Source organism: Frateuria sp. sgz306004 (assembly GCF_057750885.1).
The window spans coordinates 284079-339431 of record NZ_JBYLFE010000006.1 but is presented as its reverse complement, the minus strand read 5'-3'; the positions used below and the strand labels follow the sequence as shown (position 1 = coordinate 339431).

The window sequence follows — 55353 nt, the reverse complement described above, 5'->3', positions numbered from 1 at the left end:
GGAACACTTTCTCCGGCACAGGCATCGACCTGCCGTGGGTAAGCGCCGTCCACTCGTGTTCGTCCTGTGCAGTGGCTTCCTTGCAGTGCGGGCACAAGGTGCGCACCAAGCGCTGCGCCACCACGCCAGTGAGCGTGGACTGGATCAGGTAGTGCGGCACACCCAGATCCAGCAGGCGCGTGACCGCGCTGGGTGCGTCGTTGGTATGAAGCGTGGAAAGCACCAAGTGGCCGGTGAGCGACGCCTGCACCGCCATTTGCGCGGTTTCCAGGTCGCGGATTTCGCCCACCATGATGATGTCCGGGTCCTGGCGCAGCAGGGTGCGCACGCCGGCGGCGAAATCAAGGTCTATGGCGAGCTGCACCTGCATCTGGTTGAACTCGGCGGACACCATTTCGATGGGGTCTTCCACTGTGCACACGTTGAGCTCGGGCGTGGCCAGATGCTTGAGCGTGGAGTACAGCGTGGTGGTCTTGCCCGAACCCGTGGGGCCGGTGACCAGCACGATGCCGTGCGGACGCTCCACCATGCTTCGCCACACCTCCGCCTCGATGGCGGAGAAGCCGAGTTGGGCGAAATCCTTGGCCACGATGTCCGGGTCGAAAATGCGCATCACCACCTTTTCACCGAACGCGGTGGGCATGGTGGAAATACGCAATTCCACCTCGCGCCCGGCGCCGGAGCGAGTCTTGATGCGACCATCTTGCGGACGGCGCTTTTCAGCCACGTCCATGCGCGAGAGGATCTTGATGCGTGCGGTCACCGCGGTCATCACCGGCGGCGGCAGCTCGAACACTTTATGCATCACGCCATCGATGCGAAAGCGCATTTGCCCCGCCTCGCGCCGCGGTTCCAGGTGGATATCCGACGCGCGTTGCTCGAAGGCGTATTGCAGCAGCCAGTCGACGATGTGCACGACATGGCGATCGTCGGCGCCCACTTCGCCACTCTTGCCCAACTCCACCAGCTGTTCGAAGTTGAGGATGGCGGAGGAGTCGTAGCCGCTGCCCTTGGCGTCCTGTGCCAGCTGAATCGAGCGCTGCACGCCGTAGAACTCGAGCAGGTAGCGGTTGATGTCCAGTGGATTGGAGACCACCCGTTTAACGTCCTTACGCAGCATGTGCGCGAGGTCCGCCGCCCAGGCGTTGTCGAACGGCTCGCAGGTGGCAAAGGTGATTTCGCTCGGTGTGGCTGCTACCGGCAGGATGCGATGACGTTCGGCGTAGGCGCGACTGACCACCTGGGTCACCGCGGCCACGTTGATCTTCATCGGGTCGATCTTCAGGTACGGCAGGCTGGCGTGGCCGGCCAGCCACTCGGTCAACCCTTCCATGCTGAGCGGGCGGCCCGGATCGCGCTGATTGGGCAATTTGGCGTTCGCCACGATCACCAGCGGGTGCAGTTCCACCGTGCTGCGGCCGCTGCGGCTGCCCATGCGCACCTGCTTGGCATCCTCGGCCAGCACATAGCCGTCCACCACCAGGGCAGCCAGCAGTTCTTCCAGCGCCAGGCGGGGGCGGCGGCCCAGCAGGGAAACGGATTGCGGTGAGGCGGCCATGCGACGATTTCTCCCGGCGAAGTTTCCCCGCATCCAGCGGAGAAAGCGGTCCCGGCTATACTAACGCGCTTTATTGAAGCTCACGGGAAGCCATGTCCGCGCGCACATTCCAGGATGTGATCCAGACCCTCAACCGCTATTGGGCGGCCCAGGGTTGTGTCTTGCTGCAGCCCCTCGACACCGAGGTCGGCGCCGGCACCTTCCACCCCGCTACCTTTCTGCGCTCGCTCGGTCCCGAGCCGTGGTCGGCGGCCTATGTGCAGCCCTCGCGCCGCCCCACCGACGGCCGCTACGGCGAAAACCCCAACCGCCTGCAGCATTACTACCAGTACCAGGTGGTGATGAAGCCCAACCCGGACAACATCCTGGACCTGTACATCGGGTCGCTGAAGGAGCTGGGCCTGGACCCGCTGGTGCACGACCTGCGCTTTGTCGAGGACAACTGGGAATCCCCCACGCTCGGCGCCTGGGGCCTGGGCTGGGAGGTCTGGCTGAACGGTATGGAGGTGACGCAGTTCACCTACTTCCAGCAGGCCGGCGGCCTGGAGTGCCGTCCCGTCACCGGTGAGATCACCTACGGTCTCGAACGCCTGGCGATGTACCTGCAGAACGTGGACAACGTCTACGACCTGGTGTGGACCGAAGGCCCGCACGGCAAGGTCACCTACGGCGACGTCTTCCACCAGAACGAGGTGGAGCAGAGCACCTACAACTTCGAGCACGCCAATGTGCCCGAACTGCTGCGCTGGTTCGACGTATGCGAAGGCGAGGCCAACAAGCTGATCGCCGCCGGCCTGCCGCTGCCGGCCTATGAGCAGGTGATGAAGGCCAGCCACACCTTCAACCTGCTCGATGCGCGTCGCGCCATCAGCGTGACCGAGCGCCAGCGTTACATCCTGCGCGTGCGCACGCTGGCCCGTGCGGTGGCCGAGGCCTATGTGGCGCAGCGCGAGAAGCTGGGCTTCCCCGGCCTGAAGAAGAACGTGAAGGAGCAGGCCGCATGAGCGCCGCACACAAGCCGCTGTTGATCGAACTGGGCACGGAAGAACTGCCGCCCAAGGCGCTGGACGAACTGGCCGGCGCGTTCCTGCGCGGCATCTGCGACGGGCTGGGCAAGCGCGGCGTGGAAGCGAGTCTGGACGAGGCGAAGCTGTACGCTTCGCCGCGCCGTCTGGCCGTCTATATCCCCCAGGTGGCGCTGAACCAGCCTGAGCAGAGCATCGAGCGCCGTGGCCCGGCCGTGAACGCTTCGCTGGACGCGAGCGGCCAGCCAAGCAAGGCGTTGCAGGGTTTTGCGCAGTCATGCGGCGTCACCGTCGAGCAGCTGGAAAAGCTGGAAACCGACAAGGGTGCCTGGTTCGTGTTCCGCGCGGTGAAGCCCGGCCAGCCGGTGGCCACGCTGTTGCCGGAGATCGTGGAAGAAGCGCTCAAGGGCCTGCCGATCCCCAAGCCGATGCGCTGGGGCGACCATGACTACACCTTCGTGCGCCCGGTGCACTGGCTGGTGATGCTGCATGGCGCGGACATCGTCGACGGTGGCGTGCTGGGCCTCAAGAGCGGCCGCCAGTCGCGCGGCCACCGCTTCATGCATCCGCAGCCGGTGCATATTGCTGATGCCGACAGCTGGCTCGACCACATGCGTGCCGCCAAGGTGCTGGCCGACCCGGCCGAGCGTCGCCAGAAAGTCCGCGACGAGGTGGTCCGCGCCGCCAGGGAAACCGGCGGCGTGCCGCAGCTGGACGATGCCCTGCTCGACGAAATCGCCAACCTCACCGAATGGCCGGTGGCTATCGCCTGCCAGTTCGAGCGTGACTTCCTCGCCGTGCCGCCGGAAGCGCTGGTCACCACCATGGAGACCAACCAGAAGTTCGTGCCGGTGTTCGATGCCGAGGGCAAGCTCACCGAACATTTCATCGGCCTGGCCAACATCGACAGCAAGCAGCCTAGCGAGATCCGCAAGGGCTACGAGCGCGTGATTCGTCCGCGTTTTGCCGATGCCAAGTTTTTCTGGGACGAGGACCTCAAGACTCCGCTGGCCGGTTACCAGGACGCGCTCAAGAACGTCACCTACCAGCAGTCGCTGGGCAGCCTGTGGGACAAGAGCGTGCGCGTGGCCGAACTGGCCCGCATCGTGGCCGGGCGCGTGGGCGTGGATGCTGGCGCCGCCACTCGTGCCGCCGCGCTCAGCAAGTGCGACCTGCTCACGCGCATGGTCGGGGAGTTCCCCGAACTGCAGGGTGTGATGGGCCGCTACTACGCGGCGCATCATGGTGAAGCAGCCGATGTCGCCGAGGCGCTGGATAGCTACTACCAGCCCCGTTTCGCCGGCGACGCCATCGCCGCGGGCGCGGTAGGTCGCGTGCTGGCGGTCGCCGATCGCCTGGACATGCTGGCCGGCATCTTCGCCGTGGGCATGAAGCCCAGCGGCAACAAGGATCCCTTCGCCCTGCGCCGCGCCGCGCTTGGCCTGGCCCGCACCCTGGTTGAGGGTGGCTTGGAGCTGGACCTGCGTGGCACCTTCGTCGAGGCACTCGAACTGTTGCCGGAAGCCGCACTGGCGGCTGGGCTCAAGCCGGGCAAGGACGGCAAGGCGCCCGTGCTGAATGCCGGTCAGCGCCGTGCGGCACTGACCGATGAATTGGTGGAGTTCGTGCTGGAGCGCCTGCGTGGCTACTACGCCGAGCAGGGTTTTACCGGCGAGCAATTCGAAGCCGTGCTGGCCGTAGCCCCGACCAGCCTGGTCGATTTCGACCGCCGACTGCGTGCGGTGGGTGAGTTCGGTCGTCGCCCCGAGGCGCTCAGCCTGGCGGCTGCCAACAAGCGCGTGGCCAACATCCTGCGCAAGCAGGCCGAAGAGGCCGGTGCACCCGTGGTGGGTACGTCGGTGGACCCGGCGCATTTCGAGGCCGACGCCGAACGCGCGCTCGCCGCTGCGCTGGATGCCGCCCGCGCCGATACGGTCGCACCGCTGCAGGCCGGTGATTACGGTGCGGTGCTGAGCCGATTGGCTCAGTTGCAGGCACCGGTCGACGCCTTCTTCGATAGCGTGCTGGTCAATGCCGACAACCCGGCCGTACGTGCCAATCGACTGGCCTTGCTGGGCCAGCTCAAAGCCCAGTTCGGCGCTATCGCCGATATCGCCCGTCTGTAAACGGCGGGTCATGGCCCAACAAAAACGGCAGCCTCGCGGCTGCCGTTTTTTTATGCCTCAAACAAGGGGGGCGCTCAGGCGACGATCTGGCGACCGCGCTTCACGCGCTCGTGCAGGCGCTGGTTGAACGACACCATGGCCCCGGCATCCACATCGTTGCCGCCGGGACCCAGGATTTCGTACAGGTCAGCCAGCATGTCCGCATTGTCTGCCAGGGTCAGGCGGCTCTCAGCCAGGTCCAGCTCCGACTGCAGAATGCGCAGGGCCGTGTTCAGGCGCTGCGGATCCATGGCGATGCCGCTGGCGTTGAGCGTATCGGCCGCCGTGCGCAGCTTGGAGCGATGGCGGTTAGTGGACGCTTCGGCGTTGGGCAGCTCCTCGCCGGAAGCAATGGCGTCCGTGGCCTGGATCTGACCTTCGCCCGCCACCAGCCACACCAGGGAAATACCCAAGGTCTTGGCCAGCGTCACGCAACGCGCGCGGGAGGGATCGGTGTTGCCGTCGCGCCAGCTGCGCACAACGCCCTCGGAGAAGCCGCACATGCGGGCGATTTCCGTAACGCTGCCCACGCGCTGAATCAGCACCTTGATGCGGTCGGCGAAGGTGTTCGTGGATTCGATGGTCGAAAATTTTTGCGTATTCATCGCGGTTTCCTGGCGGATGGCGACTCGTTGTGACGGAGCGTGAACCGTAAATCGCGGTTGGAACGTGAAACAGGCTTCCAGCGGGTGAAAACTGCCGCACTATCCGTCCGCGGGTTTCGAAAGTTTTTTGGGTTTTTCTGCCCCGAGGGGCAACTTCTGCCGATTCCAAAAACGCAATGGCGGCGATTTGGTAATCAGGTACTTGCCAATCCGTTCAGCATCCAGACAGGAAATCTGGGCCGCTAAACCCTTACCAGCAGTGACATACGGGGTTCCGTCCCAACGCGCGCCGGCCCGAAAGCCAGGGCGCGACATTATGTAACGTAAGTTGCCCTTCAATAAACTTACGAAATGGATAGTGAAGACTCTTACGGTGAACTATTCATCCCCGAAAGAGCCGGTGACCAGGGGCGCGCTCAGGGCGATGACCCTATGCGATTGGCCAGACAGGGCTGCCAGGGGGTGTCGTTCAAAAGCTTGCGCTTTTTAACTTTGGTGCTGGGCCAGGCGTAGGGCCAAGGTGCGTTCCCTGCGGGCGCAAATCGATACGCAAGCGCATGGAGCCAACTTTTACAAGCCCTTACCTTTGGGCTATGCTGGAAGCTTCCCCCGTGGAGAGTCGAGGCGTGTTTGGGCGTCTGACGGTTCTCGCGTTAAGCCCTGACAGTCGATAGAGGTTTTTCCCATGCGCAGGTTGGTTTGGTCGCTGATGTCGGTCGCGGCACTGGCTCTCGCCGGTTGCGGCAATTCTTCCGATTCGTCCCAGAACGCTGCACCGGGTGGCGCTTCGTCCGCAGCCTCGGGCAACGCCGCCGCGCCGGCCAAGGCCAATGCGATCACCGGCCAGGTGACGCTGCGTGATGCCGCCCAGGTATCGCCGGCCGCGAAGCTGCAGCTCACTCTGATCGACGTGTCCACGCCGGATGCGCAGCCGCTCGCTACCAAGGCGGTGGAGCCGGCCAACACCTTCCCGCTTTCGTTCGAGCTGGAGTTCAATCCGGCCGATGTGAACCCGGCTGGCCTGTATGTGCTCAAGGCCGACCTGGTCGATGGCGATCGCCATTACACCCCGCCGCTGCAGACCCAGGTGCTGACCAAGGGCGCGCCGATGCAGGTGAACATCCAACTGGTGGCCGAGCAGACCGCTGGTGAGAAGGAGCTGGCTGCCTTCACCGCCGTGCAGAAGCAGATTGGCGGCATGAAGATCAGCAACGGCACCAAGCTGGACGACAAGGTGTCGCGCGGCTGGCAGGTGTTCCGTGAGGCGGGCGAAGTGAAGTTCATCCGCGAGCAGGTCGACTACGGCGACAAGGGTTTCACCAGCACCGATTTCGCCTACAAGGACGGCAAGCCGTGGGTGGCCGTGCAGCAGAAGAAGTCCAGCAAGGACGCCAAGCCCACCTCCACCGAGCGTGCGGCCTGGGCGCAGGACGGTTCGCTGGTGCTCAAGACCTCCGAGTCGGGCGGCAAGACCTCCCCGCTGAGCGATGACGACGCGGCTAGCCTGCAAAAGCAGGCCCAGGCGATCCTCAGCATGGCGACCGGCGGCAAGGGCAAGTAAGCCCACCTGCTTCGGCGCCACCATCAAAGCCGCTTGCGCAAGCAGGCGGCTTTTTTGTTGCCCGTGCGTTGGCGTGCAGGCCATAAAAAAGGCCGCCCACTGATGCGGGCGGCCCTTGGCTCAGCGATGAAGACCTGACTTAGAAGGCGTACTTCAGGCCCAGGTTCACGCTGTTGTACTTCTGGCTGCTGTCGCTGAAACGGCCGCTATAGCCCAGCCAGCCGGTGAGGGTCTGGCTGAACTGGGCACCCAGGCCAACGTCGGCGGTGCCCCAGGTCTTGTCCGGGCTGAAGCCGGCCAGACTGAAGGTGCCTGGCATGGTGTTGAGGCCGGCGGTGACCATGCGCGTGTCGGCCTTGCTGTCGTGGTTCCAGGCCAGTTCGGCGTACGGGGTGAGCATGATGCCGCCCGCCTGCCAATGACCCTGCACGCGCCAGCCCAGAGTGGAGATCAGCGCATCGCGCTGCTGGCTGCCGAACCACATGGCACTGCTGTCGTCACCGCTTTCGTTGTAGCCGTTGACCTTCACCGTCTGCCACTCGACGGTGGCGAAGGGGCCGGTGCGCAGGCTGGACACGTCGAACCACCAGCCGCCAGTGAGGCCGCCGCCGACGTGATTGCCATCGGCTTTGGCGCTTTCGGTGCGTTGGTAGTTACCCAGCACCACGCGACGCTCGATGTTGGAGAAGTTGTCCTGGCCAAAATCCACATAGCCGCCAATGTAGCCGCCGCCATGCTGGTAGGTGAGGTAACCCAGGCCCGACACATCCTGCAGCTTGTAACCGCCACCGCCTGTGTAGTCGGCGTTGTGCTGGCCGACGTTCATCGCCACGCCGCCGGACAGATTCTCGTTGAAGCGCACATCGGCGCCCACGGTAAGGTTGACGTTGTTACTGGTGGTGCGCGGCGAGCTCGTGCTGCTGTCGAAGCGCTGGTCGCCGTAATCGACATTGGCGAACACACGGGTGTCGCTGCCCTGGCCATCGGCCAGCATCTGGTTGCGGATGGCACGGTTCTGCGCCGAGATCGAGGACAGCGGTGCTTCCGCCAGCAACGAGGCATAGCCGGGGGCATTGATGATGGACATTACGTACTGGCCGAGCATCACGTCAGCGGCGCGGCTGGGATGCACTCCATCGGCGAACAGGTAAGTCTGGTCCGCGCCGGTCGGGTACTTGAACGGCAGATTGGAGCCCTGTGGGCCGCACAGCACGGAGCTGGAGCCGGCGCCGCAAGCAGCCTGGGTGACGTTGGTGAAGCCGAAAGCCGCCGGGTTCGCCACCACTTCGTTGACCAGGGCGAACGTATTCACCGGAATGACATTGAGGCCATTGTTGCTGAGCTGGTTGATGCCCGCTTGCAGAATGCCGTTGTAGACCAGCGATAATTGCGTGCCGCCCGATTGTGCAGCGGCGCCGCCCGCGACGCTCTCCGGCGTTTTGCCGATGTCCGGCAGGTTGTAGACCACCACGTACTTGGCGCCAGCCGCCTGAAGGCTGCCCAGCAGCTTCACTTCGGCCGTGGCCGCAGCGGCGGTGCCGGCAGCAATGGTGTTGGCGTCGGTATAGGCACCGGTGAGGTAGAAGATGTCATTGGCACCGCCCCACACCTGGTAGAGCGTGTGCGGGTCGGCCTTGCCGCCGGTGCTGGCCAGGTAGGCCTGCAACTGCTGCGGAATGTTCTGGATGGTCAGCGTGGTGGCGTTGTTGATGAAGCCCGCGCCGCCCCAGGCATAGTCGGTGCCGCCGGCCTGCGATGGGGTGATGGGCAAGCCCAGCGCTTGCGCCACGTTTTCCACTGCGGTGGAGCCCGGGTTGGTGGTGAAGCGCGTCGGTGGCTGGTTGCCGGGGAAGTACTTCAGCGAAATGTTGCCGGCATCGCTCAGGCTGTCGCCGAACACCACCACATTGTTGAAACGGCTATCGGCCGCGAATGCATGGGAACTGAAGAGCAGGGCCGAGGTGACGGCGCCCGCGAGTAGGCGAAGACGAGGCATGACGAAAACACTCCTGGGCTGAATAGCCATTTGTTATTCCATTGTTACGGTAATGCAAGCCCGTACGTGCGCGCATGCTGCGCCGCATCGCGACGGCCTGCGACGCTGCCGAAAGAACCTGCAATAGAAACGGGGACGACCGCTGGGCGGTCGTCCCCGCTTGGGTACAGCGATGGAGCTTAGCGCTTCATGGCGCGCGAAAGCGCGTCGGCGAACGCGCTATTGGCCGGTGCTGGCGCCGCCTTCGGGGTGCTGCCACCCGGTCGCGGACCACGGTTGTCACGCGGTCCGCGCGCATCGTTACCACCGGCAGGGCGGCTGCCACGGGCCTGCTGGCCCGGCTCGTCGTCCAGGCGCATGGACAGACCGATGCGCTGGCGCGGCAGGTCCACTTCCATCACTTTGACCTTGACGATGTCGCCGGCCTTTACCACGTCGCGCGGGTCCTTCACGAAGGTGTGCGACAGCGCGGACACGTGCACCAGGCCGTCCTGGTGCACGCCGATATCCACGAACGCGCCGAAGGCGGCCACGTTGGTTACGCGGCCTTCCAGCACCATGCCAGGGCGCAGGTCCTTCACCTCTTCCACGCCTTCGGCAAAACTCGGTGCCACGAATTCCGGGCGGGGATCGCGGCCGGGCTTCTCCAGCTCCTTGAGGATGTCGCGCACGGTGGGCACGCCGAAGGTCTCATCGGTGAACTGCTCGGCCTTGAGGCCGCGGAGAAATGCCGTGTCGCCAATAATGTTACGTACCTCGCGGCCACATTGGGCGATGATGCGCTCCACCACCGGATAGGCTTCCGGGTGCACGGCGCTGGCATCGAGCGGGTTGTCGCCGTTGGGCACGCGCAGGAAGCCCGCGCACTGCTCGAACGCCTTGTCGCCCAGGCGTGGCACCTTGAGCAGCGCTTTGCGGTTGGCGAAGGGGCCGTTGGCGTCGCGATGCTTCACCACGTTTTCGGCGACGCTGGCGGATAGGCCGGCCACGCGCGACAGTAGCGCGGCGGAGGCGGTATTCACGTCCACGCCCACCGCGTTCACGCAGTCCTCGACCTTGGCATCCAGTGCGCGCGCCAGCTTCACCTGGTTCACGTCGTGCTGGTACTGGCCCACGCCGATCGCCTTGGGTTCGATCTTTACCAGTTCGGCCAGCGGATCCTGCAGGCGACGCGCGATGGACACGGCGCCACGCAGGCTCACGTCAAGATCGGGGAATTCCTTGGCGGCGGTTTCGGAGGCCGAATACACCGACGCACCCGCTTCGCTCACCACAATCTTGGAGAGCTTGAGGTCCGCATGCTTCTTGATCAGCTCGCCGGCCAGCTTGTCGGTTTCACGGGACGCGGTGCCGTTACCGATGGCGATGAGGTTGACGCCGTGTTGCTTGCTCAGCAGAGCGAGTCGCTGGATCGACTGATCCCACTGATTGCGCGGCTCATGCGGATACACCGTGTCGGTGGCCAGCAACTTGCCGGTGGCATCGACTACGGCCACCTTCACGCCGGTGCGGATGCCTGGGTCCAGGCCCATCACGATCTTGGCGCCGGCGGGCGCGGCCAGCATGAGGTCCTTGAGGTTGTCGCCGAACACACGGATCGCTTCGTCCTCGGCGCCTTCGCGCACACGGCCGAACAGATCCAGCGTGAGGTGCAGATGCAGCTTCACGCGCCAGGTGAGGCGCACGGTTTCGCGTAGCCAGGCATCGGCCGGGCGACCGCGATCGACGATGCCAGCACGCGAGGCCACGCGGCCTTCGCCTTCCAGATGGCCTTGCTCGGCGTCCAGCGCGGGCGCGAGTTCGAGTTCGATCACGCCTTCGTTGCGTGCGCGCATCAGCGCCAGCAAGCGGTGCGAGGGAATCTTGCCGATCGGTTCGACGTGGTCGAAATAGTCGCGGAACTTGGCGCCCTCGTTCTCCTTGCCTTCCACCACCTTGGCGCGGATCTGGCCCTTGTCCCATAGCCAGTCGCGCAACTCGCCCAGCAGGGTGGCGTCTTCGGCGATGCTTTCCATCAGGATGGCGCGGGCGCCGTCCAGCGCGGCGCGCACATCAGCCACGCCCTTCTCGGCGTCCACGTACGCCGCGGCGACCGCTTCGGGCGACTGCGAAGGGTCTTCACGCAGCCCGGTGGCGAGCGGCTCGAGGCCGGCTTCGCGGGCGATCTGCGCCTTGGTGCGGCGCTTGGGTTTGTACGGCAGGTAAAGGTCTTCCAGGCGCGCCTTGGTGTCGGCGGCGAGAATGTCGCCCTTGAGCGCATCGGAGAGCTTGCCCTGTTCCTCGATGCTGGCAAGGATCGCGCTGCGGCGCTCTTCCAGTTCGCGCAGGTAGCGCAAGCGCTCTTCCAGCAGGCGCAATTGCGTGTCGTCGAGACCGCCGGTCACTTCCTTGCGGTAGCGCGCGATGAACGGCACCGTGGCGCCACCGTCGAGCAGATCCACTGCGGCGCGCACCTGGTCTGACTTGGCGGCGATGTCCTGGGCAATACGTTGTTCGATGCTGAGCATGAGGCTGAATCGATTCCTGTGCGTTCGACAAGCCGGCAGCCGCCTGGGCGAGCTGCCGAACGTCCGATGATAGCAAGTCGGCGCGTGGGCTCAGTGGCTTGCGGCAGGCGCGTGTTCAGGCCGCATCGGCAGGAACCCTGCAGCCCCCGCGCCGGGGTAGTTTGATGCCAGGCGGCGCGTATGCGGCCACCGATGCGTGTGTTGGGCGTTGTTGTGTGCCATGGGCATCAGCACCAGCGCAGGGCGTGGCAGCACGCGCGGCGAGGAGAGCCGCTCGCTAGGTGCATGCCATAGGCTGACTGCCGCAAGCACCGCGACGATCACCACCACCGTAAGCAAGGCCGCGAGCCATTGCAGAGGGGGAGAAGGGCGTATCGACGGCGCTGGCGGCATGCGCGCGCGAAAGGTCTCGGCTGGCGCATGCACGACGCTGTTGTCGGGCTCGTCCTCGGTCACGGTCAATGGAGCGACCGGCACGCGGTGAACTTCGCCGATGAAGCGGTAGCCGAGGCTGTGTACGGTGGCAATGTAACGCGGCGAGGAGGCGCAGTCGCCGAGTGAGTGGCGCAGTTGCGACACCGCACGCGTCAGCACGCCGGGCGTGACGTGGCGGTGGCCCCAGGCGGCATCGAGCAGATCATCCTTGCTCACGACTTCGCCGGCCTGCTGCAACAACACCAACAATACGGCGTAAGCCTTCGGTTCCACCGAGAGCTGAGCACCCGCGCGTTCGAGTCGATGCGAGCGCGGCTCCACGACCAGATCATCGCAGAGATAGATCCATGCGCCATCGGCGTGAAACTGGGCCATGACCGTGCCTAGTTCGTAGCCCCCTGCAATGCGCAAGCTTGCTACCGCCGAGCGTGCGCGTGCATCCCCCATAGGTCATAAGCGCCAAGCACACATGATGCGCGACCGAATCGACGTCCAAACAGTCGAGCGGTCGACGAGATGATGTGCATGATCCGTGAGCGCGAGCGTGGCGTGAATCGCGTGTTGCGCTGGTGTTCGTCTCAGGCGCCTTGCGCGTGGCTTGTATGCTTCTTCGCCCTTGCGCGTGCCGAGGAGAATGCCGGGCGGTCAGATCATTGACGCGCCCGGCGATGCAATTACGCGTCGAACGAACCGCTGCGATGCGGGGCGTCGCGTGACGGGGTCGATGCCTCGTTTGCGCGTCCGTTGACCACCAGAGTCTGCGCCAGCATGTCGTGCAGACCCTGCTTGCGCTGAGTCCAGGCGATCATGAGAAAGCCGATGCACAGCATGAAAGCGCTGAGCAGCTTGCCGAAATAGCGCCCCGTGGCGCGCAGGAAGCCAATGCGCTGACCTTGCAGGTCGGTGACGCGAATGCCGAGGGCGAGCTTGCCGAGCGTCGCCTGCCAGGGCGAGCTTTCGCACGCAGCGAAATACAACCAGGCAAGCACCGTCTGCGCGAGCATGGCGGGGCCAAGCGCGGTCACGTACGTATCGAAAGCCTGGAGCATCAGCGTGGGGTCGGTGCCAGCGGCGGCCTTGGCATGCATGTAGGTCTCCGCAGCCTGCGTCGCCCCCAGCAGGTTGCTCAACAGCATGTTGGGAATCCACAGCACAAGGGCGTCGAGCACGTAAGCGCCGAAGCGCTTCCAAAAGCCCGCGTAGCTCGCCTGCGCAGCCGCGATAGGCTGCTCCTGTGCGTAAGTGGCCGGCGGTGCACCCTCGGGTGGCGGCGCGAATGCTGGCGGCTCGGCCCGGCCTTCATCCGGAAACAGTTGCGACAGTGGCTGCCAATCGCTCATGCCGTCGTACCAGCCCAGGTCTTTCGGGCTCAATTGACCGCTGCGCAGCCATTGGCGCACATCGGCTTCCTTGTAGGGGCCGTGTCGCTCGCCGTCCCGACCGATCCAAACTTCCATGAGGCACTCCGCGATGAACTCGATGGCGCCCATGATGCCACGCGCGCTGAGCGCCTGGCGCGCGGTCGGTTCAGGCCGCGTCGCGGCGCTTGAGATGCACCAACAGGAGTGAGATCGCCGCCGGGGTGACACCGCTGATGCGTGCGGCCTGGCCGATGGTTTGCGGCTGGGCGCGCTTAAGCTTGAGCAGCACTTCGGCCGACAGGCCGCGCACCTTGTCGTAGTCGAAGCCGCCGGGGATGGTCGTCTGTTCGTGTCGGCGCTGGCGCTCAATTTCTTCGCGCTGGCGCTCAAGGTAACCGGCGTACTTGGTTTGTACTTCCACCTGGGCGGCCACGTCGGCATCGGCCACGGCCGGGCCAATACCATCTACCGTCGTGAGGGTCGCGTAATCCAGTTCGGGGCGGCGCAGCAGGTCCAGCGCATTGGTCTCGCGGCTCAGCGTGATGCCAAGTTGCTGCGTTACCTTGGCACCCAGAGCATTGGCTGGCGCGGCCCACAGCGCACCCAGGCGCTGCGTTTCGTGTTCCACCGCCTCGCGCTTGGCGCGCAGCGCGTCGTAGCGTGCCTGAGGTACCACACCCAGGCGGTGACCGGTTTCGGTGAGGCGCAGGTCCGCGTTGTCTTCGCGTAGGTGCAGGCGGTACTCGGCGCGCGAGGTGAACATGCGGTACGGCTCGATCGTGCCGTTGCTGGTGAGGTCGTCGATCAGCACGCCGATATACGCCTCGTCCCGGCGCGGGAACCAGGGCGCCTCGCCCTTCACGGCCAGTGCCGCGTTGAGGCCGGCGATCAGGCCTTGCGCCCCGGCTTCTTCGTAGCCCGTGGTGCCGTTGATCTGGCCGGCGAAATACAGGCCGTCGATGGCCTTGGTTTCCAGCCACGGCTGAAGACCGCGTGGGTCGAAGTAGTCGTACTCGATGGCATAGCCGGGGCGGGTGATGTGGGCGTTCTCGAAACCCTTGATCGAGCGCACCAGCGCCAACTGCACGTCGTACGGCAGCGAGGTGGAGATGCCGTTGGGGTAGATCTCGAAGGTGTCCAGGCCTTCCGGCTCAATGAAGATCTGGTGCGAGCCCTTCTCGGCGAAGCGCACCACTTTGTCCTCGATGGACGGGCAATAGCGCGGGCCTACTCCTTCGATCTGCCCGCTGTACAGGGGCGAACGATCAAGCGCACCTCGAATCAGCTCATGGGTTTGCTCGCTGGTGTGAGTAATCCAGCAACTGACCTGGCGCGGATGTTCGGCGCGAGAGCCCAGATAGGAAAAGACCGGAGCGGGATCGTCGCCGGGCTGTTCCTCCAGGCCGGTGAAATCGATGCTGCGCAGGTCGATGCGCGGCGGCGTGCCAGTCTTGAGGCGGTCAGCCGCCACTGGCAGTTCGCGCAATTTCTGCGCCAGCGTGCTGGCCGGCGGATCGCCCGCGCGGCCGCCGGCGTACTGCGCGGAGCCGATGTGGATCTTGCCAGCCAAGAAAGTGCCGGCGGTGAGCACAACGGCCCGGGCATGGAACTTCAAGCCCATCTGGGTGACCACGCCGGTGACGCGATTACCCTCAACGATCAGGTCGTCCACCGCCTGCTGAAACAGCTCCAGATTCGGTTGGGTCTCCACGATGTGGCGGATCGCCGCCTTGTACAGCGCACGGTCGGCCTGGCAGCGCGTGGCGCGTACCGCCGGCCCCTTGGAGGCGTTGAGGGTGCGCCACTGGATGCCTGCGCGATCGGCCGCGCGCGCCATGGCGCCACCCAGGGCGTCGATTTCCTTGACCAAGTGCCCCTTGCCGATGCCGCCGATGGCTGGGTTGCAGCTCATCTGGCCGATCGTCTCGATGTTGTGGCTCAGCAAGAGCGTGCGCGCGCCGGTGCGGGCTGCCGCGAGGGCTGCCTCGGTGCCGGCGTGGCCGCCGCCGATCACGATGACGTCGTAAGGGGTTGGGTGAAACATGGCTTGCTGCCCTGAAATGTGCAGGAATGGACCAAATACGGCGCTAATGGTAACGCCTCCGGCGGCTTCCAAGCCCTGGCATGCTTCCTGCTTAGACTTCCTCGCACTTTCACGGGCAGACGCTGCGCGGCAACGCGCGCCGAGATCGAACGACAGGGGTTCGATTGCGTGCCGGGAGAGGAAGCAAGACGGCGCCCCTTGGGGCGCCGTCGTTTTTTGTGGCCCGGCGCCATCAGGCGCTTGCTCGGGGCCTTTAGAAGATCTGGCGCCCGGCGGTCTCAGGAACAGGGGGAATCCAGGATGACCGTGTTGCCGGGCGCCAGAAACTGGAAACAGTTCGCTGGCAGCCGCTTTTTGCTGCGAGTTGGGTCGGATATTTACGCCTCTTGCGTGAACGTGGAGTGACTAAAACGCCCGTTTGTGCCAAGTCTCGGCAACTGCTGACGCGCAGCGTCAATTCGTGATGCATGCACCGACAAAACGTGATCGTCATCACATTGATGGCACGCCTGTTGCTTTCCCTCCTCGGCCAGTCAAGGCAATTGTTCTGGGGGGACTCATGTCATGGACTTCAGTGTGGATTTCCAGCCGGTTTACCAGCACCACGATCTACTGATCGAGCTGGGTCGTGTGGAGATGGCCATGGAACATCTGGAAGCGCGCAGCGAAAGCGAGCGTCAGGTGTTGCGCCCGCGCCTGCTCTCGCGCATGAACCGCTTGCGCGACGAACTGCAGCGACTCGAAGCCTGAGTCGCGGCGAAGGTCATCACAGGCTTTTGGACGTCTAAACGTCCTATTACGAGCGGAGCAGCTTGATTCGGTCCGCTCGCCGTGGCCACGGGCCACGCCAGGTACTACCTGCTTCTACCCCATTACGCCCGGGTGCCCCGTCTCGGACGGGTAGCACTCGGGCGCATCTTCTGCGGGCCCGTGGTTAGCCGTGCAACATGCTGTGCACGATCTCGGTGAGGTTGCGTGAGAGACCGTCCTGTGCGGCCAGCGACGCAATGGCGGCCCTCGCTGCCGCGCGACGGCCAGGTTCCAGGCGCTGCCAGCCGTTGAAGGCGGTTGCCAGGCGCGCGGATACCTGCGGATTGAGGCGATCGAGCTCGCGCAGGCGTTCCACCAGCAGGTGGTAGCCACTGCCATCGGCGCGATGGAAGCCGTCGGGGTTGCCGCGTGCCCAGCTGCCGAACAGCGCGTTGACGCGATTGGGATTCTTCAGCGTGAAGGCTGTATCGGTTTCCAGCGTGCGCACGCGTTCGAGCACATGTTCCCCGGGTAGCTGCGTTTGTACGGCGAACCACTTGTCCATCGCCAGCGGGTTGTCGGCATAGCGCGCACGGAAGTGCGTGAGCGCCGCGTGCGCCTGCTGAGCGTTGCCGCGCACCAGCACGGATAGGGCGGCCAGGCGATCGGTCATGCTCGGTGCGTTGTCGTACTGCAACGTGGCAAAACCATGCGCGGTCCACGGATCGACGCGCTTGAGCAACTCCAGCACGCGGCGTTTCAGGCGGCGCTGGCCTTGGCTGGTGGCGTCCAGGGCCATGGTGGTTTGCGCGTTGAGCGCTTCGTAGCGCTGGATCAGCGCGGCTTGGCCAATGCGTAGCGCCAGGCTTTCCTGCAACTGCTGGCGCAGTGCGTGGATGTGTTGCGGATCCACCAGGCGTTCGCGTTCGGAGAGTTCGATTTCACCCGGCGGCGTCAGCAGGTCGGCCAACAGGGCCGGCTCGATGGCGCTGTCGTTGAACAGCGCTTCCAGCGCATTGCACCAGGCGTCCAGCGCTTCGGTGCTGTTGCCGTCGCGCAAGTTGTCGAAGGCGCGTGCGGCCAGTTGCTGCCCTGCCTCCCAGCGGTTGAAGCCGTCTTGGTCGTGGCGCAGCAGCAGGGCGAGATCTGCCGGTGCGTAGTCGCACTCAAGAATCACCGGGGCGGAGAAACCGCGCAACAGCGAGGGTACCGGCGCGGCGTCCAGGTGCTGGAACACAAACTGCTGCTCGGCTGCGTCCATGACAAGCACGCGCTCGTTGGCACCGGCGCCGCCGCTGTCGTCACCCTGCACGTGCAAGGGAATCATGTGCCCATGACGGTCGAACAGCGCCAGCTTCACGGGAATGGGCAGCGGCTGCTTGTTCGGTTGATGCGGTGTGGAGGGTGTGTGCTGGGATAGCTGGAGTGTGTACGTGCGTTGCTGGGCGTCGTAGCGTCCGCGTGCGGTAAGCCGCGGCGTACCGGCTTGCGCATACCAGGCGAGGTATGGCAACAGATCGGTGTTGTTGGCTTCACCCAGCGCGCCGAGGAAATCCTCCAGAGTGGCGGCATCGCCATCATGACGGCTGAAGTACAGATCCATGCCGCGACGGAAGCCATCGGGGCCGAGTCGGCCGGCAACCATGCGCACGAGTTCCGAGCCCTTCTCGTACACCGTCGCCGTGTAGAAATTGTTGATCTCGCTGTACTGCGCGGGGCGCACCGGGTGTGCAAGTGGGCCGGCGTCCTCGGGGAACTGCGCGCGACGCAGCAGGGCGACATCTTCGATGCGCTTCAGCGGCGCGGAATTCATGTCGGCGGAAAACTGCTGCTCGCGGAATACCGTGAGGCCTTCCTTGAGCGACAGCTGGAACCAGTCGCGGCAGGTCACGCGGTTGCCGCTCCAGTTGTGGAAGTACTCGTGCGCCACCACGGCCTCCACCGCGCGGTATTCCTCGTCGGTGCTGGAATCGGGATCGGCGAGCAGGTACTTGGCGTTGAAGATGTTGAGGCCCTTGTTCTCCATCGCGCCCATGTTGAAGTCATGGGTGGCGACCACGTGGAATACGTCCAGGTCGTACTCGCGGCCGTAGTGCTGCTCGTCCCAGCGCATGGAGCGCTCCAGCGCATCCATGGCGTAATCGCAGCGGCCGATGGCATCGGCTTCGGCCCAGATCACCAACTGCACATCGCGACCGCTGGCGGTGCGGTAGGCGCGCTCGATCTTTTCCAGACGGCCGGCCACCAGGGCAAACAAGTAGCAGGGCTTGGGGTGCGGGTCGACGAAGCGAGCCCAGTGACGGCCATGCTCCAACTCGCCGGCGCCATCGGGGTTGCCGCCGGCGAGCAGCACAGGGAAGCGTGCGCGGTCGGCGCGCAGGGTGACCGTATAACTGGCCAGCACGTCCGGCCGATCGGGGAAGAAGGTGATGTGCCGGAAGCCTTCGGCTTCGCACTGAGTGAGCAGGAAGCCGTGCTCGCGGGAGCCGGACAGGTACAGGCCTTCCAGCGCGGTGTTGGCCGCTGGCTGCACCCGCACGCGAGTTTCCAGCACACTGCCATCGGCGGCGCCATCCACTTCCAGCACGCTGTCGGCGTAGCGCCAGGCGCCTTCGGCCAGCGGCTTGCCGTCCAGGCTGATGGCCAGCAGCTCCAGGCCTTCGCCATCCAGGCGCAGCGGCTCCGTGCGGCCGGGCTCGCGCTTGAGCTGCAGGCGGGCGCTGACTTCGGCGGCGTCGATACCCAGGTCGAAGGTCAGTTCGATATGCGACACCCGCCAGGCAGGGGCACGATAGTCGCTGAGCCGGATCACGGCGGGAGAAGCGTCACGGAGGCTGGTCATGGGGACAATGAAAGCATAGGGGACCGATCAGGCTAACATGCGGCCCTTTCCAGGCAGGACAAGTCGATGGCGTCGTACCAAGCCGAAACTGGCCGATTGGGCCCCCATGAGATCGTCCAGTTGAGCGATCCAGGCCGGAGCCGGCGCGTGCGCATCGCGCGTCGCGGCGCCACCTTGTTCAACTTCGAGGTGCCGGTGGCGGGAGCCGCCTTCGACATCGCCGATGGCTACCGCGATGCCGGGGAGCTCGATACTCGCCCCAGTTCGCGCTTCGCCATCATGGTGCCCTTTGCCAACCGCATCGCTGACGCCCGTTACGTGTTCGATGGGGAGCCGCACGACCTGCAGCCGGGGGTGGAGGGTGCCTCGCGGGCGGCGCGCCATGGCTTTGTGCGCGGTGTGGATTTCAGCCTGGAGGAGCTTGTCAGCGATGAAAAGTCCGCAAGCGTGTGCTTTGCCACCCAAGCCATTCGTCCGGGCGCGCACCTGGGCTATCCGTACGCGATCGACCTGTCAGTGCGCTACACGCTTGCCGCCGACGGCCTCACCCTGGAAGCGGTGATGCGCAACGTGGGCGAACATGCCGCGCCGTGCTTCTTCGGTTGGCACCCGTACTTCCGCGTGGGCGACGATGCCATTGAAGGTTGGGAGTTGCAGATTCCCGCGGCCACGGTGGTGCGCACCGATCCGGACTACGTTCCGCTCGCTGGCGATGCCGCGCGCGCTTCCGTGGCCGAACAGCCGGCGCTGGACTTTCGCCGCATGCAGCCCATCGATGCGCGCGAGCTCAACCATGCCTTTGCCGATCTCCAGGCCGACGCGGATGGTCGCGCCCGCACGCGCCTGCGCAACCCGGCGACGGGCCTGGGTATTGCGCTGTGGCAGCACAGCGGCGTGATGCTGGCCTTTACTGCTGATACCGTGACGCGCGATGTGCGCCGCTCGGTGGCGCTGGAGCCGATGGAAAGCTGGGCCGATGCCTTCAATCGTCCCGATTGCGCGCAGGCCATTCGCCTGGAGCCCGGCGCCGAGCGCCGCTACGTCTGTGGCGTGGAGATCAAAAACGCATGAGCACGACCCACCCCTCCGTCATCCTGCCCCGCCTGCAGGACATCCAGCAGGCCGCTGCACGCATTGCGCCGTATGCCGTGCACACGCCGGTGTTGCGCAGCACGGTACTGAACGCCTTGAGCGGCGCGGACCTGTACTTCAAGTGCGAGAACCTGCAGCGCGGCGGTGCGTTCAAGTTCCGCGGCGCCTGCAACGCCGTGTGGTCGATGGACGATGCGCAGGCGGCGCGCGGTGTGGTCACGCACTCCTCCGGCAACCATGGCAATGCGCTGGCGCTGGCGGCGGCTACGCGCGGCATTCCGGCGCACGTGATCGTGCCCGAGGGCGCCGTGCGCACCAAGGTGGAAGCCATCGAGCGAGCGGGTGCCATCCTGCACCGTTGCGCCGCGACGCAGGCCGCGCGCGAAGCCAAGGCCGAAGAAGTGCGTGCGGCAACGGGCGCCGATCTGGTGCATCCCTATGCAGACGCGCGCGTGATCGCCGGCCAGGGCACCGCTGTGCTGGAGCTGCTGCAACAGGCCGAGGGGCTGGACGCGGTGATCACGCCGGTAGGCGGTGGTGGGCTCAATGCCGGCACGGCCATCGCCGCGCACGGTGTGCTGCCGGGCCTTGAGGTGCATGGTGCCGAACCCATGGGTGCCGATGACACCGCACGCTCCCTGGCCACGGGCCAGCGCGTGGGGCCGTTCGTACCCGACACGATTTGCGATGGGCTGCGCACCTTGATCGGCGAGCCTAATTTCGAGGCCTTGCGCATGCATCGCGTGGAAGTGACCACGGTGAGCGACGAGGAGGTCATCGCCGCCATGAGGCTGTTGTGGAACGAACTCAAGCTGGTGGTGGAAAGCTCCAGCGCCACCGTGCTCGCGGCGGTGCTCAAGCGGCCGGAGCGTTTCCACGGCCTGCGCGTGGGTTTGATTCTTTCGGGCGGCAACGTGGATCTCGACGCGCTGCCCTGGTAACGCGCGCTGATGCACCCCCTCGGCGAATGCCGAGGGGGTATCGCGTCAAACCTTCTTGATGAAGCAGGTTTTCAGCACCAGGGTGGAGCGGCCGTCGCGGCACTCGATCTCCTCGGGGTTGTCCTCGTCCACGCGGATGGACTTGAACACGGTGCCGCGCTTGAGCGTCTGCGACGAGCCCTTCACCTTCAGGTCCTTGATGACCAGTACCGAGTCGCCATCGGCCAGTACGGCGCCGTTGCTGTCTTTTACGTTCAATTGCGTGTCCTCCTGCAAATAGACCGCGCATTTTAGCGCGGCGACGCTCAACGCCGCTGCAGGCGTACGCCGCTCACGGCGAGCAGGCCGAGCAGCACGAAGCCGATGCCCAGCACCTCCATGCTGCTGGGTTGCTCGTGCAGGATCAGCCACGCCAGCAGCACGCTCACGATCGGCACACCCAGGCTGGCCAGGCTCGCCACTGCCGTGGGCAGGCGCTGCAACACCACCAGCCACAAGCCCCAGGCCAGGCTGGAGGCCATCACCACGCTGTAGGCCAGCCCGCCGATGAAGCCCCAGGTCCAGTCGATGGAGCGCTGCGGCACGCACAAAGCCACCACCACCAAGGCCAGCGCGCCGAACAGCATCTGCCAGGCGGTGAGGTTGAGCGGCGTGGGGCCGTGGCGCAGAAACACACGTTTGCTCAGCACCGTGCCCATCGCCCAGGCCGCACCGGCGCCGATGGCGAGCAAGGTGCTGGTGAGATTACCCAGTCCGTGCCAAGGCTCGATGATGCAGGTCAATCCCAGCGCCGCCAGCCCCAGACCCAGCCAGCGCTGCGGCGTAAGGCGTTCGTGCAGGATCACCCACGCCAGCAGCACCGCCCAGAACGGCATGGTGTAGGCAAGCAAGGCCACGCGGCCGACACCGCCACTCACCAGCGCCAACTGGCCCAGGCCCTGGAAGGCGGTGGTCTGGCACAGGCCGATCAACACCGTGGGCAACAGCGGCGGCGGCCGCAACGACTGGCGCGTGACCAGCAGTGCACCGAACAGCACCAGCGCGCCCAGCACATAGCGGATCGCCGCAAAGTCGAATGGGCCCGCGTGCGTGAGGACCTGCTTCATCACCACCCAGCTGTAGGCCCAGATCAGGATGGTGGCGAGCAGCGCCGCCATGGCGCCGCGCGAGTGAGTGGGTGCAGTCATGTCGTTCCGTCGAGATGGGGGCCCGCGACAGGCGCGGCCTTGTGACGCGCGCATGGGTGGGATAGCGTCGTGGCTTGCCTGAAAACATACAAGGGGATCGCGGATGATCCGGACGAGTCCATGGAATGCATGGGTGGCCTGCGTGGGCCTGGCGGCCTACGTCGGCATGCTGTTCCGCTTCCCGGTGCTGGTGCAGATGGTGCAGCAAGGCGAGATGTCGTTGGTGAAAGCCGCGCCCTCCGTGCTCGGTGCCTTGATGTTGTTGGTGGCCAGCCTGGGCCTGCTGCTGCGCCGGCCGGCGCGCGAAGTGCTGTTCGCGGCGTCCGCCGTGTTGTTGCTGATCGGCCTGTGGGACCTGCCCACCTTGGTGTTCTCGTTTTGGTTGTGGCTTGCCGTGCTAGCGGCCATTGTCGGTGCGGTACTGGGCTTTATTCGACGTCGCGGCACACCCGCCGCCTGAGCAGGAGCAATTCATGAGCGGCAAGAACGGCAAGGCGCGGGTGCGCTGCCCCTGGGGCGAGAGCCCTGACATGCACGACTACCACGACACCGAGTGGGGCACGCCGCTGCACGATGACCAGGCGCTGTTCGAATTCCTGTGCCTGGAGGGCGCGCAGGCGGGCCTCTCTTGGCGCACCATTTTGCTCAAGCGCGAACACTACCGTCGCGTGTTCCACGGCTTCGACATCGACCGTGTGGCGGCCATGAAGGACCGCGAATTGGAGAAGGCACTGCTCGACCCGGGCATCGTGCGCAACCGCCTCAAGGTGTACGCCACGCGCGACAACGCCATCGTCGCGCAATCGGTGATCGCCGAATCCGGCAGCCTGGATCGTTACCTGTGGTCGTTCGTGGATGGCAAACCCATTCGCAACACCTGGACCGGGCAAGGCGACGTGCCGGCGAGTACGCCGTTATCGGATCACATGAGCAAGACGCTCAAGAAGCGCGGCTTCCGCTTCGTCGGCACCACCATCTGCTACGCCTTCATGCAGGCCACCGGCATGGTCAACGACCACACGGTGAGCTGTTTCCGTCACGCGCGCTGAGTCAATCCGTAATCGCAAAATATTGCGCGGCACGTGGCCGATTTTGCCATCCTCATCGCATGAACCTGTATGCGAGTATCGCCGCCGCCGCGTGCCTGTAGACAGGGGGTTTATGGGTGCGGCGGCGCTCACAGGACGTTTTGACGAAGGGGGAGAGGATGTTTCGCAAGCTATTGATGTGCGTGTCGTTGCTGGCAGCATTGGTTCTCACGGGCTGCGCCAGCGTGCCCATGGCCAGCAAGAGTGCGGATGCACAGGCCAAGTTGTTCGAGCCGTCGACGGATAAGGCCGTGGTGTACATCTATCGCAACGAGTCGATGGGCGCGGCGATCAAGATGCCGTTGCTCATTGATGGCCAGGCCGCGGGCGATACCGCGTCCAAGACCTATCTGCGCAAGGAACTCGCGCCGGGGCAGCACACCATCGTGTCCAAGAGCGAAGTGGATGCCACGCTGAATCTGGACGTGAAGGCGGGGCAGACTTATTTCGTCTGGCAGGAAATCAAGATGGGCATGTTCGCTGCACGCTCGGCGCTGCATGAGGTGGACGAATCGAAGGGCAAGGCCGGCGTGCAGCAGTGCACGTTGATCCTCTGACCCAAGGGTGACGGGCATGGGCGGCGGCTGCCGCCCATGTTCCCCATTAGCGTCGACGCGAGCCGCGCAGGCTGTCGATGGAGAAGCTCGCCATTTCGCCGCCACCGGCCATGCGGCGCGACTGGCCCGGCGGCGGGCCCCAGGCGTGGGCGGTGACCACTTCCCAAGTCGCCGGAATACGGCCATCCACGCGCATCGTTTCGTACGCGGCCAGCATGCGCTGGTAATGCCGTTTGCCCAGCAGATGCCGTTCGCGTTCGCGGTCGGCGTTGGTCGCGCCCAGGCCCTGCAACTCCTTGAGCAGCAGACGCGGCTCGCTGTAGGTGAGGGTGTAGCGGTCCACGTCCAGCACCGGGTCGCGCAGGCCGGCGCTGATCATGGCGTCGCCCAGGTCGTGCATGTCCAGGAAGCGGCTTACGTGCGGTTGCTCGTCGGCCTCGGCCCAGGCGGCGCGCAGTTCCTTGAGTGTGTCCGGGCCGAAGGTGGAGAACACCAGCAAGCCGCCGGGCTTGAGTACGCGTACGCATTCGCCGAACAGCGCGGGCAGGTCGTCGATCCACTGGAAACAAAGGTTGGAGTGCAGCACGTCCACGCTGTGGTCGGGCAGCGGCAGTGCGGTGGCTTCGGCGCACACGCGCTGGAACGGCTTGAGCCAGCTCACGTGCTTCTTGGCGGCGTGCAGCATCGGCAGCGCCAGGTCCATGGCGATCACCTGCGCCTTGGGATAGCGCTTGCGCAGCAGCGCGGTGCCGCGCCCGGTGCCGGCGCCCACGTCGATCACGCGCTCGGGCGTGTCCAGGTAAAAACCCAGGCGATCGAGCAGCAGCGTTTGCACTTCGCGCTGCAGGGCATCGTGGTGTTCGTAAGTGCTGGCGGCGCGACCGAAGTTGCGGCGCACCTGGTGTTGGTCGAAATGCGAGTTGCTCATGCGAAGCGATCCAGCAGCGGCGACAGTGCGGCCGCCACGTTCGAGGCGTAACCGAAGAACGGCGCGTGGCCGGCGTGGGCGATCTCCACGTACTCGCCCCGACCTTGCTCGGCCGACCACGCCATGGCGGGCGGCGGCACCAGGCGGTCGCGATGGCCGGCGATCCATACGTTGGGCACGTCCAGGCCTGGCAGCTCGGCGCGACGGTCGGTGCTTTCCAGAATACGGATGCCTTCCTGCAACACGCGCAGGTCCGGCTCGCCGCGGGTGAACATCAGTTGGCGCAGATGACGCAGTTCCGCGCGCGGATCGGGGCTGCCCATGGCTTCGAGCGCGATGAAGCGCTCCAGCGTGGCGTGGTAGTCGGTTTCCAGGTCGTCGGCGAGCTGGCGCACCAAGCGAGGGTCGCTGCCGTGCGGCCAATCCTCGTTGCGCGAGAACTTGGGCGTACCGCAGATCACGCCCAGGCCGCGTGCGTGATGCGGGTGCTCCAGCGCGGCGGTGAGCGCGATCAAGCCGCCCAGCGACCAGCCGATCCAGATGGCCGGCGGCGTGCGCTCGGCAATCGCCTCGGCACAGGCCGAGGGCTCCAGCGGCAGCGTGCTGTGGCGCGAGTAGCCATGGCCGGGCAGGTCCACCACGTGCAAGCTGCAGCGATCAGCCAGCGCTTCGCACAGGGGTTCCATCATGCCGCCGTGCATGGCCCAGCCGTGCAGCAGCACCACGGGCACTTCGCCATGGCCGTGCACTTCGATGTGCAGGCTCATGCGGTCGGCTCGCCGTTGGGGTCCAACGGCGCCGGGGCCAGGCCTTTGTCCACCGCGCCGCGTTCGTCGAACACGAAGCAGGCGCCGCGCCAATGGCTGCCGTCGGTTTCCTCGAAGTACTTCAGGATGCCGCCTTCCAACTGGTACACGTGCTCGATGCCGATGTCCTGCATGTGCAGCGCGGCCTTTTCGCAGCGGATGCCGCCGGTGCAGTAGGACACCACCGTCTTGTCGGCAAAGCGTTCGCGATCGTCGGCAAGGGCGGCGGGAAACTCGGTGAAGCTGGCAATGCGGTAATCCACCGCCTGCTCGAACAGGCCCACGTCGGTTTCGTAGTCGTTGCGCGTATCCAGCAGCACCACGTCGCGGCCCTCGTCGTCGTGGCCCTGCGCCAGCCAGCGTTGCAACGTGGCGGGCTTCACCGATGGCGCGCGCCCGCCTTCCGGGCGGATGGTGGGCATGCGCATGGTGATGATCTCTTTCTTCAGCCGTACACGCATGCGGCCGAAGGGCACCTGCTCGGACACCGACTCCTTTGGCTCCAGTCCGGCGAAGCGCGAGTCGCTGCGTAGCCAGTCCATGAAGGCATCGATCGGCTCGCGCGGACCGGCGAGGAACAGGTTGATGCCCTCGGGCGCGAGCAGAATCGTGCCCTTGAGCTCCAGCGCCAGGCAGCGTTCGAGTACCCGCTCGCGCAGCGCGGGCAGGTCGTCCAGGCTGACGAAGCGGTAGGCGGAAAGATTGATGATGGACATGGGGGATGGGGCTACAGCGAGGACGCCATTATACCGGCCGGCCCTGTACGGCCCCGGCGGGGAGCCGCGAGAGCGCGTCCAGCAGGCGATCCACCTGGGTTTCCTCGTGCGCGGCCGACAAGGTGATGCGCAGGCGCGCCTTGCCCGCCGGTACGGTGGGCGGGCGGATGGCGGTAACCAGGAAACCTTGCTGTTCCAGCGCCTGCGAGGCGGTGAGGGCAGCCTCGGCGTCGCCCAGCAGCAGCGGCTGGATGGCGGTGGGCGAGGGCATGAGGGGCAGGCCTAGCTGGGCGGCGCCCTGGCGGAACCGGGCGATCAACGCGTGGAGCTTGTCGCGGCGCCAGCTTTCCGCCTGCGCTAGCCGCACGGCTGCCAGCGTGGCCGCCGCCAGCGCCGGGGGCATGGCGGTGGTGTAGATATAGGTGCGCGCGGATTGCACCAGGCCATCGATCAGGTCCGCCGAGCCGGCGACGAAGGCGCCGCTGCAGCCCAGGGCCTTGCCCAGCGTGGCCATCAGCACCGGTACGTCGGCCTGGTCCAGTCCAGCAGCGCTCACACTGCCTTGGCCATGCGCGCCGAGCACGCCCAGGCCGTGGGCGTCATCCACCATCAAGGTGGCGCCATGGGCGTGGCACAGCGCGACGAGGGCGGGCAGGGGCGCGATATCGCCGTCCATGCTGAACACGCCATCGGTGGCGAGCAGGGCGGCCGCGTCGGGCTCGCTGGCGAGCTGGCGGGCCGCGCCATCCACGTCAGCATGCGGGTAGCGCTTGAGCCGGGCGCCGGCCAGTTGCGCGCCATCGAGCAGGCAGGCGTGGTTGAGCTTGTCCTGCACGCACAGGTCGTCGCGTTGCAGCAGGGCCTGCATCACGCCCAGGTTGGCCATGTAGCCGGTGGAGAACAGCAGGGCGCGTTCGTAGCCGGTCCACTCGGCCAGGGCTTCTTCCAGTGCGGCATGCTCGGTGCGATGGCCGCCGATGAGGTGTGCCGAGGCACTGCCCACGCCGCTTTCCGTCGCCGCTTGCTGCAGGGCATGCACCAGCGTGGGGTGTTGGGCGAGGCCCAGGTAGTCATTGCTGCAGAACGACAGCAGGCGGCGTCCGTCGCGCTCCACCCACGGGCCATCGGCGCGCTGCACGGTGCGCAGGCGCCGATGCAAGCCCGCCGCCGCGCGTTCGGCGCTGTGGCGGGCCAGGCGTTCAGTGAGCGACGGGCGCGTCATGGCGGAGCTTGCGGTGCCTCAGGCGGCGCAGCCGCAGGTCTGGCCGCAGCTGCCGGTATCCGCTTCGAGAATGTCCGCGTGCACCGTTTCGCTTTCCTCCACCACTTCCAGCGGGTGCAGATCCAGGCGCTTGAACAGCGCGCGGTCGTGTTCCACGTCGGGGTTGCCGGTGGTCAGCAGCTTTTCGCCGTAGAAAATCGAGTTGGCGCCGGCGAAGAAGCACAGCGCCTGCACAGCGTCGTCCATCTGCTGGCGGCCGGCCGAGAGGCGCACCATGGAGGCCGGCATCAAGATGCGCGCCACCGCGATGGTGCGCACGAAGTCGAACGGATCGATCGCATCGGTGCCGTTGAGCGGCGTGCCTTCCACCTGCACCAGCTGATTGATCGGTACCGACTCGGGATGCTCGGGCAGGGTGGCCAGCGTCTGCAGCAGGCCGGCGCGTTGATCGCGCGTTTCGCCCATGCCGACAATGCCGCCGCAGCAAGTCTTCAGGCCCGCTTCGCGCACGTGTTCGAGCGTATCGAGGCGATCTTGGTACTGGCGGGTGTGGATGATCTCGCCGTAGAACTCAGGCGCGGTGTCCAGGTTGTGGTTGTAGTAATCCAGGCCCGCCTGCTTGAGCGTGGCGGCCTGGCTGCCGTTGAGCATGCCCAGCGTGGCGCAGGTTTCCAGACCCAGGCCCTTCACCGCTCGCACGATCTCGGCCACCTTCTCCACGTCGCGGTCCTTGGGGCTGCGCCAGGCGGCGCCCATGCAGAAGCGGCTGGCGCCGGCGTTCTTGGCAGCCTGGGCGCGCGCCAGTACGGCTTCCACGCTCATCAGCTTCTGGGCTTGCACGCCGGTGTCGTAGCGCGCCGCCTGCGGGCAGTAGGCGCAATCCTCGGGGCAGCCGCCGGTCTTGATCGACAGCAGGGTCGATACCTGCACCGCGTTGGGGTCGTGGTACTCGCGATGCACGGTATGGGCGCGGTGCAGCAGGTCGTTGAAGGGCAGCGCGAACAGCGCGGCGACGTCGGCGCGGGTCCAGTCGTGGCGGATCGGAGAGGCCATGGCGACAGCTCTGGGTGTGGGGAAAGCGCGACAGTGTGGCAGGGCGCTTTTTCTTGTCAACTTTCTAAAGTCACTATAGGTTGACGATGCGCCAACGTATGGCAGCCGCTACCATCCGCTGAACCACGCACGAGGAGCTTGGGGCATGAGTACAGGGCAAGGCAGCGCGGGCAATGTGCTCGCGGCGATCTGCAGTTTCTTCATCCCCGGCCTGGGCCAACTGGTGCAGGGCCGGTTCTGGATCGCCCTAGTGATGTTCGTGCTGGCGGCCATCCTGTGGATCGTGTGGCTCGGCTGGATCATCCACCTGTGGTCGATCCTCGACGCGGCCATGTTCAAGCCCAAGGGCTGAAGGCGTCAGGCGCATGGAGGCGCGGCGATGGTGGCAGTCGACGCAGCGTGCGTTGCGCGATTTCGTCCTGCCCTTGCGCTGCCTGCTTTGCGGTGGCCAGGGCGCCGACGAGCTAGATCTGTGTCACGACTGCGCCGCCGAATTGCCGCGCAATCGCTCGTGCTGCGCTCGTTGCGCGTTGCCGCTGCCCCAGGCTGCGCTGTTGTGCGGCCAATGCCAGCGACGCAAGCCGCCGTGGCACACGGCTTGGGTGCCGTTTCGTTACGGCTGGCCGCTGGATCGGCTGGAGTCGCGTTTCAAGTTCGCCGGTGACCTTGCCGCTGGTCGCGTGCTCTCGCAGCTCTGCCTTCGCGAACCATTGCCTGAATTGCCCCAAGCCATCGTGCCGGTGCCGCTGCATCGCACGCGCCTGCGCGAGCGCGGTTACAACCAGGCACTGGAGCTGGTGCGTCCGCTTGCCCGCGCGTTGAACGTTACCCTTCGGCACGATCTCTTGCGGCGCACGCGCGCCACCGCGGCGCAAACCGAACTGGGCGCACTCGCACGCCGCCGCAACGTGCGTGCCGCCTTTGAGCTGGCGGATGGCGCCACGTGGCCGACGCACGTGGCGCTGTTCGATGACGTGATGACCACCGGCGCCACGCTGCGCGAGTGCGCGGTCCTGCTGCGTCGTGCCGGCGTGCAGCGTGTGGATGTCTGGGCATTGGCGCGTGCGCCTTCGCATCGTTGAATTACTTCCAGTGCACCGATTCCAGCAATTCGGACAGGCCATTCCAGAACAGCTGCACGCCGATGCAGAAGATCACGAAGGCAAACAGGCGCATGGTGATCTTGGTGCCTACCGTGCCCAGCAAACGCTCCAGGTCACCGGCGAAACGCACGCACAGGTAAATGCTGGCGCACAGCACCAGCAGCGCCACGCCCACGCCGGCGAAATGCCCGGCAGAGAGGCCTTCGCGCGGTGAGCCGGTACCCAGTGCAATGGCCACCGCGATGGAGCCCGGGCCCACGGTCAGCGGCATCGTTAGCGGATAAAACGCCTTGGCGGCCAGCGAGGCGGGGCTGCGGTGCGCCTTCAGTTCCTCGGCCTCGCCCTGGGTCTCTTCTTCGTCGGGCGCCTGCAATAAACCCCAGCCCGCCATGCCGATGATCAGGCCGCCGGCCACGCGCAGCACCGGAATGGAGATGCCGAAGAAGGCCAGTACATAGGCGCCGATCAGCAGCGAACCCAGCAGGATGGCGAAGCTGTTCACCGTAATGCGCCACGCCAACTCGCTGCGATCCGCCGGCGTGGCATTGGGCACCATGCTCAGCACGATCAGCGCGGACGCCGGCGGGTTGATGATGGGAAACAGGCCCGTGATCAGCAGCAGCGCGGTCTGCACCAGTTCCTTGAACATGGAAAGAGGCCTCTCCGCGCGATCAGTGGGAAGGCAACGCCTCGCCAGAGCCGCTGCATGTGCGTGCAGGCTCCCCGGCGAGCGTGAACGTCGCGTCCTTCAGACCCTTACCCCAAAACTCGTTACCTTGGCCATCGGCGTAGCGCGCGCCGGAGGCGGACATGGCTTGCGGCAACTCCAGCGTCTTGCCATTGAAGCTGAGCGTGACCTTGTCAGCCGCAAAGCGGCCCGTTACCGCCAGCTCGCCGCATTGATAGGCGTAGACGTGGACGGCCGGTGGCGGTGTGGTCGTTGCTACCGTATGCGCTGCTGTTGGGGCGGCGGCCGGTGCACCCGCGCTTTCCGCTGGCGGCTGGGATGGCTGGCAGGCAGCTACGGACAGCAACAGGGGCAGCAACAGCAGCTTGGGGCGCATGATCGATGTCTCCGGCATGCCGGGGAGCATCCGACCACGAAAGTAGCCCTTACGTGAAGAAGACAACGCCGTCGGGCGGCCGGATGAAGGTTTGCGCCCTGGTGCTCCTCCCCCGTTCCTATCGAACGCATACGGGTGTCAAATGGCGCCACGTCGGCGCACTTGATCGGCCCGGCCTACCTTTCGATTCGCCCAGGAGGAAGTCATGTCCACCGTTGCCGAATCCACTCCCGATATTGTCGCAGCGAAAGCCTCCCTCAAGGCGAAACATTCCACACAAACTTCGCGCCCTGGCAAGGTTGCCCCAGCGAGTACTCCGCCGCTTTCCCAGGCCTCGTTTCACCAGTCGCCCGAGCAACGCCGAGCCATGGCCAAGACCCTGCGCGAGCAGTGCTCACGCAAGACACTGGGCGGTTGGACGCCCCCGGCACATCGCACCGACCCGGTGGACATTCTCATGGAAAGCTCCAAGGGTCGTATCGAGTCGCTGGTGCCGCTTCGTTATGCCCGCATGCTGGCCTCGCCATTTGCGTTCTATCGAGGTGCCGCCGCGATCATGGCGAGCGACTTGTCGACCACGGCGAGCACGGGTGTGCACGTGCAGGTGTGTGGTGATGCCCACCTGGTGAACTTCGGTGGTTTTGCCACGCCCGAGCGAAAGCTGGTGTTCGACATCAATGATTTCGATGAAACCACCGTTGGCCCCTGGGAGTGGGACGTGAAGCGCTTGTGCGCGAGCCTAGTGGTGGCGGCGCGCGCCAATGGCTGCAACAGCGACGACGCCCGTGACGCAGCCTGGGAGGCCGCATCGGCTTACCGCGACTACCTCGCCGCATACGCCGACATGCCGCTGCTGGATGCCTGGTACGACCACATCGACCTGCAAGAGGTTATCGATCGCATCCAGGACGAGCAGATGAAGAAGCTCGCCACCAAGAACGTGCGCAAGGCGCTGGAGCAAACGGCGCACACCAAGGAGTTCGTCAAGCTCACCGTAGCCGGCGGTTCCCCCGTGCGCATCCAGGACGAGCCGCCCTTGATCTATCACGACCCCGCGTTGCAGGAGACGATCGAGCAAGCCGAGCGAGCCAAGGCCTTCGAGGATTACCGCGCGTCACTGCAGGCGGAGCGCCGCGTATTGTTGGATCGTTTCCAGATCATCGATTCGGCGGTGAAAGTCGTGGGCGTGGGCAGTGTCGGCACCTACTGCGGCATCCTCTTGTTGATCTCGGGCAGCGGTGATCCGTTGTTTCTGCAATTCAAAGAGGCGCGTCAATCGGTCATCGCGCCGTTCATCCACAAAAATCCCTATCGCCATCAGGGTGAGCGAGTGGTGGCGGGGCAGCGCTTGATGCAATCGGCCAGCGACATGTTCCTTGGTTGGACTCAAGGCCCCACGCGCCACTTCTACGTGCGCCAGCTGCGCGACGCCAAGATCTCTCCGCAGGTAGAGCTGATGAACGGTGGAAACCTGCGCCGGTACGGGCGCTTGTGCGCACACACGTTGGCGCGCGCCCACGCGCGCTCTGGCGACGCCTTGCTGTTGGCGGCCTACCTGGGCAAGAGCGACACCTTTGCCGATGCCATAGCCTCGTTCTCGGTGGCGTATGCCGACCAGAACGAACGCGATCACGCTGCGCTGGTAAAGGCAGCTCGCGCTGGACGCATCGAGGTGGCCAGCTTGAACTAAGCTGCCCCCATAGTCGCGCCCCTATTGATGCGTCTTCGACTCGGGCGAACTTTTCTGCTGCAACCGAGTCGACATTTCTCGTGGCCCGGCCTGTCGCCGGGCAGCCACCACGCGAGGGGATACGTCATGAAGGGATGGTCCTGCGCAACAGCCTTGTGGGTCATGCTGGGGTTCACCGCGCCGTTGCTCGCCAGCGAGCCGGTCCCGCCGCAACGCATGCCGGACAGTTACGCCAAGCCGGGCACGCTGGTGGCCTTGGCCGACGGGCGTCAACTCAATCTGCGCTGCATGGGCAGCGGTCAACCCACGGTACTGCTGGAGGCGGGCAGTCATGCCGACAGCAGCACCTGGTTCCGAGTGCAGCCGTTGCTGGCGGCGCATGGGCGCGTGTGCGCCTATGACCGCGCCGGCTTTGGCTTCAGCGCCGCAGGGCCGCTGCCGCGCAACCTTGATGCGGATGTAGCCGACCTGCATGCGCTGATACGGCGGGCGAAGCTCGGCACGCCGCTGGTGCTGGTGGGGCACTCGCTGGGCACGAACATCGTTCGCCTGTACACACAGCGCTACCCGACCGATGTAGCGGGACTGGTCCTGGTCGATCCGTCTGCTCAGGATATCGCCGCCGTCGCCCCTGCCTGGGCGGCGGCGGATGTGCAGATGAATACGAAACGCCTGGAGTTCGTGCGCCAGTGCGGCCAGGCAGCGGAGCAAGGCAAGCTCGCCACACCGGCGCCCGCGTTGAGCGCATGCGTGGCCGCTTCCAACCCGCTGGCCAGCACGGCCGTCAATGACGCCGCGCGGGCCAACAAGCTCAAGCCAGCGTTCTGGCATGCCTTGTTGTCGGAACTTGAGAGCAACACGGTGGTGTTCGCCAAACCGGTGCCAGCCAGTGAATCGCTGGGTGCCATACCTTTGCGTGTGCTCACGGCCGCCGACACCTACGCCGATGTACCCCCATCGGACCGCAAGGCGCTGGAAACTGCGCGCGACCGGACGCAAGAGCGTATCGCGGCCAGCTCCACCCGCGGCCAACGCCAGCAGGTGGCGCAGTCGTCCCATGACGTGCAGCTGGACCAACCCGAGGTGGTCGCCAAGGCCGTGCTGCAGGTAGCGGCCGAGGTGGCACCCACCGCGCACTAGCCCATGAGTTGGCGCGCCGTTCCGCGTGTTTCGCGGTAAGGTGCGGGAAGGGGGATAACGCAGAACCGGGGTGCGAGGCGCATCGTCGGGCTATCCGCCCGCGCTGTCATTGTCCTCGCTGCCGGAGAGTCTGCTACATGCGTCTGTTGCCGTTGTTTGCCGCCATCACCCTGAGCCTCACCGTCACTACGACCCATGCCGACGACGCGCCGGCACAGGCCCCTGCCCGTATCGCCGTGCGGGCCGCGCATCTGGTGGATACGCAAAGCGGGCAACTGCGCGACAACCCGGTGGTGGTCATCGAGGGCGAGCGCATCGTGGAGGTGCGCTATGACGGCCAGGCACCGGCCAACGCCAAGCTGATCGACCTGGGTGGCGCTACCTTGCTGCCGGGACTGATCGACTGCCATGTGCACCTCACCGGTGACCCCGGCGAGATCAAGGGCGATTACTACGAAGCCATCCTCAAGCGCAGCTCCATCGACTCGGCCATTCTGGCGCCGATCTACGCCAAGCGTACGCTGGACGCGGGCTTTACCACGGTACGCAATCTGGGGGCGGGCGATTACGTGGATGTCGCGTTGCGCAACGCCATCAACCGTGGCGACGTGCCCGGCCCGCGCATGCTGGTATCCGGCCCGCCGCTGGGCGCCACCGGAGGCCATGCCGATGGCACCACCGGGTTCTCGCCTTGGATTACCTTCAACGGTTTCGATGGCGTGGCCGATGGTGTGGACGCCATCCGCCACCGTGTGCGCGAGAACGTAAAGAACGGCGCCGACGTGATCAAGTTCATGGCCAGCGCCGGTGTACTCAGCGCCGAGGCTTCAGTGGGTGCGCCGCAGTATTCGCAGGAAGAAATGAATGCACTGGTGGACGAGGCACATCGCTGGGGCAAGAAGGTGGCCGCCCACGCGCATGGCGCCGAGGCGATCAAGATGGCCATACGCGCCGGTGTGGATTCAGTGGAGCACAGCAGCCTGATCGACGACGAAGGCCTCAAGCTCGCCAAGCAGCACGGCACGTATCTCGACTTCGACATCTACAACGACGACTACATTCTCGACGAATACGCGAAGAAGGGCTTTCCGGCCAGCACCGTGGAAAAGGAGCGCATGGTCGGTCGCGTGCAGCGCGAGAACTTCCAGCGCGCGGTGAAGGCTGGCGAAAAGCTCGCTTTCGGCACCGATGCGGGCGTGTATCCCCATGGTTGGAACGGCAAGCAGTTCGCCAAGATGACCCAATGGGGCATGACACCCATGCAGTCGATCCAGGCGGCCACCGTCAATGCCGCCGATCTGCTCGGTCTCAAGGATAAGGTGGGTGCGTTGGCGCCGGGCTACTACGCCGATCTCGTCGCGGTGAGCGGCGAACCGCTCAAGGACATCACGCAGCTCGAACATGTGCGTTTTGTGATGAAGGCCGGCGAGGTGGAGAAGAACGAGCTATCGCGCTGACGCAAAATCGCCGCCGATCATTTCGCAAAGGCGTGGCATGAACGCCACGCCTTGCACTTGGAAGGCCTTTGCTTTGCTCATGTCAGGGAGAGTCAATATGGGGAAGTCACCCACGAAGTACCTGTCGTCCATTCTGATGGTGACCGCCCTGCTGTCGTGCGCCGCGCCTGCCTTCGCCGCTGAGCCGGAAGGCGACGCCGCGCTAGTGCAGACAATCACCGAGCTGGATGCCAAGGTGTTCGATGCGTACAACCGTTGCGACATGGACACATTCAGCCGTTACTTCTCGCCGACGGTGGAGTTCTATCACGACAAGGGCGGCGCCACCTTTGACCGGAATTCGGTGGTGTCCAACACGCGCAAGTACATCTGCCACAAGGTGCGCCGCGAATTGTTGCCGGCCACGCTCAAGGTGTATCCCATCAAGGACTATGGCGCCATCGAAGAAGGCGAACACCGTTTTTGCCAGGTCGACGGCGGCCAGTGCGAAGGCGCGGCCAAGTTTCTGATGATCTGGCAGCGCGGCAAGGATGGCTCGTGGGCGATGACGCGCGTGGTCAGCTATGGCCATCGCCCGCTGACCGACGCGGAAAAGGCAGCGTCATCAGCAAAGCCTTAGACGTTCGACGATTGGCGCGCCAGCGCCGCCAGTACATCGGCGGTGCTGACGATGCGGGCGAACTCGTCGTTGAGATCGCTGAGGGCGGCGTCATGTACGTCCTGCGCCGGGCGCGGGCGGCCGTCGAGGGTGGGGCGGGCGAAGGTCGCCGTGGCGTCGCTGACCACGTAAGTGTCGAAGCCGAAGTTGCCGGCCATGCGCGCGGTGGTCGATACACAGTGATTGGTGGTGAGGCCGGTGATGATCAGCGTGCCGATATCGCGCGAACGCAGCTCGGTTTCCAGCGTGGTGCCGATGAAGGCGCTGTTCACCGATTTGTGGTGCACGGGTTCGTGCGGCAGCGGCGCGGCTTCAGGCTTGGGCTGGTGGCCGGGCGTGCCCGGCACGAAGGCACCGCTGGGAGAGCGCGAGTCGTGCTGCACGTGGATCACCGGCAAGCCCAGGTCGCGCCAAGCATGGAGTAGTTTGGCGATCTGCTGTTCAGCCTGTGGGTTGTTGCGTTCGCCCCAGCGCGGGTCGAGAAAGCCTTGTTGTACGTCGATCACGATCAGCGCAGTGTTGTAGGGGAGTTGCATGGCGTGGCTCCGGGATGAGGGAGCGCGCAGCGTGCGATACGATGACGGGCTTGCCAAAATGGCGATCGCGTCATCGCTTGCGCCGATGGGTCTATGAAGCCGTCACTGGAAGTCCGTCATTTCGCCGCCCTTGTGGCCCTGGCCGAGCACGGCACGGTGGGCAAGGCTGCGCGTGCGTTGAGCATGGCGCAGTCCACGCTCTCGGAGACGCTGCTCTCGTTGGAGCGGGCGCTGGGCGCGGAAGTGCTTGAGCGCGCCCAAGGGCGCACCGCGCAGCTCACGGCCGTGGCGCAACGCTTGCTGCCGCATGCGCGGCATATTCTTCAGGCCGTGGAGCGCGCACAGGCAGAGGCATTGTGTGCACCGATGCGCCTGGATCTAGGCACCACCGAGTCGCTCAGCGCCTCTTTACTTCCGGGCGTGTTGGAGGCGTTCCATCGGACCCATCCCACGCTTGATGTGCAGGTATCCGTGGACCTGTGCGAGGCCTTGCATCGTCGGCTGGTGCAAGGCGAGCTGCAGCTCATTGTGACGATGGAGCTGCCAACGTCGATGGCTGCCTCGCCCGAGGCGACGGGGATGACCTTGCGCGAGGTGGCACAGGTGCCACTATGGCTGCTGGGTGGCGCCGAGACATCGAGCGAACCGTGGCTCGACACGGCCATGACGATCTATGTGCCTGACCCGGGCGGGGCCCTGCATCAAGCAGTGCAGGCCTGGTCGGCGGCGTGCGGTCTGGCGGTACGGCTGGTATCGCTGGGTTCGGTGGATGCGGTGCGTCGTCGCCTGCATCGTGGTGACGCGCTGGCTGTGCTGCCCGCGTTGTCGGTATCCGGCGTATGGAGCGCAGGCGGCGTCACTGTGCTGCATCCGCCGCATGCGCTGCCCTCGTTGCGCGTGCGCCTGGGTCGCGCAGTGGCGGTGGGCCTGGACGAGCCGCTCGATATATTGTGCGCGCAGATCGAGTGGCAGCTGCAGGCGATGCCGGGCGTGGCGGCTGCGGCGTCGCGCGAGGGCACGCCCCGAGCTTAGGTTTCTTCCCAATAGTCGACCTGGTCGGCCAGCCGGCCCACGTGCTCGAACGAACGCTGTTCCTTCGCGCCACCCGGCGCGCTGCCGGCAAACACGGCGAACTTGCCTGTGTCGGGGTAGCCCATCACGTCCGGCGATTCCATGGTGCTCACGGCTAGGTAGCGCAATGGCGCGTCGGAGTCGTTGATGAACTGGTGCGCGGTTTCCGGGCCGCCGGCAGGTGCGGCAAGCACGTCACCTTCGCTGACGGCGATGGTGTGTTCGCCAAGGCGGAACTGACCCGTGCCGGCCAGTACCACGAAGAGTTCTTCGTTGACGTAATGGTGATGGCGCGGCCAACCGCGCTTGCCTGGCGGCAGCTCGATCACGCGATAGCCAAGTTTCTTCGCACCCAGCAGGCTGGCCACGGGGCTGATGCGCGAGGCGTAAAGGTCGCCATGCGCGTTTTCGGCGAACGTCAGGTCGTGCAGCGAGAGCTTGAGGCGCGGTGCAGCGTCGGTCATGGCGAGCGTCCGTAAAGAGGATGGCGCCCGACGGGCCGGGCGCGCGGATCATACCCGCGTGCCCGGCATGCATCGCATGTACCGTTTGGGCCATGCCATTTCCTGCCGGTTGCGGTCAGGTGGCGGTAGTCACTCCGGCAGCACGTCGCCCGAGCCGCCGAATTCCTTGGGGAAATCCTTGAGCTTGGGCAGGCCGTCCTTCACTGGCAGCACGCGTTCCTGATAGTTCACGTGCAGTGCGGGAACGAAGGCGAGATCCGGGATCATCGCCGCAAACACGTCGGTGAGCTTGAGCGGTGGGTGCTCGGCGAAGAGGTGGCCACCGCACTGCTTGCACCATTTGCGAAAACTCATCGGCGTCTTGTGATAGGTGCCGATCTGGTCCGCGCCCTTGGTTACCTTGATGGCCTCGGGTGGCCACAAGGTGAAGGCATTCAGCGGGCCGGCGGACCAATGCCGGCACGATGCGCAGTGACAGTAACCCATGGCTGCCGGCTCACCGCTGACGGTGAACTCGACGGCGCCACAAAAGCATCGTCCCGTGTACTGGCCCATATGCCACCTCGGTTGCTTCGCCAGGACGGACACCCGATTCCCCGCCACCGTGATACGCCGAGGCATGTGCCGTGCGCGTCAATGCCGGTCAGGCGTCGGTGCTGCGCATGGCCTCGGCGCGTTGCAGCAGCAGCTCACGTTCGCGGGTGTTGTTGGCGAGGGCGGCGGCGCGCTCGAACTCCTGGCCCGCCTCTGCCGGGTGCCCCAGGCGTCGCAACAAGTCGCCACGTACGCTGGGCAGGAGATGGTACTGGCGTAGGCGCGGCTCGTCGGCGAGCGCGTCCACCAGGGCTAGCCCCGCGTCGGGGCCGAAGGCCATGGCGTGGGCGACGGCTCGGTTCAAGGCGATGACCGGTGAGGGATAGCGCTGGGCCAATGTGTCGTACAGGGCGGCGATGCGCGCCCAGTCCGTGTCCTCGACACGGCGTGCGCGCGCATGGCAGGCGGCAATGGCGGCTTGCAGTACATACACGCCTTTGCCGCCGCCTAGCTTCTCGGCGCGTTCCAGTGCGGCCAGGCCACGGCGAATCAGCAATTGGTCCCAGCGGGCGCGGTTCTGCTCGCCGAGCAGGATAGGCGTGCCGTTGGCGGTGGTGCGCGCGGGCGTACGCGAGGCCTGGATCTCCATCAACGCGACCAGGCCGTGCACTTCCGGCTCCAACGGTGCCAAGCCGGCGAGCACGCGCCCTAGTCGCAGCGCCTCTTCGCATAGCGCCGGACGCATCCAATGATCTCCAGCGCTGGCGGCATAGCCCTCGTTGAAGATGAGGTAGATCACCTCCAGCACGGAGGCCAGCCGCACACTCAGCGCTTCGCCGCGCGGTACCTCGAACGGCACTTCCGCCTCGCTGAGCGTGCGCTTGGCGCGCACGATGCGTTGCGCCACGGTGGGCTCGGGCACCAGGAAGGCGCGGGCGATCTCCGGCGTGGTCAGGCCGCCGAGCAGGCGCAGGGTGAGCGCCACGCGCGCCTCGGTGGAGAGCAGCGGATGGCAGGCGGTGAACATCAGGCTCAACAGGTCATCGCCAATCGGGTCGTCGAGCATGGCGTCCGCGTCCCCCACGGTCTGCGCGAGCTGATCCTCGATCTCGCGGGTCAGCTCATCCTCTTTGCGGCGATGGAGCGCCTGCCGGCGCAGCTGGTCGATGGCGCGGTGCTTGGCGGTGGTCATCAACCAGGCACCGGGGTTGCGCGGCACGCCGCTCACCGGCCATTGCTCCAAGGCCACGACTAGTGCGTCCTGCGCCAGTTCCTCGGCCATGCCCACGTCGCGCACGATGCGGGCCAGGCCGGCAATTAAGCGCGGCGACTCCATGCGCCACACGGCATCGATGGTGCGGCGAACGTCAGTGGCCGACATGGGCACCCTTTGCGGCAGGCAGCGCGCGCGTGCAAGGCGTCATCGCCATCACGCCGGCGGCCCCATCACCATCCAATGCACGCCGAAGCGATCGCGCAACATGCCGAAGCTGGAGGCGAAGAAGGTTTTGCTGAGCGGCATTTGCACCTGGCCACCATCGAGCAGCGCGTTGAAGTAGCGCGTGGCCTGCTCGTCGCTGCTGGTGGTGAGCGTGAGCGAAAATCCGCGAAAGTCCGGCTCGCCGAGGCACTCGCCATCGGACAGGTTCACCAGCGATTCGCCGATGCGCATGCTGGCGTGCATGATCTTCTCGCCATCGGGCGGGTTTGGGCCGGCGTTGCCCGGCTGGGGGTTTTCCTTGTAGCGCAGCAGGGTCTGTACCTGGGCACCCACGGCTTGGGTATAGAACGTCAGCGCCTCTTCGGCGTGGCCCTCGAAGAACAGGTAGGGTTGGATCAACATGACGCGCTCCTGGCTCAGGATGGGCGTTCGATGACGGCGCGAATACGGTCTTCCTGTTCGCGCAGCTCGGGCGTGAGTATCTCGCCGAAATCCTCCGCTTCGAACACGCGGCGGATTTCCACTTCGCTGGACATGCCCTCGAATGGATTGGGCGCACGCTTGAGCCACTGCACGGCCTCTTCAAGCGAGGCGCATTGCAGCAACCAGAACCCCGCGATCAGCTCCTTGGTTTCCGCAAAGGGGCCATCGATGACCGTACGCTCTTCGCCGTCGTAGCGCACACGCGCGCCATGCATACTTGGGTGCAGACCCTCCGCAGCTAGTAGCACGCCGGCTTTGACCAGCTCCTCATTGAAGCGGCCCATTTCCGTCAGCAGCTTCTCGCTCGGCATCTCGCCGGCTTCGGACACGCGGGTGGCCCGCACCATGGCTATGAATCGCATTGTCATGACTCCGTGGCTGGTGGGAGGGCGCTGGTGGTTGCCATGGCGCCCTTTATCCCAACGTCGAACGAGGCCGGTCGATTTCGACACGCTTGGTCATGACTATGCGCGGACGCGCGTGCCGGCGTCGTGAGCGTTCAGCGCACCGCCAGCGCTAGCACGATGCCGATCCACAGCACCATGCCCAGCCAGTTGTTGTTGCGGAACGCCCACAGGCAGGCGTTGCGCTCGCGCTCCCGAGTGCGCCACATCTGCCAGCCAAAAAGCGCCGCTGCCCCCAGCAGGGACAGCCAGTACGGCCAGCCCAGCCCGCTGCGCTGGCCCACGAAAAGCATGGCCAGCAGGAAGGTGCCCATCAGGATGCCAAGGATCGGCAGGTCGGCATCCCCGAACAGGATCGCCGTGGACTTGGCGCCCGCCTTGATGTCGTCGTCGCGGTCTACCATGGCGTACTGGGTGTCGTAGATCACCGACCACAGAATGTTGGCGATGAACAGCAGCCAGCCCACCGCCGGCACATGACCGCTGACCGCACCGAAGGCCATCGGAATGGACCAGCCGAAGGCAGCGCCAAGCACCACCTGAGGCATGTTGGTATAGCGCTTGGTGAACGGATAGATCGCCGCCAGCGCCGCGCCGCCGAAGGCGAGCCACACGGTGAAAGCGTTGGTGAACAGCACCAGCACGAAAGAGAACGCGAGCAGCACGCCGAAGACGATCAACGCCTCGCGCGGCGTTACCCGCCCGGCGGCGATGGGGCGGCCTGCGGTACGCGCCACTTGCGGGTCGAGCTTGCGGTCGGCGTAGTCGTTGATCGCGCAACCAGCGGCGCGCATGGAGAAAACGCCCAGGGTAAAGATCACCAGCAGTTTCACCGGGGGGAAATCCGCCGCCGCCAGCCACAGCGCCCACCACGTGGGCCAAAGCAGCAACAGCGCGCCAATGGGGCGATCCATGCGGGTGAGCACCAGGACATCCCGGGCCTTGGCGCGATGGGCTGCGGGCATCCAGCGCAACAGCCAATCCAGCACGCGGGTGGCGCGGGTGGAGCTGTCCGCCGGCTGGGCAGTGGAGGCCGTCGTGGGCGTGGCGCCTGGGCGCGGCCGCGCTGCAACGGAGGACGACAGAGTGCGCTTCTGGCGCTTGCGGGAAAGGGGAGCCATCTAACAAGTTTAGCGTGCCCGCCCCTCAGGGGTCGTGTGACGGCGCACCGGTTTGCAGGTTGTTGGCTGTCGCAGCCCCGTCATAAAACCCTCTAGACTGAATGGATTACCGCCGTCAGAACGAGGTTCGCCATGCCCCGTGCACTCAGCCATATCGCCCTGATCGTGGCCCACCCCACGCGTACCGCGCACCTGCTGACCGGCGTATTCGAGGACGCCCGTATCACCCAGGAGGAAGACCCCGCGCACGCCCACCCGGAGGTAGTGGTGCAGTTGGCCGGGCTGGAGTTCGCCCTGATCAAAGGGCAGGGGCCGGCCGCACGCAACGGCGATCACATCGCTTTTCGGGTGAGCAAGGCCGAGCAGTTAGCCTGCGCACAGCGGCTTGATGCGCTGGCGCTGGATTACCAGATGGCGCGCGATGACACCGCGCTCTACTTCAGCGACTACGACAACCACGTGTTCGAGCTGGAAGTGGTCGAGCACTGAGTCGCTGGGAAGACCCGATTAGGCGACCGTTTGCTCGTCATTCCCGTTTTCGCTGGGACAGTGATTAGAACCAGAACATCCCTAGGGATGCTCTGAATTTGATCGTCATCCCAGCGAAGGCTGGGATCCAGCGCCTGTAAGCGCCTGAGCGTAAAGGCACTGGATGACCAGCCCTTCGGCTGTTAGAAAGCACCTCCTGCTCTCGCCCCCTTTTTGGGGTCCGCAGGAATGACGGACAAGAAGTCGATTGGTCAGACCTTCCCTAGCGCAATAGCAGCCGATAGGCCGGGTTGTCGCTTTCGTCGCGATGCGGGTAGCCCAGCGTCTCAAGGAAGGCCTGGAACAGCACGCGTTCGTGCTGCGGTACCTGGATGCCGACCAGGATGCGGCCATAGTCGGCGCCCTGGTTGCGGTAATGGAACAGGCTGATGTTCCAGTCCGGGTGCATATGGCCAAGGAAGCGGGTCAGTGCACCGGGGCGCTCGGGAAACTCGAAGCGGTACAGCAATTCATCGTGTGCCAGCGGCGAGCTGCCGCCGATCATGTGGCGCAGGTGGAGCTTGGCCAGTTCGTCGTCGGTGAGGTCCAGCACGCCAAAACCATGCGCGCGGAAGGCATCGATCAAGGTATGCCGCTCGTCGCGATGGCTGGTCTGCACGCCCACGAAGATATGCGCCTGCGCCGCATCGCCGATGCGGTAGTTGAACTCGGTGATGTTGCGCTGGTCGAGCGCTGCGCAGAAGCGCCGAAAGCTGCCGCGTTCCTCCGGAATGGTCACAGCGAACACGGCTTCGCGTTGCTCACCCACTTCCGCGCGCTCGGCAACGAAGCGCAGGCGATCGAAATTAAGGTTAGCGCCGGACACCACCGCCACCATCGGCGCATCGCTCGCGCCATGTTCGGCGACATATTGCTTGAGACCGGCCAGGGCGAGCGCGCCAGCGGGTTCGGGCACGCTGCGGGTGTCCTGGAACACGTCACGGATGGCAGCGCAGATGGCATCCGTATCCACCCGCAGCATTGCATCCACATGGCGTTGGCACAGCTCGAACGTGAGGTCGCCCACGCGCTTCACCGCGGTGCCGTCAGCGAACAGGCCCACTTCAGCGAGCGTGACCGGTGCGCCGCGTTCCAACGATTGCGCCATCGCGTCGGAGTCGCAGGTCTGCACGCCAATTACTTTGACTTCCGGGCGCAGCGCTTTCACATAGCCGGCGATGCCGGCCAGCAAGCCGCCACCGCCTACCGGTACGAAGATGGCATGCAGCGGGCCGGGGTGCTGGCGCAGGATCTCCATGCCCACCGTGGCCTGCCCGGCGATGACCTCGGCATCGTCGAAGGGATGCACGAAGGTGTAGCCACGCTCGGCCTGCAGCCGTGCGGCGGCGGCTTGGGCGTCGCTGTAGGAGTCGCCGGCGAGCACCACCTCCACCTGCGCACCACCAAAGCGACGCACTGCGTCCACCTTCACCTGCGGCGCCGTGACCGGCATTACGATGACCGCCTGAATGCCAAGTCGAGCTGCCGCCAGCGCTACGCCCTGCGCGTGATTGCCAGCGGACGCGGCGATCACGCCACGCGCGCGCTGCGCCGCATCGAGTGTCGCCATGCGGTTGTAGGCGCCGCGCAGCTTGAAGGAGAACACAGGCTGCTGGTCCTCGCGCTTGAGCAATACGTGCTGCCCCAGCCGCGTGGATAGCAACGGGGCATGCTCCAACGCACTCTCTCTCGCTACGTCGTACACACGCGCGCCCAGCGTGCGGCGCAGCAGGTCGTGCTCGCTGATTGCGTCGCTGGTGACGCTGGCGGCCAGTGCATTCATGCGGCGGGCGCGGCGATGGGGTGGCTCACTTCGATTACATCCACCAGCTTGCGGGTCTGCTTGATGATCTGTTCCACCGTGTCATCCGCGCCATGCATCACCAGGGTGAGCTGGGATACCTGCGGATCCTCGGTGGCGCTGACGGTAAGCGAGTCGATGTTGCAATGGCGTGCGGCGAACATGCCGGCAACGCGCATCAGCGCGCCCGATTCGTTCTGCAGCAGGATGGACAGCGTGTGTTTCATGGTGGTGCTCCGTGGTGCGCGTGGCGGCGTTGGTGGTGGTGCCTTCGGGAAAGTCTGATTCGAGGACACGTTGCTCGTCATTCCTGCAAAAGCAGGAATCCAGTGCCTCTACCTGCAAGTGTTTGCAGGCGCTGGATGACCAGCCCTTCGGCTGTTGAAAGGCGCTTCCAGCTTTCGCGGGAATGACGATCAAAATCGGAGCATCCTTAGAACATGTCCGAGGTGGCATCGCCGCCGCTGGGCGGGGCCACGCGTGACGGAATGAAATCGCCGGTGATCATCTGCGCGTAGGTCGAACCCGGACCCACCATCGGGTAGACGCCGGCGTCAGTGTCGATCATCACTTCCAGGAACGCTGGGCCTTCAAACGCCAGGAACTCGGCGATGGTCTGCTCCAGGTCCTCCTTGCGCTCCAGTCGTCGCGCCCACTCGAAGCCATCGGCCTGCGCGGCTTTGATGAAATCCTTCTTGTGGAGGCTCTTGTCGGACGAGGCGAAGCGGCCACGAAAGAACAGCTTCTGCCACTGGCGCACCATGCCATCGCCAATGTTGTTGAGCACCACCACCTTCACCGGCAGGCCGTACGTGGTGACGGTTTCCAGCTCGCCCAGGTTCATGCGGATGCTGGCGTCGCCGTCGATATCGATCACCACCGCATCACGTCGCGCGAACTGCGCGCCGATGGCGGCGGGCAGGCCAAAGCCCATGGTGCCCATGGAGCCGGAGGTGAGCCAATGGCGCGGTTCGCGGAAATCGAAGTACTGCGCCGCCCACATCTGATGCTGGCCCACGCCCGTACTGATCACCGCGCGGCCCTGGGTGCGTCGATTGATCGCCTCGATCACCGCCTGCGGCTGGATCAGGCTGCTCTCGCGGTCATAGTTGAGCGCATGCACGCGCTTAAGGTCGGCGATGTGCTCGTGCCAGGCCTGAAAGCGACCTTCGGCGGCGAAGTGCAGGCCGTGACGCACGCCGTATTGCTGCAGGCGCGACAGCGTGCGATCCAGGTCGCTGTGGTGATGCCAGTGCACGGTCTTGACCTTGCCGATCTCGGCAGGGTCGATATCGATCTGTGCGATGAAACGCGCATGCGGCGCGAAGCGATCCGGCACGCTGGCCACGCGATCGTCGAAGCGCGCGCCGAGCGCAAACAGGAAGTCGCAATCTTCTACCGCATAGTTGGCGTAAGCGGTGCCGTGCATACCCAGCATGTGCAGGGCCAGCGGCTCGGTGGTGTCCACCGCGCCAAGCCCCATCAAGGTGGTGGTAACGGGCAGACCGAACTGCTGCACGAAAGCGCGCAACGTAGCAGCTGCTTCGGCAGCGATGACACCGCCACCGGCGTAAATGAGTGGACGCTTGGCTTTGCCCAGCGCTTCGAAAAATGCCTCGCACTGCGCGTCGTCCAGCCGCGCGTGCTCGATGGCGTGCTGGCGTGCACGGTAACCCAGGATGGGCAGGGTGCCTTCTCCTGCGAAGTCGAGCGGCGTGTTCTGCACGTCCTTGGGAATGTCGACCACCACGGGTCCCGGACGCCCGCTGCGAGCGATCTCGAAGGCCGTGCGCAACGTGGCCTCCAGGCGCGATGAATCGGTGACCAGAAACACATGCTTGGCGCAGGGACTCATGATGTTGCTGATCGGTGCCTCCTGGAACGCGTCGCTGCCCAGCGCGGCCGTGGGCACCTGGCCGCAGATCACCACCATGGGCACCGAATCGGACATGGCGTCGCGCACCGGCGTGACCATATTGGTGGCGCCGGGGCCGGAGGTGACGATGGCCACACCCACCTTGCCCGAGGCGCGCGCGTAACCGGCCGCCATGAAACCCGCGCCCTGCTCGTTGGCCGGCACGATCAGCGGCATGGGCTCGCCGCCCAGCGGCGAGAGATGGGTAGCGTTGTAGCGGAACACGGCGTCGTACACCGGCAGGATTGCACCGCCCGAATAGCCGAACAGCACGTTGACGCCTTCGTCGGCCAATACCTGCACCACTACTTCCGCGCCGCTCATGGTCTGGCCAGCGAGCGGGTGGCTCGCCATGGGTGCGGATACGTCTTTCTGCAATGGCATGTTCACGACGGTAGGTTTTCCCTGGGTTCGCCGCAGTTCCGGCGGTCAGCATGAATTTGGAAAAAACGCCCTCCCTTGCCGGAGCAAGGGAGGGATGGCGAGGGCCAAATGTGCGCCTGCGGGATAGACGCCCCTCATGAAGTGAAACCAAAAACGGGTCGATCGAAGCGACCGCGCTTGGCCCGTCACGCCGGCATCCGATGGCGTGACGGGCGCGGCGATCAGCCCACCTTCTTGAGCGGCTCGGCGGCTTGCTTGGGCGCGTTGGCTTGCAGCCAAGGCATACGCGCACGCAGCTGGGCGCCAACCTGCTCCACCGGATGCTCAAGATCGGCCTGCTTGAACTTCTTGTAGTTCGGCAGGCCGGCGTTGTACTCGGCGATCCAATTGCGGGCGAAGGTGCCGTCCTGGATGTCCTTGAGCACGTCCTTCATGCGTGCCTTGGTGCCGGCGTCGATCACGCGCGGGCCGCTCACGTAGTCACCGTACTGAGCGGTTTCGGAGACGAACTCGAGCATGCGCGCGATGCCGCCTTCATAGAACAGGTCCACGATGAGCTTCAGTTCGTGCAGCACTTCGTAATAGGCGATTTCAGGCTGGTAGCCGGCTTCCACCAGCGTTTCGAAGCCGGCCTGAACCAGCGAGCTGGCGCCGCCGCACAGCACGGCCTGTTCGCCGAACAGGTCGGTTTCGGTTTCTTCCTTGAAGTCGGTCTTGATGAGCAGCGCGCGACCGCCGCCGATGCCGTCGGCATAGGCCTTGGCCTTGGCTTCCGCCTCGCCGCTGACGTCCTGGTGGATCGCCCAGATGCTGGGCACGCCGCGGCCAATTTCATACTCGCGACGCACCAGTGCGCCCGGGCCCTTCGGTGCCACCAGGATCACGTCGATGTCGGTGCGCGGCTCGATCTGCTTGAAGTGCACGTTGAAGCCGTGCGCGAACAGCAGTGCGGCGCCCGGCTTGATGTTGGGCTCGATGTGTTCCTTGTACAGCGCCGGCTGCACCATGTCGGGGGTGAGTACGGCGATCAGGTCCGCGCCCTTCACGGCCTCGCTCGGCTCGGCCACGTTGAAGCCTTCGGCGCGGGCCTTCTCCCACGAAGGGCCACCCTTGCGCAGTCCGACCACCACGTCGAGACCGGAGTCGCGCAGGTTGAGGGCGTGGGCGCGGCCCTGGCTGCCATAGCCGAGGACGGCGATGCGGGCCTTGGCCAGCGTGTCGTTGGTGTTGTTGCTCATGCGGTGACTCCTGCGGTCGTGTCTTCGTGGACGTGGTGGGAAGTGGAGGAAGCGGAACTACTGCGTGTAGCGGATGGGTGCGTGGTGGCGCCGTCGGAGGCGGAGCCGACCAGTCGGGCGTACTTGGCCAGTGCGCCGCGCGTGACCTTGGGTGCCGGCGGCTGCCAGCCGGCGCGGCGTGCGGCGAGGTCGGCGGTGGTGCTGATCTGGCGCGTGTCGGCGTCGATGCGGATCGCATCGCCGTCGCGCAGCAGGGCGATGGGGCCGCCGCGCACGGCTTCGGGGGCGATGTGGCCCACCATGTAGCCGTGCGTGGCACCGGAGAAGCGGCCATCGGTAATCAGCGCGACGTCGTCGCCCAGGCCGCGACCGACCAGGGCCGCGGTGACGCCCAGCATTTCGCGCATGCCCGGGCCACCGGCGGGGCCTTCGTTGCGGATGACGATGACATCGCCCTTTTCGATGAGGCCATCCTGCACCGCAGCGAAAGCCTGTTCCTCGCTCTCGAACACGCGGGCGCGACCTTCAAAATGATTGGCGCCCTTGCCGGCGAGCTTGAGGATGCAGCCTTCCGGCGCGAGGTTGCCATAAAGGATGGAGTAACCGCCGCGCGGCTTGAGCGGCTGAGACACCGAATGCACGACATCCTGTTGTGCAGCGCGCGGCGCGAGCGCGGTTTCCTCGAACAGGCTGCGACCGGTGACGGTGGGGGCATCGACCAGCATGTCTGCGGCGATCAGCTCCTGCGCCACGCGTGCGCTGCCGCCCGCGCCGAACATTTCAACGGCGGTGTAGCGGCCGCCCGGCAGCAAGTCGGCGATCACCGGGGTGTGCTTGGATGCCGGCTCGAAGTCCTCCAGCGTCCACGGCGTGCCCGCTTCGCGGGCGATGGCCAACAGATGCAACACGGCGTTGGTGGAGCCAGCGGTGGCAGCGACCATGCGTGCGGCGTTGCGAAAGGCTGTTTCGGTGAGCAGCTCGCGCGGCGTGCGACCCTCCTTAAGGCATTCCATCACCAGTTCGCCGCAGCGGCGGGCGGCGGCCGGCTTGGCCGGGTGCGTGGCCGGAATGTCATTGAAGCCCATCGGCGACAGGCCCAGCGTGGTCAGCACCATCGCCATCGTGTTGGCGGTGAACTGGCCGCCGCAGGCACCGGCGCCGGGGCAGGCGTCACGTTCCACGGAGGTCAGTTCGGCGTCGTCGATTTTGCCTGCGCCGTGCGCGCCCACCGCCTCAAACACCTGCTGGATGGTGATGGGATGGTTGTCGTGCGTGCCGTGCGCAATGGTGCCGCCGTACAACGCCACGCTGGGAATGTTCAGGCGTGCCATGGCCATGGCGGCGGCAGGAATGGTCTTGTCGCAACCGCACAGCACCACCATCGCATCCAGGCAGTGGCCATCCACGGCCAGCTCGATGGAGTCGGTGATCACCTCGCGGCTGATCAGCGAGGCGCGCATGCCCGGCGTGCCCATGGCAATGCCATCGGTGACCGCGATGGTATTGAACTCTACGGGGGTGCCGCCGGCGGCGCGGATGCCTTCTGCCACGTGTTCGGCGAGCTCGCGCAGGTTGAGGTTGCACGGGCTCACGTTGGACCACGTGTGCACAACGGCCACCAGCGGTTTGGCGATGGCCGCGTCGTCCATGCCGGTGGCGCGCAGCATGGCGCGCGCGGGGGCACGGTCGGGGCCGGTCTTGATCAGGTCACTGCGCATGCGTGTATTCCGATAGCTGAAAGAGACAGGGAGAGGTGTTCATCCGCAGGCGCGCCCCCAGCGCAGGAATGCCGCTGCGTTGCAGGCGTGTTCGTCCAGCGCTGCCAACACGGCGTCGAGCACTTCCTGGGTGGTGGCGTGGCCACCGATGTCGCGAGTGTGCGGGCCGTGTTCGATCACGTGCGCTACGGCACCCTCCACGGCAACCGCTTCCTGTTCCAGCCCCAGCGAGTGGCGCAGCAGCATGGCTGCCGACAGCATCGCGCCGGTGGGGTTGGCCACGCCCTGGCCGGCGATATCCGGTGCCGAGCCATGGATGGGTTCGTACAGTCCGCCCTTGCCTTCACCCAGCGAGGCGGAGGGCAGCAGGCCCAGCGAGCCGGCCAGCGCGGCGGCTTCGTCGGTGAGGATGTCGCCGAACAGGTTCTCGGTGACCACCACGTCGTAGCGAGCCGGCTGGGTGAGCAGCAGCATGGCCATGGAATCGACCAACTGATGCTCCAGCTTCACGTCGGGAAACTCGGCGGCCACGCGCTGCACGGTGCTGCGCCACAAGCGCGAGGTTTCCAGCACGTTGGCCTTGTCCACCGAGGTGACGTGCTTGCGGCGCTCGCGCGCAAGTGCGAAGGCACGGCGCACCACGCGCTCCACTTCGGCCACCGTGTACTTGCATTCGTCGGTGGCGGTATCGATGGTGCGCGTCTTGGCACCGAAGTAGGCGCCGCCGGTGAGCTCGCGCACGAACAGCACGTCGACGTTCTTGAGCTTTTCATTCTTCAAGGGCGACAGCGCGGCCAACGCCGGATGCACCTGCAGCGGACGCAGATTGGCGTACACGCCCAGGGCGGCGCGCAGCGCCAGCAGGCCCTGCTCAGGACGCACTGGTGCGTTGGGGTCGGACCACTTGGGGCCGCCCACCGCGCCAAGCAGCACAGCATCAGCGGCCTTGCATGCTTCCAGTGAGGCCGCGGGCAGCGGCTCGCCGGTGGCGTCGATGGCGCAGCCGCCGATCAGCTGTTCCTCGAAATGGAAGTGGTGGTCGAAGTGGGCGGCGACCGCATCGAGCACGGCCACGGCCGCTGCGGTGACCTCGGGGCCGACGCCGTCGCCGGGCAGGGTGACGATATGCGCTCTCATGCGGCTTTCTCCACGCGTTGTTCGTAGGCGGTAATGGCGTTGGCGTGCTGTTGCAGATAACCCAGCTGGTCCACGCCGTTGAGCAGGCAGTGGCGGGCGAAGGGTTCGAGCTGGAAGCGGATGTGACCGCCGTCGGGCAGGGCGATGACCTGCTCCCTCACGTCGATGGACAGCTCGATGCCTGGGTGCTCCAGCAACCAGCGGTGTTCGGCTTCGTCGAGCACAATGGCGAGCAGCCCGTTCTTCAATGCGTTGTTGCGGAAGATGTCCGCGATCTCGCTGCACAGCACGGCCTGGATGCCGTAATCGAGCAGTGCCCAAGGCGCGTGTTCGCGCGACGAACCGCAACCGAAATTGCGGCCCGCGACGAGAATGTGGCAACCCTTCGCCTGCGGCTGATTCAGCGGAAACGCTGGGTTGTCGCTTCCATCGGCCTGGTAGCGCCAGTCGTTGAAGCACAGCTTGCCCAGGCCGGCGCGCTCGGTGGTGGTGAGAAAGCGCGCGGGAATGATGCGATCGGTATCGATGTTCTCGTCCGGCAGCACAGCGGTGCGCGAGTGGAGGCGAGTGATGGGCTTCATGCGGCAGCCTCCTGCAGGTAGTCGCGCGGGTCGGCGATGCGGCCGGCCAGTGCGGAAGCGGCCGCCGTGGCTGGGCTCGCCAGCACCGTGCGCGCCCCCTTGCCTTGGCGACCCTCGAAGTTGCGGTTGGAGGTGCTCACCACCAGTTGGCCCGGCTGAGCCAGGTCGCCATTCATGGCGATGCACATGGAGCAACCCGGCACGCGCCACTCGGCGCCGGCGGCGGTGAACACGTGGTGCAAGCCTTCGTGCTCCGCATCACGGCGCACGGCTTCGGAACCCGGCACCACCAGCATGCGTACACCATCGGCGACGCGACGGCCGCGCAGCACCTGCGCCGCTTCGCGCAGGTCGGACAGGCGCGAATTGGTGCAGCTACCGACGAACACCACGTCCACCGGCGTGCCTTGCATGGGCTTGCCGGCCTCACTCTTCATGTAATCGAGCGCGCGCTTTTCCTGCGCGTTGCGCGCGGCCGGCACCGGCTTGTCCATGGCGATGGCCATGCCGGGATGCGTACCGTAGGTGACGGTGGGGCGTACCTGGCGTGCGTCGATGCGCACTTCGCGGTCGTAGGTGGCGCCTTGGTCGGTGCGCAATGCTTGCCAGCGCGCCACGGCAGCCTCCCATGCGGTGCCCTGCGGCGCACGCGGGCGGCCCTTGAGCCAGGCGAAGGTGGTGGCGTCCGGTGCGATCATGCCGGCGCGCGCGCCAGCCTCGATCGACATGTTGCACACCGTCATGCGCTCGTCCATCGACATGGCTTCGATGGCTTCGCCGCGATACTCGATGACATAGCCGGTGCCACCGTCCACGCCGATCTCGCCGATGATGTGCAGGATCAGGTCCTTGGCGCCTACGCCTGCCGGCAGTTGGCCGTCCACATGGATGGCCAGCGTCTTGGGCTTGCGCTGCAGCAGGCACTGGGTGGCCATCACGTGGCCCACTTCGGTGGTGCCGATGCCGAAGGCCAGTGCACCGAAGGCGCCGTGAGTGGAGGTGTGGCTGTCGCCGCACACGATGGTCATGCCCGGCTGGGTGGCACCCAGCTCGGGGCCGATCACATGCACGATGCCGCGATCGTCGCTGTCCCAGCCGTGCAGCTCCACGCCGAACTCGCGACAGTTGGTTTCCAGTTGTGCAACCTGCGCCTTCGCTTCCGCATTGGCGTAGGGACGTTCACCGCTGGCGTCGGCGGGCAGGGTGGGCGTGGAGTGATCCAGCGTGGCCAGCATACGGTCGGGCCGGCGCAGTTTCAGGCCACGCTCGCGCAGCTCGCTGAAGGCTTGCGGTGAGGTGACTTCGTGCACCAGGTGCAGGTCGATGTAGAGAATCGCGGGCGTGTCAGTGGTTTCGGCCGCGACGACATGCGACTCCCACACCTTCTCGAACAGCGTTTTGGCGCTCATGCGACGGCCCCCATGGACGCCGGCTGAGACACGCGGCCGTGGGCATTGGCTTTGGCTTCATCGTGGTCGGCGGTGACCACATCGGAGACCGGGTTGAGCCAGCCCCACTTGTCGTCGGTGGTGCCGTCGAACAGGCCGAAGAAAGCCTTCTGCAGTGCGCGCGTGATGTCGCCTGGTCGACCCTTGCCGACCGTCTTGCGATCCACCGAGCGCACCGGCGTGATCTCGGCGGCCGTGCCGGTCATGAAGATTTCGTCGGCGGTGTACAGCGCTTCGCGCGGCAGGTCGCGTTCTTCCACCGCGATGCCGAGTTCGCCGGCCAGGGTGATTACCGACTCGCGCGTGATGCCGGCCAGGATGCCTGCGCTGGTCGGCGGCGTGAGCAGCTTGCCGTTCTTCACCAGGAACAGGTTCTCGCCCGCACCTTCGCTCAGCAGGCCGTTGTGGCCCAGCGCGATACCTTCGGCGTAGCCGCCGCGGCGCGCTTCGAGCGCGATCAGCTGGCTGCTGAGGTAATTGCCACCAGCCTTGGCCCAGCTCGGCAAAGTGTTGGGCGCCGGGCGGTGCCACGAGGAAACGCAGACATCGGCGCCGTGCTCGATCGCGTCGCCCAGGTAGGCACCCCACTCCAGCGCCATGATGGCGACATCCACCGGCGAGTCGCCCTTGGGCAGCACACCCAAGCCGCCCGCGCCGCGGAACACGATGGGGCGCACATAGGCCGACTTCATGCGGTTGGCGCGGATCACTTCATGGCAAGCCGCGTTGATCTCGTCTTCGGTGTAGCCGATCTCGATCTCGTACACGCGGGCCGATTCGAACAGGCGGCGCGTGTGATCGGCCAAGCGGAAGTAGGCAGGGCCCTGCGGGGTGGCGTAGACGCGCTCGCCTTCGAATACCGAGGAGCCGTAGTGCAGCGCATGGGTGCTGACGTGAACCGTGGCCTCGGTCCAGGGTTTGATTTGGCCGTTGTGCCACAGAAATGGCGTGGTCATCGCATGCTCCTTCGGTTTACAGATGGGCGACAGCGGCGGCCGGCTGCGCCGGGGCCTGTCGCTCGATACGGTTGACGATGGCGAGGGCCGCCTGCGCGGTGGCCTCGATGATGTCGGTGCTGACGCCGGCGCCGCGCCAGTCGCGCTCGGCATGGCGGGCGGTAAGCTGGGCCTGGCCTTGGGCGTCGCCGCCTTCACTCACGGCACGCACCTGGAACTGGGTGACGTCCAGCGTGGTACCGGTGGCGCGTTCGATGGCGCGGAGCACCGCATCCACCGGGCCGTCGCCGATGGCGGCTTCGCCCACTTCCGGGCCGTCGTCGTGGATAAGGCGTACCGAGGCGGAGGCGCTGCCGCCCAGGTGCGAGTTGGTGTTGAGCTGCACCAGCCGCCAGGGGCCGGTTGCTTCCGGGTCCATGCCCAGCGCGATGGCTTCCAGGTCTTCGTCGTGCACTTCGCGCTTCTTGTCGGCTAGCGTCTTGAAGCGCGCGAAGATGTTGTCCATCTCGGCTTCGTCGGGCGTGTGGCCCAAGGTTTCCAGGCGCTGGCGCAGCGCGTGGCGGCCGGAATGCTTGCCCAGCACCAGGCGAGTCTCGCCCATGCCGACATCTTGCGGCCGCATGATTTCGTAGGTGCCGCGATGCTTGAGCATGCCGTGCTGATGGATGCCCGACTCGTGCGCAAACGCGTTTTCGCCCACCACCGCTTTGTTGCGCGGCACGTTCTGCCCGGTGAGCTGCGTGAGCAGGCGTGAGGTGGGATACAGCTTGCGTGTGTCGATGCCGGTGTCCACGCCGTAGAACGCACCACGTACGCGCAGCGCCATGACGATCTCTTCCATCGAGGCGTTACCGGCGCGTTCGCCAATGCCGTTGATGGTGCACTCCACCTGACGCGCACCCGCCGCCACGCCAGCCAGGCTGTTGGCGACGCCCATGCCCAGGTCATCGTGGCAATGGGTGGAAAAGACGACTCGTTCCGCGCCGCGCACGCGCTGGCGCAGGTAGGTGATGAGTTCGGCCATTTCGGTCGGCGTGGTGTAGCCGACGGTATCGGGCACGTTGAGCGTGGTGGCGCCGGCCGCCACGGCCGCGCTGAATACCTCGACCAGGTACTCGGGCTCGGTGCGGGTGGCGTCCTCGGCGGAGAACTCCACCTCGTGACACAGCGCGATGGCGCGTTGGATGGAGGCGCTGGCGGTGTCGATCACCTGTTGCTTGCTCATGTTGAGCTTGTGCTCGCGATGCAGCGGGCTGGTGGACAGGAACAGGTGGATGCGGCCGTGGCGGGCACCTTCCAGGGCGCGGCCGGCGGCCTCGATGTCCTTGTCGTGGCAGCGCGCCAGGCCGCACACGGTGGGTCCGCGCAGTACGCGGGCGATCTCGGCCACCGAGCCGAAGTCATCGGGCGAAGCGCTGGGGAAACCCGCTTCGATCACGTCTACGCCGAGTGCTTCCAGCGCATGCGCCATGCGCAGCTTGGCGCGGCGGTCCATGGAAAAGCCTGGCGCCTGCTCGCCATCGCGCAGGGTGGTGTCGAAGATGCGCACGCGTTCGGCGGCTACGTCGCTCACGTCGTCGCTCTCGCTGCTGGGGTGGTCCTGTGGGGTCATCTTTGGCTCCGCTGGCACGCGCCGTTTGGGCAATAAAAAACCCCGCATCCGTTGTCGGGTGCGGGGTTCTTTGGTCGTATTCAGGTTATTTCTGCTTTACCTGGACACACGCCCTCAGCCCGCACCTCCGTTGGTAATGAGGAGTACGAGTACAAGGGCAAGAAGGAGGTTGTTACGGAGTCGCAGCGGGCCGGCGACCGTCAGGCGACGGATCGGTTCGGCAATGCGATCGGGGCTGTTGCGCTGCGACATGCAATCGACCCTACTGGGGGCCGTTACGGGTTGTCAACAGTTTCTTATGAAATTTATCAAGCCGTGTGCGCCACGCACGTTCGGACGTCCAGATGGCCGTACGTTTTCACCGTCTTCGCTTCACGCGTGTACGTGCGCGATCCCGCGTGTGGCAGCGAGGGCGCGCAAGTAGAGCGCC

Annotated in this window: 51 protein-coding genes and 1 pseudogene (2 of these 52 running past the window's edge); 17 read left to right on the top strand and 35 right to left on the bottom strand. The window is 65.7% G+C overall.

Going from position 1 to position 55353, the window contains the following annotated elements; translation table 11 throughout:
• Window positions 1–1558: the 5' portion of a type IV pilus assembly ATPase TfpB gene (gene tfpB / locus AC3G2C_RS15205; RefSeq protein WP_488385467.1), read on the bottom strand. 254 nt of this gene lie to the left of the window's left edge; only the first 1558 of its 1812 coding nucleotides appear in the window; it begins with the start codon at window positions 1556–1558; the stop codon falls past the left edge of the window.
• Window positions 1559–1650: 92 nt separating this feature from the next.
• Between tfpB and glyQ the strand changes: the two genes are divergently transcribed.
• Both glyQ and glyS read left to right on the top strand, forming a co-directional pair.
• On the top strand, window positions 1651–2562 hold the full coding sequence (gene glyQ / locus AC3G2C_RS15200) for a glycine--tRNA ligase subunit alpha (protein WP_488385466.1): 912 nt from the start codon (window positions 1651–1653) through the stop codon (window positions 2560–2562).
• Window positions 2559–4709, top strand: a complete 2151-nt coding sequence (gene glyS, locus AC3G2C_RS15195; protein WP_488385465.1) for a glycine--tRNA ligase subunit beta — start codon at window positions 2559–2561, stop codon at window positions 4707–4709. Before glyQ ends, glyS begins: the two co-directional genes overlap by 4 nt.
• Window positions 4710–4783: 74 nt before the next feature.
• Here glyS and AC3G2C_RS15190 read toward each other — a convergent pair whose 3' ends face one another.
• Window positions 4784–5353 (bottom strand): helix-turn-helix domain-containing protein, encoded by a 570-nt coding sequence (locus AC3G2C_RS15190; RefSeq protein WP_488385464.1) that lies wholly within the window; start codon window positions 5351–5353, stop codon window positions 4784–4786.
• Between the two features lie 685 nt (window positions 5354–6038).
• Between AC3G2C_RS15190 and AC3G2C_RS15185 the strand changes: the two genes are divergently transcribed.
• Window positions 6039–6914 carry a DUF1481 domain-containing protein gene (locus AC3G2C_RS15185; RefSeq protein WP_488385463.1) on the top strand — a complete coding sequence of 292 codons (876 nt, stop codon included), beginning with the start codon at window positions 6039–6041 and terminating at the stop codon, window positions 6912–6914.
• A 139-nt stretch (window positions 6915–7053) separates the two neighbouring features.
• Here AC3G2C_RS15185 and AC3G2C_RS15180 read toward each other — a convergent pair whose 3' ends face one another.
• The 5 genes from AC3G2C_RS15180 to mnmG form a co-directional block, all read right to left on the bottom strand.
• Window positions 7054–8910, bottom strand: a complete 1857-nt coding sequence (locus tag AC3G2C_RS15180) for an autotransporter outer membrane beta-barrel domain-containing protein (RefSeq protein WP_488385462.1) — start codon at window positions 8908–8910, stop codon at window positions 7054–7056.
• Between the two features lie 179 nt (window positions 8911–9089).
• Window positions 9090–11417: a Tex family protein gene (locus AC3G2C_RS15175; protein ID WP_488385461.1), complete on the bottom strand. Its 2328-nt coding sequence runs from the start codon at window positions 11415–11417 to the stop codon at window positions 9090–9092.
• A gap of 90 nt (window positions 11418–11507) precedes the next feature.
• Window positions 11508–12227 (bottom strand): winged helix-turn-helix domain-containing protein, encoded by a 720-nt coding sequence (locus AC3G2C_RS15170; protein ID WP_488385460.1) that lies wholly within the window; start codon window positions 12225–12227, stop codon window positions 11508–11510.
• A 299-nt stretch (window positions 12228–12526) separates the two neighbouring features.
• The gene (locus AC3G2C_RS15165; protein WP_488385459.1) at window positions 12527–13309 is read right to left on the bottom strand and encodes an RDD family protein; all 783 of its coding nucleotides are present in this window, start codon (window positions 13307–13309) and stop codon (window positions 12527–12529) included.
• Between the two features lie 70 nt (window positions 13310–13379).
• Window positions 13380–15257: a tRNA uridine-5-carboxymethylaminomethyl(34) synthesis enzyme MnmG gene (gene mnmG / locus AC3G2C_RS15160; protein ID WP_488385458.1), complete on the bottom strand. Its 1878-nt coding sequence runs from the start codon at window positions 15255–15257 to the stop codon at window positions 13380–13382.
• Window positions 15258–15821: 564 nt separating this feature from the next.
• Here mnmG and AC3G2C_RS15155 point away from each other — a divergent pair.
• On the top strand, window positions 15822–16007 hold the full coding sequence (locus tag AC3G2C_RS15155; RefSeq protein ID WP_488385457.1) for a hypothetical protein: 186 nt from the start codon (window positions 15822–15824) through the stop codon (window positions 16005–16007).
• 184 nt (window positions 16008–16191) lie between these two features.
• On the opposite strand, the gene pepN is transcribed toward AC3G2C_RS15155, so the two are convergent.
• On the bottom strand, window positions 16192–18849 hold the full coding sequence (pepN, locus tag AC3G2C_RS15150; RefSeq protein ID WP_488385456.1) for an aminopeptidase N: 2658 nt from the start codon (window positions 18847–18849) through the stop codon (window positions 16192–16194).
• A gap of 66 nt (window positions 18850–18915) precedes the next feature.
• On the opposite strand from pepN, the gene AC3G2C_RS15145 reads away from it, so the two are divergent.
• Both AC3G2C_RS15145 and AC3G2C_RS15140 read left to right on the top strand, forming a co-directional pair.
• A complete protein-coding gene (locus tag AC3G2C_RS15145) occupies window positions 18916–19920 on the top strand; it encodes an aldose epimerase family protein (RefSeq protein WP_488385455.1) in 1005 nt (334 codons plus the stop codon).
• Entirely contained in the window at window positions 19917–20882 is a 966-nt protein-coding gene (locus AC3G2C_RS15140) for a pyridoxal-phosphate dependent enzyme (protein ID WP_488385454.1), read from the top strand. Before AC3G2C_RS15145 ends, AC3G2C_RS15140 begins: the two co-directional genes overlap by 4 nt.
• Before the next feature lie 45 nt (window positions 20883–20927).
• Here AC3G2C_RS15140 and AC3G2C_RS15135 read toward each other — a convergent pair.
• Together AC3G2C_RS15135 and AC3G2C_RS15130 are read right to left on the bottom strand one after the other, a co-directional pair.
• Window positions 20928–21134, bottom strand: a pseudogene (locus tag AC3G2C_RS15135) (alkylphosphonate utilization protein); the annotation flags it as partial.
• A gap of 53 nt (window positions 21135–21187) precedes the next feature.
• Window positions 21188–22069: a DMT family transporter gene (locus AC3G2C_RS15130; protein WP_488385453.1), complete on the bottom strand. Its 882-nt coding sequence runs from the start codon at window positions 22067–22069 to the stop codon at window positions 21188–21190.
• Window positions 22070–22172: 103 nt separating this feature from the next.
• On the opposite strand from AC3G2C_RS15130, the gene AC3G2C_RS15125 reads away from it, so the two are divergent.
• The 3 genes from AC3G2C_RS15125 to AC3G2C_RS15115 all read left to right on the top strand — a co-directional run bounded on the left by AC3G2C_RS15125 (window position 22173) and on the right by AC3G2C_RS15115 (window position 23714).
• Window positions 22173–22529, top strand: coding sequence for a hypothetical protein (locus tag AC3G2C_RS15125; RefSeq protein WP_488385452.1), 357 nt, complete (start codon window positions 22173–22175; stop codon window positions 22527–22529).
• Window positions 22530–22542: 13 nt separating this feature from the next.
• Window positions 22543–23118, top strand: a complete 576-nt coding sequence (locus AC3G2C_RS15120) for a DNA-3-methyladenine glycosylase I (RefSeq protein ID WP_488385451.1) — start codon at window positions 22543–22545, stop codon at window positions 23116–23118.
• Between the two features lie 158 nt (window positions 23119–23276).
• Entirely contained in the window at window positions 23277–23714 is a 438-nt protein-coding gene (locus AC3G2C_RS15115; protein WP_488385450.1) for a DUF2846 domain-containing protein, read from the top strand.
• A 46-nt stretch (window positions 23715–23760) separates the two neighbouring features.
• Here the strand turns inward: AC3G2C_RS15115 and bioC are convergent, their stop codons facing one another.
• Genes bioC through bioB form a run of 5 tightly spaced genes read right to left on the bottom strand, consistent with a single transcriptional unit; the run spans window position 23761 to window position 28439 of the window.
• Complete coding sequence (bioC, locus tag AC3G2C_RS15110) at window positions 23761–24642, bottom strand: malonyl-ACP O-methyltransferase BioC (RefSeq protein WP_488385449.1); 882 nt, start codon at window positions 24640–24642, stop codon at window positions 23761–23763.
• On the bottom strand, window positions 24639–25409 hold the full coding sequence (bioH, locus tag AC3G2C_RS15105) for a pimeloyl-ACP methyl ester esterase BioH (protein ID WP_488385448.1): 771 nt from the start codon (window positions 25407–25409) through the stop codon (window positions 24639–24641). Before bioH ends, bioC begins: the two co-directional genes overlap by 4 nt.
• Window positions 25406–26164, bottom strand: a complete 759-nt coding sequence (locus tag AC3G2C_RS15100; RefSeq protein WP_488385447.1) for a sulfurtransferase — start codon at window positions 26162–26164, stop codon at window positions 25406–25408. Before AC3G2C_RS15100 ends, bioH begins: the two co-directional genes overlap by 4 nt.
• Window positions 26165–26192: 28 nt before the next feature.
• Window positions 26193–27386: an 8-amino-7-oxononanoate synthase gene (gene bioF, locus AC3G2C_RS15095; protein WP_488385446.1), complete on the bottom strand. Its 1194-nt coding sequence runs from the start codon at window positions 27384–27386 to the stop codon at window positions 26193–26195.
• Window positions 27387–27404: 18 nt separating this feature from the next.
• Complete coding sequence (gene bioB / locus AC3G2C_RS15090) at window positions 27405–28439, bottom strand: biotin synthase BioB (protein ID WP_488385445.1); 1035 nt, start codon at window positions 28437–28439, stop codon at window positions 27405–27407.
• A gap of 145 nt (window positions 28440–28584) precedes the next feature.
• Here bioB and AC3G2C_RS15085 point away from each other — a divergent pair, with 145 nt between their 5' ends.
• Both AC3G2C_RS15085 and AC3G2C_RS15080 read left to right on the top strand, forming a co-directional pair.
• Window positions 28585–28791 carry a hypothetical protein gene (locus AC3G2C_RS15085; protein ID WP_488385444.1) on the top strand — a complete coding sequence of 69 codons (207 nt, stop codon included), beginning with the start codon at window positions 28585–28587 and terminating at the stop codon, window positions 28789–28791.
• Window positions 28792–28804: 13 nt separating this feature from the next.
• On the top strand, window positions 28805–29521 hold the full coding sequence (locus tag AC3G2C_RS15080) for a ComF family protein (protein WP_488385443.1): 717 nt from the start codon (window positions 28805–28807) through the stop codon (window positions 29519–29521).
• 1 nt (window position 29522) lies between these two features.
• Here AC3G2C_RS15080 and AC3G2C_RS15075 read toward each other — a convergent pair whose 3' ends face one another.
• Window positions 29523–30191 (bottom strand): MarC family protein, encoded by a 669-nt coding sequence (locus AC3G2C_RS15075; RefSeq protein WP_488385442.1) that lies wholly within the window; start codon window positions 30189–30191, stop codon window positions 29523–29525.
• 22 nt (window positions 30192–30213) lie between these two features.
• The gene (locus AC3G2C_RS15070; RefSeq protein WP_488385441.1) at window positions 30214–30606 is read right to left on the bottom strand and encodes an MliC family protein; all 393 of its coding nucleotides are present in this window, start codon (window positions 30604–30606) and stop codon (window positions 30214–30216) included.
• A gap of 367 nt (window positions 30607–30973) precedes the next feature.
• Here AC3G2C_RS15070 and AC3G2C_RS15065 point away from each other — a divergent pair, with 367 nt between their 5' ends.
• The 4 genes from AC3G2C_RS15065 (at window position 30974) to AC3G2C_RS15050 (ending at window position 35512) form a co-directional block, all read left to right on the top strand.
• The gene (locus AC3G2C_RS15065; protein ID WP_488385440.1) at window positions 30974–32296 is read left to right on the top strand and encodes a DUF2252 domain-containing protein; all 1323 of its coding nucleotides are present in this window, start codon (window positions 30974–30976) and stop codon (window positions 32294–32296) included.
• Window positions 32297–32422: 126 nt separating this feature from the next.
• Window positions 32423–33436 carry an alpha/beta fold hydrolase gene (locus tag AC3G2C_RS15060; protein WP_488385439.1) on the top strand — a complete coding sequence of 338 codons (1014 nt, stop codon included), beginning with the start codon at window positions 32423–32425 and terminating at the stop codon, window positions 33434–33436.
• A 137-nt stretch (window positions 33437–33573) separates the two neighbouring features.
• Window positions 33574–34893: a Xaa-Pro dipeptidase gene (locus AC3G2C_RS15055; RefSeq protein ID WP_488385438.1), complete on the top strand. Its 1320-nt coding sequence runs from the start codon at window positions 33574–33576 to the stop codon at window positions 34891–34893.
• Window positions 34894–34990: 97 nt separating this feature from the next.
• The gene (locus AC3G2C_RS15050; protein ID WP_488385437.1) at window positions 34991–35512 is read left to right on the top strand and encodes a nuclear transport factor 2 family protein; all 522 of its coding nucleotides are present in this window, start codon (window positions 34991–34993) and stop codon (window positions 35510–35512) included.
• On the opposite strand, the gene AC3G2C_RS15045 is transcribed toward AC3G2C_RS15050, so the two are convergent.
• Complete coding sequence (locus tag AC3G2C_RS15045) at window positions 35509–36087, bottom strand: cysteine hydrolase family protein (RefSeq protein WP_488385436.1); 579 nt, start codon at window positions 36085–36087, stop codon at window positions 35509–35511. The genes AC3G2C_RS15050 and AC3G2C_RS15045 overlap by 4 nt on opposite strands.
• A gap of 93 nt (window positions 36088–36180) precedes the next feature.
• Between AC3G2C_RS15045 and AC3G2C_RS15040 the strand changes: the two genes are divergently transcribed.
• Window positions 36181–37119, top strand: coding sequence for a LysR family transcriptional regulator (locus AC3G2C_RS15040; RefSeq protein ID WP_488385435.1), 939 nt, complete (start codon window positions 36181–36183; stop codon window positions 37117–37119).
• Here the strand turns inward: AC3G2C_RS15040 and AC3G2C_RS15035 are convergent.
• From AC3G2C_RS15035 to ubiA, 6 genes are all read right to left on the bottom strand, one after another.
• Window positions 37116–37622 (bottom strand): cupin domain-containing protein, encoded by a 507-nt coding sequence (locus AC3G2C_RS15035; RefSeq protein WP_488385434.1) that lies wholly within the window; start codon window positions 37620–37622, stop codon window positions 37116–37118. The two genes, AC3G2C_RS15040 and AC3G2C_RS15035, sit on opposite strands and share 4 nt — an antisense overlap.
• Window positions 37623–37751: 129 nt before the next feature.
• On the bottom strand, window positions 37752–38177 hold the full coding sequence (locus AC3G2C_RS15030; RefSeq protein ID WP_488385433.1) for a GFA family protein: 426 nt from the start codon (window positions 38175–38177) through the stop codon (window positions 37752–37754).
• A gap of 88 nt (window positions 38178–38265) precedes the next feature.
• The gene (locus AC3G2C_RS15025) at window positions 38266–39537 is read right to left on the bottom strand and encodes an RNA polymerase sigma factor (RefSeq protein ID WP_488385432.1); all 1272 of its coding nucleotides are present in this window, start codon (window positions 39535–39537) and stop codon (window positions 38266–38268) included.
• Window positions 39538–39585: 48 nt separating this feature from the next.
• Window positions 39586–39999, bottom strand: coding sequence for a VOC family protein (locus tag AC3G2C_RS15020; RefSeq protein ID WP_488385431.1), 414 nt, complete (start codon window positions 39997–39999; stop codon window positions 39586–39588).
• Window positions 40000–40013: 14 nt separating this feature from the next.
• The gene (locus AC3G2C_RS15015; protein WP_488385430.1) at window positions 40014–40442 is read right to left on the bottom strand and encodes a YciI family protein; all 429 of its coding nucleotides are present in this window, start codon (window positions 40440–40442) and stop codon (window positions 40014–40016) included.
• A 137-nt stretch (window positions 40443–40579) separates the two neighbouring features.
• The gene (ubiA, locus tag AC3G2C_RS15010) at window positions 40580–41605 is read right to left on the bottom strand and encodes a 4-hydroxybenzoate octaprenyltransferase (protein ID WP_488385429.1); all 1026 of its coding nucleotides are present in this window, start codon (window positions 41603–41605) and stop codon (window positions 40580–40582) included.
• A 132-nt stretch (window positions 41606–41737) separates the two neighbouring features.
• Here ubiA and AC3G2C_RS15005 point away from each other — a divergent pair, with 132 nt between their 5' ends.
• Window positions 41738–42094 (top strand): VOC family protein, encoded by a 357-nt coding sequence (locus AC3G2C_RS15005; RefSeq protein WP_488385428.1) that lies wholly within the window; start codon window positions 41738–41740, stop codon window positions 42092–42094.
• Between the two features lie 262 nt (window positions 42095–42356).
• Here AC3G2C_RS15005 and ilvA read toward each other — a convergent pair whose 3' ends face one another.
• From ilvA to AC3G2C_RS14950, 11 genes are all read right to left on the bottom strand, one after another.
• Complete coding sequence (ilvA, locus tag AC3G2C_RS15000; RefSeq protein ID WP_488385427.1) at window positions 42357–43916, bottom strand: threonine ammonia-lyase, biosynthetic; 1560 nt, start codon at window positions 43914–43916, stop codon at window positions 42357–42359.
• Complete coding sequence (gene ilvN, locus AC3G2C_RS14995) at window positions 43913–44161, bottom strand: acetolactate synthase small subunit (protein ID WP_488385426.1); 249 nt, start codon at window positions 44159–44161, stop codon at window positions 43913–43915. Before ilvN ends, ilvA begins: the two co-directional genes overlap by 4 nt.
• 206 nt (window positions 44162–44367) lie before the next feature.
• On the bottom strand, window positions 44368–46233 hold the full coding sequence (gene ilvB, locus AC3G2C_RS14990) for a biosynthetic-type acetolactate synthase large subunit (protein ID WP_488385480.1): 1866 nt from the start codon (window positions 46231–46233) through the stop codon (window positions 44368–44370).
• 221 nt (window positions 46234–46454) lie between these two features.
• A complete protein-coding gene (ilvC, locus tag AC3G2C_RS14985; protein ID WP_488385425.1) occupies window positions 46455–47471 on the bottom strand; it encodes a ketol-acid reductoisomerase in 1017 nt (338 codons plus the stop codon).
• Complete coding sequence (gene ilvD / locus AC3G2C_RS14980; protein ID WP_488385424.1) at window positions 47468–49189, bottom strand: dihydroxy-acid dehydratase; 1722 nt, start codon at window positions 49187–49189, stop codon at window positions 47468–47470. The genes ilvC and ilvD overlap by 4 nt, the downstream gene beginning before the upstream one ends.
• 39 nt (window positions 49190–49228) lie before the next feature.
• Window positions 49229–50326 (bottom strand): 3-isopropylmalate dehydrogenase, encoded by a 1098-nt coding sequence (gene leuB / locus AC3G2C_RS14975; protein WP_488385423.1) that lies wholly within the window; start codon window positions 50324–50326, stop codon window positions 49229–49231.
• Window positions 50323–50907 carry a 3-isopropylmalate dehydratase small subunit gene (leuD, locus tag AC3G2C_RS14970; RefSeq protein WP_488385422.1) on the bottom strand — a complete coding sequence of 195 codons (585 nt, stop codon included), beginning with the start codon at window positions 50905–50907 and terminating at the stop codon, window positions 50323–50325. The genes leuB and leuD overlap by 4 nt, the downstream gene beginning before the upstream one ends.
• Complete coding sequence (gene leuC, locus AC3G2C_RS14965; RefSeq protein ID WP_488385421.1) at window positions 50904–52316, bottom strand: 3-isopropylmalate dehydratase large subunit; 1413 nt, start codon at window positions 52314–52316, stop codon at window positions 50904–50906. The genes leuD and leuC overlap by 4 nt, the downstream gene beginning before the upstream one ends.
• Window positions 52313–53311: a branched-chain amino acid transaminase gene (locus AC3G2C_RS14960; RefSeq protein WP_488385420.1), complete on the bottom strand. Its 999-nt coding sequence runs from the start codon at window positions 53309–53311 to the stop codon at window positions 52313–52315. The genes leuC and AC3G2C_RS14960 overlap by 4 nt, the downstream gene beginning before the upstream one ends.
• A gap of 16 nt (window positions 53312–53327) precedes the next feature.
• On the bottom strand, window positions 53328–54923 hold the full coding sequence (locus tag AC3G2C_RS14955; RefSeq protein WP_488385419.1) for a 2-isopropylmalate synthase: 1596 nt from the start codon (window positions 54921–54923) through the stop codon (window positions 53328–53330).
• A gap of 372 nt (window positions 54924–55295) precedes the next feature.
• On the bottom strand, window positions 55296–55353 hold the 3' portion of the coding sequence (locus tag AC3G2C_RS14950) for a TetR/AcrR family transcriptional regulator (RefSeq protein WP_488385418.1). Its footprint extends 584 nt past the window's final position; only the last 58 of its 642 coding nucleotides appear in the window; the start codon falls outside the window, past its right edge; its stop codon occupies window positions 55296–55298.

Excerpts from the sequence above, each read along its gene's own strand:
- AC3G2C_RS15020 (WP_488385431.1), bottom strand. The coding sequence starts at position 39,999 with ATGTTGATCCAACCCTACCTGTTCTTCGAGGGCCACGCCGAAGAGGCG.
- AC3G2C_RS15050 (WP_488385437.1), top strand. The coding sequence starts at position 34,991 with ATGGGGAAGTCACCCACGAAGTACCTGTCGTCCATTCTGATGGTGACC.
- leuC (WP_488385421.1), bottom strand. The coding sequence starts at position 52,316 with ATGAGCGCCAAAACGCTGTTCGAGAAGGTGTGGGAGTCGCATGTCGTC.
- AC3G2C_RS15060 (WP_488385439.1), top strand. The coding sequence starts at position 32,423 with ATGAAGGGATGGTCCTGCGCAACAGCCTTGTGGGTCATGCTGGGGTTC.
- mnmG (WP_488385458.1), bottom strand. The coding sequence starts at position 15,257 with ATGTTTCACCCAACCCCTTACGACGTCATCGTGATCGGCGGCGGCCAC.
- AC3G2C_RS15130 (WP_488385453.1), bottom strand. The coding sequence starts at position 22,069 with ATGACTGCACCCACTCACTCGCGCGGCGCCATGGCGGCGCTGCTCGCC.
- AC3G2C_RS15155 (WP_488385457.1), top strand. The coding sequence starts at position 15,822 with ATGGACTTCAGTGTGGATTTCCAGCCGGTTTACCAGCACCACGATCTA.
- AC3G2C_RS15045 (WP_488385436.1), bottom strand. The coding sequence starts at position 36,087 with ATGCAACTCCCCTACAACACTGCGCTGATCGTGATCGACGTACAACAA.
- ilvA (WP_488385427.1), bottom strand. The coding sequence starts at position 43,916 with ATGAATGCACTGGCCGCCAGCGTCACCAGCGACGCAATCAGCGAGCAC.
- AC3G2C_RS15125 (WP_488385452.1), top strand. The coding sequence starts at position 22,173 with ATGATCCGGACGAGTCCATGGAATGCATGGGTGGCCTGCGTGGGCCTG.
- AC3G2C_RS15140 (WP_488385454.1), top strand. The coding sequence starts at position 19,917 with ATGAGCACGACCCACCCCTCCGTCATCCTGCCCCGCCTGCAGGACATC.
- ilvB (WP_488385480.1), bottom strand. The coding sequence starts at position 46,233 with ATGCCATTGCAGAAAGACGTATCCGCACCCATGGCGAGCCACCCGCTC.
- AC3G2C_RS15005 (WP_488385428.1), top strand. The coding sequence starts at position 41,738 with ATGCCCCGTGCACTCAGCCATATCGCCCTGATCGTGGCCCACCCCACG.
- AC3G2C_RS15175 (WP_488385461.1), bottom strand. The coding sequence starts at position 11,417 with ATGCTCAGCATCGAACAACGTATTGCCCAGGACATCGCCGCCAAGTCA.
- ilvC (WP_488385425.1), bottom strand. The coding sequence starts at position 47,471 with ATGAGCAACAACACCAACGACACGCTGGCCAAGGCCCGCATCGCCGTC.
- bioF (WP_488385446.1), bottom strand. The coding sequence starts at position 27,386 with ATGACGCGCCCGTCGCTCACTGAACGCCTGGCCCGCCACAGCGCCGAA.
- AC3G2C_RS15065 (WP_488385440.1), top strand. The coding sequence starts at position 30,974 with ATGGCCAAGACCCTGCGCGAGCAGTGCTCACGCAAGACACTGGGCGGT.
- AC3G2C_RS15035 (WP_488385434.1), bottom strand. The coding sequence starts at position 37,622 with ATGACCGACGCTGCACCGCGCCTCAAGCTCTCGCTGCACGACCTGACG.
- bioH (WP_488385448.1), bottom strand. The coding sequence starts at position 25,409 with ATGAGCCTGCACATCGAAGTGCACGGCCATGGCGAAGTGCCCGTGGTG.
- ilvN (WP_488385426.1), bottom strand. The coding sequence starts at position 44,161 with ATGAAACACACGCTGTCCATCCTGCTGCAGAACGAATCGGGCGCGCTG.
- glyS (WP_488385465.1), top strand. The coding sequence starts at position 2,559 with ATGAGCGCCGCACACAAGCCGCTGTTGATCGAACTGGGCACGGAAGAA.
- AC3G2C_RS14955 (WP_488385419.1), bottom strand. The coding sequence starts at position 54,923 with ATGACCCCACAGGACCACCCCAGCAGCGAGAGCGACGACGTGAGCGAC.
- AC3G2C_RS15025 (WP_488385432.1), bottom strand. The coding sequence starts at position 39,537 with ATGTCGGCCACTGACGTTCGCCGCACCATCGATGCCGTGTGGCGCATG.
- pepN (WP_488385456.1), bottom strand. The coding sequence starts at position 18,849 with ATGACCAGCCTCCGTGACGCTTCTCCCGCCGTGATCCGGCTCAGCGAC.
- AC3G2C_RS15180 (WP_488385462.1), bottom strand. The coding sequence starts at position 8,910 with ATGCCTCGTCTTCGCCTACTCGCGGGCGCCGTCACCTCGGCCCTGCTC.
- AC3G2C_RS15185 (WP_488385463.1), top strand. The coding sequence starts at position 6,039 with ATGCGCAGGTTGGTTTGGTCGCTGATGTCGGTCGCGGCACTGGCTCTC.
- leuB (WP_488385423.1), bottom strand. The coding sequence starts at position 50,326 with ATGAGAGCGCATATCGTCACCCTGCCCGGCGACGGCGTCGGCCCCGAG.
- bioC (WP_488385449.1), bottom strand. The coding sequence starts at position 24,642 with ATGAGCAACTCGCATTTCGACCAACACCAGGTGCGCCGCAACTTCGGT.
- AC3G2C_RS15100 (WP_488385447.1), bottom strand. The coding sequence starts at position 26,164 with ATGTCCATCATCAATCTTTCCGCCTACCGCTTCGTCAGCCTGGACGAC.
- AC3G2C_RS15190 (WP_488385464.1), bottom strand. The coding sequence starts at position 5,353 with ATGAATACGCAAAAATTTTCGACCATCGAATCCACGAACACCTTCGCC.
- leuD (WP_488385422.1), bottom strand. The coding sequence starts at position 50,907 with ATGAAGCCCATCACTCGCCTCCACTCGCGCACCGCTGTGCTGCCGGAC.
- AC3G2C_RS15120 (WP_488385451.1), top strand. The coding sequence starts at position 22,543 with ATGAGCGGCAAGAACGGCAAGGCGCGGGTGCGCTGCCCCTGGGGCGAG.
- AC3G2C_RS15145 (WP_488385455.1), top strand. The coding sequence starts at position 18,916 with ATGGCGTCGTACCAAGCCGAAACTGGCCGATTGGGCCCCCATGAGATC.
- bioB (WP_488385445.1), bottom strand. The coding sequence starts at position 28,439 with ATGGCCTCTCCGATCCGCCACGACTGGACCCGCGCCGACGTCGCCGCG.
- AC3G2C_RS15015 (WP_488385430.1), bottom strand. The coding sequence starts at position 40,442 with ATGCGATTCATAGCCATGGTGCGGGCCACCCGCGTGTCCGAAGCCGGC.
- AC3G2C_RS15115 (WP_488385450.1), top strand. The coding sequence starts at position 23,277 with ATGTTTCGCAAGCTATTGATGTGCGTGTCGTTGCTGGCAGCATTGGTT.
- AC3G2C_RS15170 (WP_488385460.1), bottom strand. The coding sequence starts at position 12,227 with ATGGCCCAGTTTCACGCCGATGGCGCATGGATCTATCTCTGCGATGAT.
- ubiA (WP_488385429.1), bottom strand. The coding sequence starts at position 41,605 with ATGGCTCCCCTTTCCCGCAAGCGCCAGAAGCGCACTCTGTCGTCCTCC.
- AC3G2C_RS15030 (WP_488385433.1), bottom strand. The coding sequence starts at position 38,177 with ATGGGCCAGTACACGGGACGATGCTTTTGTGGCGCCGTCGAGTTCACC.
- AC3G2C_RS15040 (WP_488385435.1), top strand. The coding sequence starts at position 36,181 with ATGAAGCCGTCACTGGAAGTCCGTCATTTCGCCGCCCTTGTGGCCCTG.
- glyQ (WP_488385466.1), top strand. The coding sequence starts at position 1,651 with ATGTCCGCGCGCACATTCCAGGATGTGATCCAGACCCTCAACCGCTAT.
- AC3G2C_RS15085 (WP_488385444.1), top strand. The coding sequence starts at position 28,585 with ATGAGTACAGGGCAAGGCAGCGCGGGCAATGTGCTCGCGGCGATCTGC.
- AC3G2C_RS15165 (WP_488385459.1), bottom strand. The coding sequence starts at position 13,309 with ATGGAAGTTTGGATCGGTCGGGACGGCGAGCGACACGGCCCCTACAAG.
- ilvD (WP_488385424.1), bottom strand. The coding sequence starts at position 49,189 with ATGCGCAGTGACCTGATCAAGACCGGCCCCGACCGTGCCCCCGCGCGC.
- AC3G2C_RS15075 (WP_488385442.1), bottom strand. The coding sequence starts at position 30,191 with ATGTTCAAGGAACTGGTGCAGACCGCGCTGCTGCTGATCACGGGCCTG.
- AC3G2C_RS15070 (WP_488385441.1), bottom strand. The coding sequence starts at position 30,606 with ATGCGCCCCAAGCTGCTGTTGCTGCCCCTGTTGCTGTCCGTAGCTGCC.
- AC3G2C_RS15080 (WP_488385443.1), top strand. The coding sequence starts at position 28,805 with ATGGAGGCGCGGCGATGGTGGCAGTCGACGCAGCGTGCGTTGCGCGAT.
- AC3G2C_RS15055 (WP_488385438.1), top strand. The coding sequence starts at position 33,574 with ATGCGTCTGTTGCCGTTGTTTGCCGCCATCACCCTGAGCCTCACCGTC.
- AC3G2C_RS14960 (WP_488385420.1), bottom strand. The coding sequence starts at position 53,311 with ATGACCACGCCATTTCTGTGGCACAACGGCCAAATCAAACCCTGGACC.